The 43,865-nt window shown below is 62.9% G+C and carries 38 protein-coding genes and 1 pseudogene; 14 read left to right on the plus strand and 25 right to left on the minus strand.

From position 1 onward, the window contains the following. From cysD to OR16_RS18730, 5 genes and pseudogenes are all read right to left on the minus strand, one after another. Positions 1–784, minus strand: a pseudogene (cysD, locus tag OR16_RS18710) (sulfate adenylyltransferase subunit CysD); the annotation flags it as partial. An 11-nt stretch (positions 785–795) separates the two neighbouring features. Next, on the minus strand, positions 796–1,584 hold the full coding sequence (locus OR16_RS18715) for a phosphoadenylyl-sulfate reductase (protein WP_006159505.1): 789 nt from the start codon (positions 1,582–1,584) through the stop codon (positions 796–798). Continuing rightward, on the minus strand, positions 1,581–2,162 hold the full coding sequence (locus tag OR16_RS18720; protein ID WP_006159506.1) for a DUF934 domain-containing protein: 582 nt from the start codon (positions 2,160–2,162) through the stop codon (positions 1,581–1,583). Before OR16_RS18720 ends, OR16_RS18715 begins: the two co-directional genes overlap by 4 nt. A gap of 17 nt (positions 2,163–2,179) precedes the next feature. Further along, positions 2,180–3,859 carry a nitrite/sulfite reductase gene (locus OR16_RS18725; RefSeq protein WP_006159507.1) on the minus strand — a complete coding sequence of 560 codons (1,680 nt, stop codon included), beginning with the start codon at positions 3,857–3,859 and terminating at the stop codon, positions 2,180–2,182. Positions 3,860–3,888: 29 nt separating this feature from the next. After that, on the minus strand, positions 3,889–4,662 hold the full coding sequence (locus OR16_RS18730; RefSeq protein WP_006159508.1) for a sulfite exporter TauE/SafE family protein: 774 nt from the start codon (positions 4,660–4,662) through the stop codon (positions 3,889–3,891). A gap of 157 nt (positions 4,663–4,819) precedes the next feature. Here OR16_RS18730 and OR16_RS18735 point away from each other — a divergent pair, with 157 nt between their 5' ends. Both OR16_RS18735 and OR16_RS18740 read left to right on the plus strand, forming a co-directional pair. Further along, positions 4,820–5,761, plus strand: coding sequence for a CysB family HTH-type transcriptional regulator (locus tag OR16_RS18735; RefSeq protein ID WP_006159509.1), 942 nt, complete (start codon positions 4,820–4,822; stop codon positions 5,759–5,761). Positions 5,762–6,007: 246 nt separating this feature from the next. Then, the gene (locus OR16_RS18740; RefSeq protein ID WP_006159510.1) at positions 6,008–7,159 is read left to right on the plus strand and encodes a 50S ribosomal protein L11 methyltransferase; all 1,152 of its coding nucleotides are present in this window, start codon (positions 6,008–6,010) and stop codon (positions 7,157–7,159) included. Between the two features lie 174 nt (positions 7,160–7,333). Here OR16_RS18740 and OR16_RS18745 read toward each other — a convergent pair whose 3' ends face one another. Continuing rightward, positions 7,334–7,702, minus strand: a complete 369-nt coding sequence (locus OR16_RS18745; RefSeq protein ID WP_006159511.1) for a DUF1484 family protein — start codon at positions 7,700–7,702, stop codon at positions 7,334–7,336. A 616-nt stretch (positions 7,703–8,318) separates the two neighbouring features. Here OR16_RS18745 and OR16_RS18750 point away from each other — a divergent pair. Next, positions 8,319–9,263, plus strand: coding sequence for a hypothetical protein (locus OR16_RS18750; RefSeq protein WP_006159512.1), 945 nt, complete (start codon positions 8,319–8,321; stop codon positions 9,261–9,263). 255 nt (positions 9,264–9,518) lie between these two features. Here the strand turns inward: OR16_RS18750 and OR16_RS39850 are convergent, their stop codons facing one another. The 5 genes from OR16_RS39850 to OR16_RS18775 all read right to left on the minus strand — a co-directional run bounded on the left by OR16_RS39850 (position 9,519) and on the right by OR16_RS18775 (position 15,250). Beyond that, positions 9,519–10,052, minus strand: a complete 534-nt coding sequence (locus OR16_RS39850; protein ID WP_006159513.1) for a hypothetical protein — start codon at positions 10,050–10,052, stop codon at positions 9,519–9,521. Between the two features lie 27 nt (positions 10,053–10,079). Further along, the gene (locus tag OR16_RS18760; protein ID WP_006159514.1) at positions 10,080–11,321 is read right to left on the minus strand and encodes a thiolase family protein; all 1,242 of its coding nucleotides are present in this window, start codon (positions 11,319–11,321) and stop codon (positions 10,080–10,082) included. Positions 11,322–11,388: 67 nt separating this feature from the next. Beyond that, a complete protein-coding gene (locus OR16_RS18765; RefSeq protein WP_006159515.1) occupies positions 11,389–12,507 on the minus strand; it encodes a saccharopine dehydrogenase family protein in 1,119 nt (372 codons plus the stop codon). 41 nt (positions 12,508–12,548) lie between these two features. Continuing rightward, positions 12,549–13,967, minus strand: coding sequence for a class I adenylate-forming enzyme family protein (locus tag OR16_RS18770; RefSeq protein WP_006159516.1), 1,419 nt, complete (start codon positions 13,965–13,967; stop codon positions 12,549–12,551). Next, positions 13,967–15,250, minus strand: a complete 1,284-nt coding sequence (locus OR16_RS18775; protein ID WP_006159517.1) for an acyl-CoA dehydrogenase family protein — start codon at positions 15,248–15,250, stop codon at positions 13,967–13,969. The genes OR16_RS18770 and OR16_RS18775 overlap by 1 nt, the downstream gene beginning before the upstream one ends. A gap of 255 nt (positions 15,251–15,505) precedes the next feature. On the opposite strand from OR16_RS18775, the gene OR16_RS18780 reads away from it, so the two are divergent. Beyond that, the gene (locus OR16_RS18780) at positions 15,506–18,205 is read left to right on the plus strand and encodes a LuxR C-terminal-related transcriptional regulator (protein WP_006159518.1); all 2,700 of its coding nucleotides are present in this window, start codon (positions 15,506–15,508) and stop codon (positions 18,203–18,205) included. 307 nt (positions 18,206–18,512) lie between these two features. Here OR16_RS18780 and OR16_RS18785 read toward each other — a convergent pair whose 3' ends face one another. Next, positions 18,513–19,082, minus strand: a complete 570-nt coding sequence (locus OR16_RS18785; RefSeq protein ID WP_043420308.1) for a YdeI/OmpD-associated family protein — start codon at positions 19,080–19,082, stop codon at positions 18,513–18,515. A gap of 337 nt (positions 19,083–19,419) precedes the next feature. Here OR16_RS18785 and OR16_RS18790 point away from each other — a divergent pair, with 337 nt between their 5' ends. Further along, positions 19,420–19,884: a YaiI/YqxD family protein gene (locus tag OR16_RS18790; protein WP_006159520.1), complete on the plus strand. Its 465-nt coding sequence runs from the start codon at positions 19,420–19,422 to the stop codon at positions 19,882–19,884. Between the two features lie 183 nt (positions 19,885–20,067). Next, positions 20,068–20,277, plus strand: coding sequence for a glutathione S-transferase N-terminal domain-containing protein (locus OR16_RS41470; protein ID WP_423739664.1), 210 nt, complete (start codon positions 20,068–20,070; stop codon positions 20,275–20,277). On the opposite strand, the gene OR16_RS18795 is transcribed toward OR16_RS41470, so the two are convergent. Beyond that, on the minus strand, positions 20,250–20,672 hold the full coding sequence (locus tag OR16_RS18795; protein ID WP_337459847.1) for a glutathione S-transferase family protein: 423 nt from the start codon (positions 20,670–20,672) through the stop codon (positions 20,250–20,252). The genes OR16_RS41470 and OR16_RS18795 overlap by 28 nt on opposite strands. 182 nt (positions 20,673–20,854) lie before the next feature. On the opposite strand from OR16_RS18795, the gene OR16_RS18800 reads away from it, so the two are divergent. Beyond that, positions 20,855–21,970: an alkene reductase gene (locus OR16_RS18800; protein ID WP_006159522.1), complete on the plus strand. Its 1,116-nt coding sequence runs from the start codon at positions 20,855–20,857 to the stop codon at positions 21,968–21,970. A gap of 221 nt (positions 21,971–22,191) precedes the next feature. Then, the gene (locus OR16_RS18805; RefSeq protein WP_006159523.1) at positions 22,192–23,124 is read left to right on the plus strand and encodes a LysR family transcriptional regulator; all 933 of its coding nucleotides are present in this window, start codon (positions 22,192–22,194) and stop codon (positions 23,122–23,124) included. Here OR16_RS18805 and OR16_RS18810 read toward each other — a convergent pair. The 11 genes from OR16_RS18810 to OR16_RS18855 form a co-directional block, all read right to left on the minus strand. Next, positions 23,101–23,817: an SDR family oxidoreductase gene (locus tag OR16_RS18810; protein ID WP_006159524.1), complete on the minus strand. Its 717-nt coding sequence runs from the start codon at positions 23,815–23,817 to the stop codon at positions 23,101–23,103. The two genes, OR16_RS18805 and OR16_RS18810, sit on opposite strands and share 24 nt — an antisense overlap. A 97-nt stretch (positions 23,818–23,914) precedes the next feature. Continuing rightward, the gene (locus OR16_RS18815; RefSeq protein WP_006159525.1) at positions 23,915–24,586 is read right to left on the minus strand and encodes a peroxiredoxin-like family protein; all 672 of its coding nucleotides are present in this window, start codon (positions 24,584–24,586) and stop codon (positions 23,915–23,917) included. Positions 24,587–24,633: 47 nt separating this feature from the next. Further along, positions 24,634–25,410, minus strand: coding sequence for an enoyl-CoA hydratase/isomerase family protein (locus tag OR16_RS18820; RefSeq protein WP_006159526.1), 777 nt, complete (start codon positions 25,408–25,410; stop codon positions 24,634–24,636). Positions 25,411–25,474: 64 nt separating this feature from the next. Next, the gene (locus OR16_RS18825) at positions 25,475–26,041 is read right to left on the minus strand and encodes a carboxymuconolactone decarboxylase family protein (RefSeq protein ID WP_006159527.1); all 567 of its coding nucleotides are present in this window, start codon (positions 26,039–26,041) and stop codon (positions 25,475–25,477) included. 705 nt (positions 26,042–26,746) lie between these two features. Next, on the minus strand, positions 26,747–27,115 hold the full coding sequence (locus tag OR16_RS18830) for an alpha/beta hydrolase (RefSeq protein ID WP_081488818.1): 369 nt from the start codon (positions 27,113–27,115) through the stop codon (positions 26,747–26,749). Continuing rightward, positions 27,093–27,899 carry an alpha/beta hydrolase fold domain-containing protein gene (locus OR16_RS47320; RefSeq protein WP_081488819.1) on the minus strand — a complete coding sequence of 269 codons (807 nt, stop codon included), beginning with the start codon at positions 27,897–27,899 and terminating at the stop codon, positions 27,093–27,095. Before OR16_RS47320 ends, OR16_RS18830 begins: the two co-directional genes overlap by 23 nt. A gap of 111 nt (positions 27,900–28,010) precedes the next feature. Then, entirely contained in the window at positions 28,011–29,651 is a 1,641-nt protein-coding gene (locus tag OR16_RS18835; RefSeq protein WP_081488820.1) for a sulfatase-like hydrolase/transferase, read from the minus strand. A 19-nt stretch (positions 29,652–29,670) separates the two neighbouring features. Continuing rightward, positions 29,671–30,837, minus strand: coding sequence for a formylglycine-generating enzyme family protein (locus OR16_RS18840; protein ID WP_006159530.1), 1,167 nt, complete (start codon positions 30,835–30,837; stop codon positions 29,671–29,673). A gap of 53 nt (positions 30,838–30,890) precedes the next feature. After that, positions 30,891–32,429, minus strand: coding sequence for a sulfatase family protein (locus tag OR16_RS18845; protein ID WP_006159531.1), 1,539 nt, complete (start codon positions 32,427–32,429; stop codon positions 30,891–30,893). Between the two features lie 201 nt (positions 32,430–32,630). Continuing rightward, positions 32,631–34,085: an MFS transporter gene (locus tag OR16_RS18850; RefSeq protein ID WP_006159532.1), complete on the minus strand. Its 1,455-nt coding sequence runs from the start codon at positions 34,083–34,085 to the stop codon at positions 32,631–32,633. A 147-nt stretch (positions 34,086–34,232) separates the two neighbouring features. Further along, complete coding sequence (locus OR16_RS18855) at positions 34,233–34,847, minus strand: TetR/AcrR family transcriptional regulator (protein WP_237717114.1); 615 nt, start codon at positions 34,845–34,847, stop codon at positions 34,233–34,235. Positions 34,848–35,004: 157 nt separating this feature from the next. On the opposite strand from OR16_RS18855, the gene OR16_RS18860 reads away from it, so the two are divergent. The 5 genes from OR16_RS18860 (at position 35,005) to glk (ending at position 41,422) form a co-directional block, all read left to right on the plus strand. Next, positions 35,005–36,969, plus strand: coding sequence for a cellulase family glycosylhydrolase (locus tag OR16_RS18860; RefSeq protein WP_006159534.1), 1,965 nt, complete (start codon positions 35,005–35,007; stop codon positions 36,967–36,969). Between the two features lie 70 nt (positions 36,970–37,039). Further along, on the plus strand, positions 37,040–38,200 hold the full coding sequence (locus OR16_RS18865; RefSeq protein ID WP_081488822.1) for a porin: 1,161 nt from the start codon (positions 37,040–37,042) through the stop codon (positions 38,198–38,200). A 121-nt stretch (positions 38,201–38,321) separates the two neighbouring features. Next, entirely contained in the window at positions 38,322–39,812 is a 1,491-nt protein-coding gene (gene zwf, locus OR16_RS18870) for a glucose-6-phosphate dehydrogenase (protein ID WP_006159536.1), read from the plus strand. Between the two features lies 1 nt (position 39,813). Continuing rightward, on the plus strand, positions 39,814–40,509 hold the full coding sequence (gene pgl / locus OR16_RS18875) for a 6-phosphogluconolactonase (protein WP_006159537.1): 696 nt from the start codon (positions 39,814–39,816) through the stop codon (positions 40,507–40,509). Beyond that, positions 40,496–41,422, plus strand: coding sequence for a glucokinase (gene glk, locus OR16_RS18880; RefSeq protein WP_006159538.1), 927 nt, complete (start codon positions 40,496–40,498; stop codon positions 41,420–41,422). Before pgl ends, glk begins: the two co-directional genes overlap by 14 nt. Positions 41,423–41,637: 215 nt before the next feature. Here the strand turns inward: glk and argC are convergent, their stop codons facing one another. Further along, positions 41,638–42,567, minus strand: coding sequence for an N-acetyl-gamma-glutamyl-phosphate reductase (argC, locus tag OR16_RS18885; protein WP_006159539.1), 930 nt, complete (start codon positions 42,565–42,567; stop codon positions 41,638–41,640). Between the two features lie 129 nt (positions 42,568–42,696). On the opposite strand from argC, the gene OR16_RS18890 reads away from it, so the two are divergent. Beyond that, positions 42,697–43,581: a LysR family transcriptional regulator gene (locus OR16_RS18890; RefSeq protein ID WP_006159540.1), complete on the plus strand. Its 885-nt coding sequence runs from the start codon at positions 42,697–42,699 to the stop codon at positions 43,579–43,581. Positions 43,582–43,865 lie beyond the last annotated feature (284 nt).

Consider the following 43,865-nt stretch of genomic DNA (forward strand, 5'->3'; position numbering starts at 1 on the left):
CGCACCGACGATCACTTCGCTGACGTCGCCGTCCTGCTCGGCGTGATCGGCGTGACCGGCACCAGCAGGCCGTTCTTCTTCACCACTTCGCGCTGGTGCGCGTAGTAGATCGGGGCAGCTCAAGCTCTTCACGGGCGATGTACTGCCACACGTCCAGCTCGGTCCAGTTGGAGATCGGAAACACGCGCATCTGCTCGCCGGCCGCCATGCGGGCGTTGTACAAGCTCCACAGTTCCGGGCGCTGGGCCTTCGGGTCCCATTGGCCGAACTCGTCGCGGAAGGAGAAGATGCGCTCCTTGGCGCGGGCCTTTTCCTCGTCGCGGCGGGCACCGCCCATCAGCGCGTCGTACTTGTGGGCCTCGATGGTTTCCAGCAGCGTCACGGCTTGCGCGGCATTGCGCGAGTCGGTTTCCTTGCGCAGGCGCACAGTGCCGCGCTTGATGGAATCTTCCACATGGCCCACCACCAGGCGCGCGCCCAGCTCGGCCACGCGCTGATCACGGAAGCGGATCACTTCCGGGTAGTTGTGGCCGGTGTCGATATGCACCAGCGGGAACGGCAGTTCGGTCTTGCGCTCGCCCAGGCGGAAGGCCTTGAGCGCCAGGTGCAGCATGACGATGGAGTCCTTGCCGCCCGAGAACAGCAGCGCCGGGTTGCGGCACTCCGCCACCACCTCGCGGATGATGTAGATGGATTCCGCCTCGAGCTTGTCGAGGTGATCGTTTTGCACTTGCAGCAGGTGCGCCACTTCCGGCGCGCCGGTCAGTTCGTTCATGATGCCCATTTTGTCTGGCCTCAATGCTTGATGTTCTGTTCGTGAAGCCCGCACTCTTTCGAGTCCTTGCTCTCCCACCACCACCGTCCGGCACGTACATCCTCGCCGGCGCGCACAGCGCGCGTACAAGGCTCGCAGCCGATGCTGGGGTAGCCCTTGGCATGCAGCGCATTGACCGGCACATTATGGCGCTTCAGGTAAGCCCAGACCTCGGCCTCGCTCCAGTCGGCGAGTGGGTTGAACTTCGGAATGCCGCGTGCCTCGTCATTTTCCTCGAACGGCAGCTCCGAGCGCGTCACCGCCTGTTCGCGGCGCTGGCCGGTCAGCCAGGCGTCCGCATGTGACAGCGCCCGGTTCAGCGGCTCCACCTTGCGGATGCCGCAGCAATTCTTGCGCAGTTCCACGCTGTCGTAGAACGCGTTCAGGCCATGGTTCTTCAGGTAGTTCTCCACGGCCTCGGGGTCCGGCGTGAAACGCTCGATGTCGTAGCCGTAATGCGCCTTGACCTCGTCCAGCACCGCCAGCGTCTCGGCGTGCAGGCGGCCGGTTTGCAGCGTGAACACGCGGATGCCGGCGCGCACCTGCTCGGTGCCGCGCAGGATGGCATCGGTCACCACCATGTCTTCGGCCGCCAGGCTGGACGCAAAGCGGGCGCGGAAAAAACGGCCGGCGATCTGCGCCAGGCGCAGGCCCAGCTCACGCTCCTTGGCCTCCAGATCCGCCACGCTGCCGGTGTACTCCGGCGCGGTCCACAGCGCCGGCGGGCGCAGTGACGAGACCGGAGCCTCGACGATAGCAATCTCGCTCATACCGTTTCCTTGCCCAGCGCTTCGGCGCGGTTGCGGCGGAACAGCGGCAGCGGCTCATCCACCGATGCCTGGTAGGCCACGGTGAACTCGGTGAAGCCCTTGATGGCGTCCTCGATGTTCTTGTCCGCGCGCACGGCGAAGGTGTCGAAGCCGCAGCGCTTCATGAAATTCAGCTGGTCGCGCAGCACGTCGCCGATGGCGCGCAGCTGGCCGGACCAGTTGTAGCGGGTGCGGAGCAGGTAGGCGGTGGAAAAGCCACGGCCATCGCGGAACACGGGAAAATCCACCGCGACCACGGCCACGCTGGCAAACGCGGCCTGCGCGTCGGCCGGCTCGTCTTCCGGCGCCAGCCAGATGCCAGTGATGTCGGCGGCGCGGCCGGCCAGAACACCATCCTTGTGCGCCAGCCATGCGGTCAGCGGGAACAGCACAGCGTCCTTGCCTTGTGCGGCGGCGATGATTTGGTCGTCGGTCAGAGCCGCGCCCTCGGCACCGCGCAGCACCGTCCATGCATCGTCGATGATGACCGGAACCGGGTTGGCGCCTTCGCGGCGTTGCAGTTGAATAATCTTTGCCATGTCGTTATCTCCGGTGCTCAGGCTTCGGCGCGTTCGCGTTGCTTGTCGGCGTAGACGCGTTCCTTGAACGGGGCGATGCCGATACGGCCCAGCACGTCGATGAAGCGTTCGTCGTCATGGCGGTTGGCCACATAGGTGTCGATGATGCGCGACACCACATCCGGCATTTCGTCCGCCTTGAACGACGGGCCAATCACCTTGCCGATGGCGCTCTTGTTGCCTTGCGCGCCGCCCAGCGTAACCTGGTACCACTCCTCGCCGTCCTTATCCACACCCAGCACGCCGATGTTGCCAACGTGGTGGTGGCCGCAAGCGTTGATGCAACCCGAGATATTGAGCGAGATCTCGCCCAGGTCGTGCACGTAGTCCAGGTTGTCGAAACGCTCCTGGATGGCCAGCGCGATCGGGATCGACTTGGCATTGGCCAGCGAGCAGAAATCGCCGCCCGGGCAAGCAATGATATCGGTCAGCAGGCCGATGTTGGCGGTAGCCAGGCCGCCCTTCTTGGCTTCTTGCCACAGCGCGTACAGGTCGCGCTTCTTCACGTCCGGCAGCACCAGGTTCTGCTCGTGCGCCACGCGCAGCTCGCCGTAGCCGTAGCGGTCGGCCAGGTCAGCCACCAGGTCGATCTGCGCATCGGTGGCATCTCCCGGGGGCGATGCCGCGCCGGGCTTGGTCGACAGCGTGACGGCGGCGTAGCCGGGCACCTTGTGCGCATGCACGCTGCGGCTCACCCAGCGGGCGAAGGCCTTTTCCTCCAGCAGGTGCTTCTCATACGACGCATCGGTATCGGCCAGCTTGTCGTAGGCCGGGGGCGCGAAGTACTGCGCCACGCGGTCGAACTCGGCCTGCGTGATGGTGGCGGGACCATCCTTGCTGTGCTGCCATTCGTCCTCGACTTCCTGCGCGAACTTCTCCGCGCCGATGGCCTTCACCAGGATCTTGATGCGCGCCTTGTACTTGTTGTCGCGCCGGCCATAGCGGTTGTACACGCGAATGGCGGACTCCACGTACGACAGCAGGTGCTGCCACGGCAGGTCTTCCTTGATCACCGAACCCAGGATCGGCGTGCGGCCCAGGCCGCCGCCGGCCAGGATGCGCAAGCGCGTTTCGCCCTCGGCGTTGCGGTACGCGTAGATGCCGATATCGTGCATCTGCACCACGGCGCGGTCGTCGGCCGACGCGGAGATGGCGATCTTGAACTTGCGCGGCAGGAACGCGAATTCCGGCTGGAACGTGCTCCACTGGCGCAGCAGCTCAGCCAGCACGCGCGGGTCCACGGACTCATCGGGCGTGACGCCGGCGAAGTGGTCGGTGGTGATGTTGCGCACGCAGTTGCCGGAGGTCTGGATGCCGTGCATCTCGACGCTGGCGAGTTCGGCCAGCACGTCGGGCACGCGCTCCAGGTCCATCCAGTTGTACTGGATGTTCTGGCGGGTGGAGAAGTGGCCATAGCCGCGGTCATACTCGCGCGCGATATGGCCCAGCATGCGCATCTGCTCGGATGACAGCAGGCCGTACGGAATCGCCACGCGCAGCATGTAGGCATGGCGCTGCATGTACAGGCCATTCTGCAAGCGCAGCGGCAGGAATTCTTCCTCGGTCAGCTCGTCGGACAGGCGGCGGCGCACCTGGTCACGGAACTGGGCTACGCGTTCGTTGACGATGCGCTGGTCGTATTGGTCGTACTGATACATGGTGTGGGTCCGTTCAGTATTCGTTAAATTCAGGAGACGAGCTTGATGGCGACCAGCGTCAGCGTGGTAGCCAGCGCGGCGCGCACCAGCCGCTCGGGCAACGCCCGCGACAGTTGCGCGCCCAGCCAGATGCCGGGGATCGAACCCACCAGCAAGGCCAGCAAAAGAGCCCAGTTCACCGTGCCGAGCCACACATGGCCCAGACCGGCAAGCGCCGTCAACGGGACGGCGTAGGCGATATCGGTGCCCGCCACTTCGGCAGGCTTCATACGGGGATAGAGCAACAAGATCAAGGTGGCGCCAACAGCACCGGCGCCGATCGAGGACACCGTCACCAGCACGCCGATCACGGCACCCACCGCGATGGTGGCAATGGTCTGGGCACGGCCTTCCAGCTGGAATTTGGGGTTGCGGGACAGCCAGGCCAGCATCTGCTTGCGGAACAGCAGCGACAAGACCGTCAGGATCACCGACACGCCGATGGTCATGCGGATGGCATGCAGCCACTGCGCGTTGAGCTCACCGGCGCTCTTGAGCACCAGGATGGCCACCACCGCGGCCGGCAGGCTGCCGATGCACAGGCGGCGCACCACCTGCCACTGCACATGGCCGTGGGCGCGGTGCGCCAGCGTGCCAAAGCCCTTGGTGATTGCCGCGAAAGCGAGGTCGGTGCCGACCGCCGTAGCCGGCGAAAAGCCGAACAGCAAGGTCAGCAGCGGCGTCATGAGCGAACCCCCGCCTACCCCGGTCAGACCGACGAGGACGCCTACTAGCAGACCGGAAACGGTATAGGCAAGAGACATTAGGGTTCACCTGGCCGGCAAGCGCCCGTTGCTGCCTAAAAGTGAGGCAAGCACACGGAGGTTCCGACGGTTCATTAACAAAGTTCGAGAATCGTAATAAACTGCCCTCATATCTCAAACTAATAAGAAGTTGTTTTGTTTATACGAACACAGTTATATGAACCTGCATCAGTTCCGCTTTGTGCGCGAAGCCGTACGTCAGAACTACAACCTGACCGAAGCCGCTAAAGCGCTCTACACATCACAACCGGGTGTCTCCAAGGCCATCATCGAGCTGGAAGAAGAGCTCGGCGTGGACATCTTTACCCGCCACGGCAAGCGCATTCGCAGCCTGACGGAGCCCGGCCGCCGCATCCTGGAGTCGGTGGAGAAGATCCTGCAGGAAGTGGAAAGCCTGAAACGCGTGGGCAAGGACTACGCCGCCCAGGACCAGGGCAACTTCACCATCGCCACCACCCACACGCAGGCACGCTACGCCCTGCCCCGCGTGATCGCGGAGTTCACCAAGCGCTACCCCAAAGTGCGCCTCTCCATACAACAGGGCAATCCCACCCAGATCGCCGACATGGTGCTGCACGACCACGCCGACATCGGGATCGCCACGGAAGGCATCTCGGCCGACAAGAACCTGATCTCCCTGCCCGGCTACCAATGGCAGCACGTGATCGTCATGCCACCCGACCACCCCCTGCTGGAAAAGAAGCACCTGGCGCTGGAAGACCTGATGGGTTACCCACTCATCACTTATGATCCCAACTTCGCCGGCCGCCCCAAGATCGACAAAGCCTTCGAGCTGCGCCACCTCAAGCCCGACATCATCCTGGAAGCCATCGACGCCGACGTCATCAAGACCTACGTGGAGATCGGCCTGGGCGTAGGCATCGTCGCCGGCGTGGCCTTTGACGCCGAGCGCGACCGCAACCTGCGCGGCATTCCCGCCGGCCACCTGTTCGGCACCAATGTCACGCACCTTGCGGTCAAGCAAGGCGCCTACCTGCGCAGCTTTGTGTATACCTTTATTGAGCTGTTCTCCCCGACGCTGAACCGCAAGCTGGTAGAACAAGCCATGTCGGGCGAGCACGAAGCCTACGAACTCTGACACACCGCCACTACCGCTACCACCGCTACCACCGCTACCACGATCACTACCCCATCCTGCGCGGCTGACGCTATATAGAGACAGACAGCCACCAGCCGCGCCATGCCAGCCCCGCCACGGCGCCCCGGATATGCCACCGGCGCAGCGCGGGGACGGATCACCTTGAATGGCCAACCCCGGTTGGCCAGACTTATCAGCACAACGCAGCACAACCATTGGCCGCCCCAAGGCAGCCAGAAAGACCATATGACAGAGCAAGCCACCATCCACTGGACCGAAGACGGCGAAGAACGCAGCGCAAACTGGCAATCCGAAGCCGGCACGCCCCCGCCCAAGCGCGTCGTCATCGCTGACGACACCACCACCGGCGACACCGCCTACCGCCTCGCCTGCGAAGGCACCGCCATGCTCTGGCGCGGCGACTTCCAGAACGCCCGCCAGCTGCTGCAAGCCCTGGCCCGCCGCGCCGACAAGCCCAAGAAAGCCGCCAAGGCATCCAAGGTGCCCAAGGCCAAGCCCACCCCCACGGAAGCCTTCCACCTGCACCGCCAGGCCCAGTCCCAGCGCGCCCGCACGCTCTCCATGCTGCTGCTGCCCTTCGACGCCGACCACCTCGTGCCCCTGCGCCGCTCGCCCGATGTGCGCGAAGCCTGCCTTGAAGCCTACGGCGAGGTCGACGCCCCGTACGTAGCCTCCATGCGCGAACTGCTCGGCCTGATCGGCGCCCACGAGTGGCGTAAAAAAGGCGTGGAAATCCCCGCCCTGGCCGAACGCATCCACCCCTACTACGGCGTGTTCTCCCCCGTGCGCGGCGAATACATCGACCTGGTCGCCAAGGCCCAGCTACCCGCCGGCGCCCTCAACCTGGCCTTCGACATCGGCACCGGCACCGGCGTGCTGGCCGCCCTGCTGGCCCAGCGCGGCGTCAAGCGCGTCATCGCCACCGACATGGACCCGCGCGCACTCGCCTGCGCCAGCGACAACATCCACCGCCTGAAGGCCGCTGCCCAGGTGGAAGTCGTTGAGGCCGACCTCTTCCCCGAAGGCCGCGCCCCGCTGGTGGTGTGCAACCCGCCGTGGGTACCGGCACGCCCCAACTCGCCGATCGAGCGCGCGGTGTATGACCCGGACTGCCAGATGCTGAAGGGCTTTATCGCCGGGCTGGCGGATCACCTGGAGCCCAAGGGCGAAGGCTGGCTGCTGCTGTCGGACCTGGCTGAACACCTGGGCCTGCGTACGCGGGACCAGTTGCTGGGCTGGATCGATGAAGCCGGGCTGAAGGTGCTGGGGCGGCTGGAGGTGAAGCCGAACCACCCGAAGGCTGCGGACATGAGCGACCCGCTGCACGCTGCGCGTGCGGCTGAGGTGACTTCGTTGTGGCGGTTGGGTATCAAGTAAGCTGTAGCTGATAAACCGGGCGGCGCTCGTCGCCTTGGTTCAAAGACACCAGAGCCGTTTCAACCTCCGCTCTGTTGTCTCCCCTCTCCCGCCTGCGGGAGAGGGGCGGGGGAGAGGGCGGGAGCTAGCAAGAGCGACGCATCTCACCCTTCCACAAGCCCCCTCCCCTCTGCCTCAAAGCAACCCTTGCACCCGATTCAAAGCCGCATCCAACTGCTGCTTCAACGGCGTCAGCAAGCAATGCAGGCCGTGACTATCCTCTACCTCGTCACTGTCGTAATCCAGCAATCTTAGAACGGAGCCAAGGCCTGCGCTTACGCGTAGTAGATCGGCGCAGCTTTCTTGCGCGATGCCTTGGGCGTCGTTGCGCAGCGCGTCTAGTTGGTAGGCTAGTTCCTGGATGCTTAGTTTTGTGGGGGTGTCCGCAGGGAAGGTGATGCGGATCAGGTCGGCGAGCAGGTCGGATTGCCGGGAGAGGGTGAGCGTGCGCTCGGGTGGATCGACGTAGGTGATTTGCTCGGAGCGAGCGAGGGTGTCAGACATAGCGGCTTCCTAGTTTGGGTTGGAAGACCCGCCGCTCATTTCCACGTGAGGGTGGCGGGCCCGCAGCGAGGGTGGAAACCGGAACGTAGGAACCGGCCAGCCCGAAAGCTGCCCCGCCCGGCCCGCCGTAGTCATACTACGCGCGCACGAACGCACGGACACAAAAAAAGCCGCAAATAGCGGCTGTCCGCCTACGTTTTCCGGGTTTCCACGCCCGATCACCTTTGTTTGAGGTGACTAGCAGATTGTCGGGGAGGTTTGGGAGGGTGTCAATCAGCGAGGACTATGCTGTGGACTACGCCAAGATCCGCGTTGGCTATCAGGGCATACTCGGACCGCACCGGCGGCGTTCGAATCGATAGATCGCCGTACCCGCGATGATCGCAGCAACGAACCGAGATGAAATGACAGGCCCAATGGCAGGTTTGGGTCGGTCTGAGACAGCCGGCCCTGGCGGAGGGCCGAAGTCAGAGTCCGGCCATCTTGAGTCGTCCACCGGACGACCCGCTGACGGTCGCATATAGAATCCGGGCGGAGAAAATTGTAACAGTGGGAAGGTTAGGAGCTACTCAGTGCTGTTAGCGGCCGGTATTCGCCGTGACACCATCCTCAAACCATGACCAACATCACGCACGACCAAATCGAAGCCGCCAAGGCGATCCTTTTCTCCAAACAACGGGTTTCGACCAGCCTTCTGCAACGCACCCTGAAATTGCCCTACTCAGACACAGAGGCAGTTCTCAATGCCCTGCAACATCAGGATGTGGTAACCCCTCGCCTAGATGGCGTTCGCCGGTTGACGAAGGCGTTCGAGAACGAAGACACCACGGCTCGTGTCTCGTTCGTGCGGTCCGTCTTCGAATCCGTCCGCTATTTTTCGGAAATGTGGGAGGAAGGAAATAGCGGCCACACGAAGATCATGAAGCTTCTGCGCCCGTCCTCGCAGGTCGCGCCGCTTCAGATTCGGAAACTCATACTCCATGAGTGTTTCCAGACTCGGCGGATGGGGTTGCTAGAGGCATCGGTGGCGTTAGTTGAATACTGCTGTGACCGAGGCCTTGCGCCTGCGGTCGACGACGATGACCTTTCCGAGTTGGGCATCATGTGCTCGTCCGCCTCACGTCCATTCACCTTGGTCAGCGATCCAGCAGCGATGAGGAAGCGCTCCTTCGTCCGACTGGCTCGCTACCTAAGCCTTCGAGGCATGGACTCCGACACGCGTTGCTTCGAGTATTTCCTTCGCGGCGTGTACGACGTACCGACGGGCCAGGGGAAGAATGGAGGAACCTACAACGAGCACGTGGTGCCGCTTGCCTACATCCGAAAGCACTGCGTGCACCTATTGACGCAGGGAGGTACAGCCGAGCAAGCCACAAGCGACATCATCCGGTTTCTGGCAATCGTAAAAATCACCGACGACGAGCGAAACTATCTGGATCGCAGCATCAGCTCCGGCGGGCTAGGGTTGCAGGTCGACATGCCTGAGGCTTGGTACCCCGAAGTGGGGGACATCTTTGCGCGCCTCCACAAGGCGGGCATCGAGTTTCAGATGTCGACGTGACCGGCATAAAGGCAGAAAAGCTCATCGCCGCTCTTTTGGGGAAAGACCTGATCCGAGGGCCGCGTTCGGCCAGTTTGAGTCAGTCGATCCCATTGTGTCGATGACCGATTCGGCGCGACAAGCGGCCCATCCGGCCTCAGCTCCACGAATGCCCGCTGAATGGTAGCGAACGGTCAGACGTGTATTTCGGGCTATGGATACCACGCAAGGACTTCGAACCCACTACCAGGGCACACTAGCTAGCGGGCATTGCCGCTATGCCCGCAGCCGGCGATCCGCGTCCAGCCCGAAAACGGCTGACCACCGCTGCGCCTGAGCCAGGTTTTCCCGCAGCGGACGCACCGAAACGTCGCGCAGGAAATGGACAGATGCGCCGAGCCACGTCCGCCTTGACGGCAGCTGGCCGTGATGCCGGCGGCGCTCGGCCCGGCACATCCGCGTTGACGCCACCAAGAACAGAGCCCGCCATGACAGCATGCCGGCCTCGTCGACGAAGGCCTTGCACCGTTCGCGGTGACGCCCCAATGGCACGCCAAGGTCCGCCGCCGAGGCAAAGCTCACGATCTGCCGCCTGCGCGATGTGCTCTGCATCCAGTCCTCGAACAGTAGGCCGAGCGATTCCTCATAGCTGGCGCCACCACTTTGCACCGCTTCCAGCCCCGCCCGGCGGGCGTATGCGGTCACGTCGCGTACCTCACGCAGCAACTCGGAAAGCTCGGCGCTTAGCCGGTGCGGCACCGCAGCGCCCTGACGCGCGACGATCCCGACAGGTGCTTGAACGGATGCCATACCACCTCCTCCTCGCCGATTGCCCGATTACCTGCCCAGAATCGTAAGGCAGGCCACTGCCTCTTCCACGCCGTGCAGGCCTCCGCCGTTCTCGGCGATAGCGATTCGTGCACCGTCCACCTGACGCGCGCCTGCCTCTGCTCGCAACTGCGATACCAGCTCATAGACCTGCCCAAGGCCCGTGGCGCCGATTGGATGCCCCTTGGACTCCAGGCCGCCGGAGGTGTTGACGGGGATGCGCCCGCCGATACTCGTATCGCCCCGCTCCGCTGCCAGCCCCCCCTCGCCAGGTTCGCAGAGGCCGAGCGCCTCCACCTGGATCACTTCGCCGATGGCGCTGGCGTCATGCACTTCCGCGACCGAGATATCGCGCGGCCCCACCCCTGCAATCCGGTATGCGTCGGCCGACCCTTTGCGCACAAGGTGATCGGCAAGCTGTGCCGGTGCGCGGTCGCTGCCGGTCACCACGACGGATGCGAGCACGCGGATGGCACGGCTGCGGCTGCCGTTGAGCCGGGCAAGACCCGCCTCGCTGCACACGATGGCAGCGGCAGCCCCATCGCTGATGGGCGAGCACATCGGCAGTGTCAGCGGAAACGTGATCGGCGGCGCGGCCAGGATTTCCTCGATGGTGTAGGCCTCGCGGTATTGCGACAGCGGGTTGTGGACGGAATGCCGATGGTTCTTGGCGGAGACGGCGGCAAAATGGCGCTGCGTCGACCCGTATTCCCGCATGTGCATCCTGCCCATGGCCGCATAGATGTCCATGAACACGCTGTAGGGCTTGGGGGAGGTTGAGCCATCCGGCACTTCCACACCTTCGCCCATGGCCAGTAGCCGGGCGGTGCCGGCTTCCTTGTCGTGAACGTCCCACGCACCATCGAACACGCTCAGCGTGCGCGCCTTGTCGGTGGAGAACATCTTCTCCGCACCCACTGCCAGCACGATATCGGCGGCGCCCGCCTTGACGTACTGGACGGCCAGGTGCAGCGCCGAGCTGGCGCTGGCGCACGCATTCTCGACATTGATCACCGGGATGCCCTGGATACCCATGGTGCGCAGCGCGATCTGGCCGCGGATCATGTCCTGGCCCTCCATATGCCCCTGCGTGCAGTTGGCAAAGAAGGCGCCTTGCAGCGCACGGGCCTCGCAGCCCGCGTCCTTCAGAGCTGACGTCACGGCCTCGCGCGTCAGGTCCTTGATGCTCTTGTCGATCTGCTTGCCGAATGGCGTCATGCCGACGCCGGCGATATAAACCGTCTCGCTCATTATGTTTCCCCCGAGGTGATGGCGCCGTGCAGTCATTCCGCACCTGCGCCGTCCTGTCATTTCCGCTTCAGAGCTGCGTGACGTTCCACGCCAGGTAGCCCTGCTCCGCCTGGGCACCGATCAGTTCCCGCGCGCCGAAAGCCGCCGCCGGCGATGCAAAGCCCGTGGCCTTCTGCTTGCCGGCCAGCAGGCGCCGGGCTGCCTCTGCGTTGAAGACACCAGTCTGCGCATAGGGTGAATTTCCACGCAGCACGACCGATACCGTCGCCGTGTTGCCGCGTCCGAAGCATGACAGCACGCAGCGATTGACGTTGGGGTTCTCGCGCGGGGGCTCCACCGTGGTCATGCCCTTGCCCCAGTCATTGGTGATCCTCTCGCGCTCCTCATGCGGGAACTGCCGGCAGTCGGCTTCGAATTTCTCCAGCATGCCGAACACTGCCTGGAACGCGTCCTGGTTCTTGAAGGACACCAGCGTGCGCGCATGGCGAACACGCTCGTCGCCCTCATACCACACCGGCTCGCCACCACCACTCCACGGCAAGGCCATGATGGCGACGTGTTCGCCAGGCACATTGACGGTGTAAGCCGTGGCATAAGGCCATTCGACCAGCGCGCGGTCCTGGATGCGGTACTGCGGATTGGTGCACATGCGTAGGAACGACATGGTCGATGCCACGCTGACCTGCGAGTCGGCCAGATACACGGTTTCCAGCGTGTCGATGCCCGGCGTTTCCAGCGCCAGCTCCGTGGCCAGTACGCCTTCGGCCCACATATAGGAGTTCGCGGGGCAGAGCAGCAGGTCGCGCTGGCGGAACTTCTCGCCGAACTCCCGCTTCAGCAGCAGCATCCAGTCCTGCTCACCGGTGGTGTCGAGATAGTGTGCACCTGCCTCCAGTGCCGCCTGGACTACCGGCAGCCCCAGTTGCATGAAAGGCCCCACCACATTGATGACGACCTTGCGCCCGGTGAACAAGGTCAGCAGGTCGGCGTGCTCGTGCCGCACGCCCACGCAGCGGTAGTCGTGGCCTTCCAGTTCCGGAACCAGCGCCATCTGCGCCTCCAGGCGTGCCTGGTCGCGCCCGGCCGCAATGAAGGGAATGCCGGCGGTGGCCAGTTTCCAGGCAATTAGCTTGCCGGTGTAGCCGCTTGCACCATAGACGACGACTTCATATTGATCCGTACTCATTTTGGGTCTCCTGAGAATCATGGTGGGCATGACTTGCCCTGTCATTTGTGTGGTTTAAGCCGGTACTCGAACAGGACCTGCGGGTCAAGCTCCCTGCCGCTTGTCGGCACAATGGCGGCGACCACGTCTTTCTCGCCGGGTGCGCCGGATGCCGCCGGCACGCCGTAGACATAGACGTCAGCCACGTCTTCGCATTCGGCGATGACCTGCTCGTCGCGGTGCCCGATATCGCCCATGCGCAGCCAGCCATCGCTGGTCTTCTTCGCGGACGCGTCGGGGTTGTGCAGGTAGACCACGTCCGCCGGCGTGCCGTTGGCAGGCTGAAAGATCAGTTCCCCTGGCTGGTTTGCCGGTACATCACGATCCTGCTCGTCGACGACCCGGACATTGAGAAAAGGCGGCGGCTTACCGATGCTGCCAACCGGCCCTTCGCCCAGGTTGACGCAAAGCCCGCCCTCCACCGCGCCGTAGAACTCGACGATACGCACGTCGAACCGCTTCGCGAACGCTTCCCAGATGGCGGCGGGCATCCCCGCGCTGATGACAAAGCGCACCGGGTTGTCCGCATCGTTGGCCTTGGGCGGCTCGCTGTAGACCGCAGTGGTCATGCCGCCAAGCAGCGTGAAGGTGGTGCAGCCATACCTGCGGGCAACGTCCCACAGGCGCGACTTGGTGAAGCGCCGGCTGAACACCGCTCGCATGCCAAGCTTGAGCGTCGCGGCCAGCGTCACGATCTGCGCATTGCCGTGCGTCAGCGAGAGACCGGTATAGGGCCGGTCATCCCGTACATAGCCGAACAGCGGCGCCCACCCCGCAGCGGCGCCATAGCGCGCGTGCCGCATGACCACGCCCTTGGGATCGCCGGTGGTGCCCGAGGTGTACATGATCTGCATCGGGGCCAGCGGATCCACGCTGCGGACAGTCTGCGGGGTAACCGCCGCGCCCAGGATATCCGCCATTCGCGGATAGTCACCCTGCAGCGGCAGTACCTTCGAGGAATCGGACTCCAGCAGCCATACCCATGTCAGGTCCGGGACGTCCTGCCTGACCGCTATCAGCGTCTGCAGCGCATAGTCGGCACAGATGACCCCCCTGCAGCCCGAATGGCGAAGCATGTAAGCGAGCTTGTCGCCACGGGTGCGCGGATCGATCGGCACGAACACGGTACCGCTGATCGATGCGCCGACCATGGCGTCGACGAACTCGGGGTGGTTCTGCATCAGCAGCGCAAACCTGTCGCCTGGCGCCATGCCTGCCCGTTCGAGGGCGGCCGCGATGCGGCAGCCATTCTCCCAGAGCTGGCGGTAGGTCCTGACCTCGGCCGGGCCGCCTTCGTGGTCGAAAGTCAGCACGTCGCGGTCCGGCTCCGATTCCACGCGGTTGGCAATCAGGTTAGCCAGGATCAGTTCATCGCGCGTGGCCGCGGTGCCGTCTGCCACGCCAGCCTCAGTCGTGCCCATCACACACGCTCCTCGTCGACCAGGTAGGCCCCGCCCTTGATGGCCAGGACCTCGTTGCAGCCATCCTCGATCAGCGACGCCCGCGCATCGCGCAGGATTTTCTCGATCGGGTACTCGCGCGTCAGACCATTGCCGCCGAAGATCTGCAGCGCGTCGCTGGCCACTTCGAACGCATGCTGCGTCGAGGTGACCTTGGCCATCATCCCGGCATGCAGCGCGGGCGGATCGTTGGTCAGGTTGTAGTGCACGACACGCTGGGCGAGTGCCCGGGAGCATTCCACCTTACGTGCCAGATGGAACAGGCGGTGGGCCACCGACTGGTGACGGATGATGGGCACGCCGCCCTGCTTGCGCTCATGGGCGTAGTCAAGCGCGAGCTCATACGCGGACCTGGCCGTGCCGGTGAATACGGTGGCCATGATCGAATTGGCGAAGGTGTGGATGGCGTAGACCGCCGTCAGGTAGTCATCGGGGCCGGCGAGCAGGTAGTCCTTCGACAGGCGCACGTTGTCGAAGTAGATCTCGCCCTGGTTGAGCGCGCGCTGGCCCATCTTGTCCAGCGGCTTGCCGCGCGAGACGCCGGGTGCGTCCATCGGTACATAGACCACGCAGCCGCGCCGGCTGTCCGGGCCGTTGCCGGAATCGGCGGCGCAGTAGAGGATGCAAACCTCGGCAATGGTGCCGTTGGAGACCCACGCGGACTTCTGGCCGTTGATCACGACGCCATCGCCGTCCAGCGTTGCCACGCAGTTGGGCCGCCCGTAGTTGCCCTGGGGATGGAAGATCATGCGGTTCGCATCCAGCGAGTCCGAGCCGTGGTCCGGCTCGGTGATGCCCCAGCAGCCAAGCATCGTGTCCGGGAAGCGCTCCATCAGGAAGCGATTGCCAAATGCGGCCGCCATGAAAGCGGGCAGCAGGCCGGCGCCGATCGAGATGGCCAGGCCCGCGTCTCCCCAGCCCAGTTCCTCGAACAACACGCAAAGGACTTGGGCGCGCTCGGACGGCTCGAGTTCGAAGATGGATTCGATGGTGAAGCCCAGGTCGAGGTACTGCTTGCGCGACTTCCAGAACGGCGAGTCGGACGCGATCACCTCGTCGGGCGTCATCTTGTCGAGCCGGATGCCGACCGGCCGAAGCACCTCCTCGGCAAAACGGTGCACCGTCTCCTGGACCATGGCCGCCGTCTCGGACAGCGCCGGCTGCGCGCCAAGGGGACCAAGCTTGGGTTTTGGGGATGCCGGCATGGCTGCCGGTTCGACGTTGGGGGTGGCCGTGGCATTCATGGCGTGTCTCCTTGTGTTCAGGTGTCTGGTCGGTACGTCTGACGGTGCGTCCGATCTCTGTGCCTGAAGCTTAGGGCGCCTTGACTTCCGCCTGCATCACGCTGAACCGTGAATCGGTAGCTGGCGCGGTGTCACGGAAATCCGTGATTGCCGGTGCGGTGCCTGATATGCCACTGGCGGCCAGCGCTGGGACGCGGTACGCTGGTGACCGCGTGATCGCCCCGCCCCACGTGCCGCCAACGTCGAACCGTGCCCATGCTCCCTGGCAACGATCTTTTTTCCGCCCCTCCGCTAAATCCGCTCAAGCTGGCGCCGCCCGGTGAGAACGGGCCAGGCGTCGAGCGAAGTGCCATTGCTGCCACGTGGGCTGGCAGCCGCGCCGCCGTGACGCTGGTCTGCGCCCCAGCCGGCTTTGGCAAGACCACCGCGATGCGACAGCTCCTGGTTGCGGCGCGGCAGCACGGCGTGCCGGCTGGCTGGCTGAATCTCGACAGCGCTGACAACGACCTGGGCCGGATCACGCCTTATCTCTGGGCAGCCCTGCACACGGCACTGCCTTCGCTGGGAGAAGCACCGTCAACCGGCCAGTGGATCGATGCCTCCCGGGGGCTGCCGGGAGGATCCGCCCGGCAGCTGCTCGACGTGCTGTCCCGGGTAGAGACACCCTATGTGCTGTTCGTGGATGAATTCGAGCTGGTCAAGGACAGCAGCGTGCTGTCCCTCTTCAGCGAGCTGGCCTTCAGTCTTGGCCCGGGCCAGCGCCTGGTGCTAGGCTCACGCCACAAGCCTGGCCTGCCGCTCGGGCGCCTGCGCGTGCAACAGCGCCTGCTGGAAATCGACGCGCCGATGCTGCGCTTCAGCGCCGGCGAAGTCCGCGATTACATCACTGGCTGCCGTGGCATCGGCATGGCGGATGCGGACCTGGGCGAACTCCAGGCCCGCACCGAAGGTTGGCCCGCGGCGCTGCAGCTCGCGGCCTCGGCACTGGCCGGGCGCACAGACTCGCGCGCGTGGCTGCAGCAGCTTTCCGGCACAACCGGCAACCTCGCGGAGTACCTGGCCGAAGACGTGCTGTCCAGGCTGTCCGAGCCCCATCGCCGCTTCGTGCTGCGCTCATCCATCTTCGAGGCGATCTGCCCCCAGCTCTGCGATGCGGCGTTCGGGAGCGCGGACAGCGCGGACTGGATTGCGCAGAGCGTCAGTGGCAATCTCTTCCTGCTGCCGATCGAGACCGAAGGCGACTGGTATCGATACCATCCCCTGTTCAGGCAGTTCCTTCGTGCACAACTCTCGCGCACCGCCGCGCAGGAACTGGCCGGGCTGCATGTGCGCGCGGCGAACTGGCTTGCATCGACGGCCCGTTACGCCCAGGCCATCGCGCATGCTTCGGCTGCCGGCGATACTGCGCTGACCGCCGACCTGCTCGAACGCTGCGGCATGGATTATGTACGTGGCGGGCAAATGGCCCTGGTGGTGCAGTGGGCGGACACGCTGCCACACGCCGAACTTGAACGGCGTCCTGCCGTGCTGGCCGCTACCGCGTACGCCATGGTTTTCCTGCACCGGTATGCCGCCGCGGAACGCCTGCTGGGCGCGCTGGAGAAGCATCCCGGAGCCAGCCACGAGGAAGACGTCACCGTCTTGCGGGTCATGTTGTCAGCCTGGCTCGACCGGATGGACGATGCTGTCCTGGCGGCGCGCACGGCCCTGGCGGGCGCGGGGCCCGCGTCGCCCTTTGTCAGCGGCCTGCTCCACAACGCGGTGGCGTACGGCGATATGCTGCAGGGACGCTTTGTCCCGGCCCGGCATGCCCTGCTGCAGGCAAAGCGCGAGCTCGAATCCATCAACGCGATTTACGGATTGACCTACAGCGCTTGCATCGAAGGCATGATCGACATGCTGCAGGGCAATGTCCGTGACGGCCTTGCCCGCTTCAGTGCCATGCTGAACCGCATCGTTGCCAGCGGGCAACGCTACACGAGCTCGGGCCCGGTTGCATGCACACTGTTGGCTGAAGCACTCTACGAACTTGGCGACAGCGGCGCCGCCGACGCGCTGCTGAGCGATTACCTGCCCCTGATTCGCGACACCTGCCTGCCGGACCACCTGATCGTCGCCCATCGGCTCGCTTCCCGCATCGCGTGGCTGAGCGGCGACGCCGGCAAGGCCCTGGACCAGCTCAACACACTCCAGGAACTTGGCGACGCACGCGGCATTGCGCGCTTGGGCATGGCGGCCGCCGTCGACAGGAGCCGTCTTGCCTTACTGGCGGGTGATGTCTCCAGCGCGAGGCATGCATTGGCCGTGGCGGCGTCATTGGCGCCACCTTCCGGTACCCTGATGCGTTACTCAGACGACCTCGACGACTCAGACGACCTCGACGATCTCGAGATCGCCAGCTTTCGCATTGCGCTGGTTGCCCCCGACGAGGAAGCCGATGTGGAACGCGTCGAAGCCGCACTACGCCTTGCAGAGAGCAGCGGCCGTGCGCGGCGTGCAGTACGCCTCGCTTGGCTGCTGGCGCAGGCGCACCATGCCGCGGGCCGGTCAGCGCAAGCACAGATCTGGCTTGAGCGCGCCCTGGCACAGGGCCAGGCGTGGCAGGCGCTCCGGATCCTTGCCGATGAGCCGTGGCATCTGCAACCACTGCTGGCATCGCTGGCATCGCGGCACCATGTCTTCGATCCGCGGTACCTTGAGCGACTGATACAGGCCGCACAGGCCTCATCGCAGCGCGGGACGCACGTGCGCGGCGAACAGGAAGGCCTGCTCAGCCCTCGTGAACTCCAGATCATCCGGCGTGTCGCCGATGGCCATTCCAACAAGGCCCTGGCGCGCTTGCTGTTTGTTTCGGAAAACACCGTCGAGACACACCTGCGCCGCATCAATGGCAAGTTGGGCACAGGCAACCGGATGCAGGCCGTGGCACGCGCGAGGGAAATCGGACTTCTATGACCGAAATCCTTGGCGAGTGCAAATATCGATATCGCATCCAATATGGATGACGGCCTATGAGCCCTTACCGGCCCCCGACCAGACACGATTCGCTTGACGGCATCCGGCCGCTCCGGCCATTCGCCGGAGAATTGCCGAGCGACTCAGAAGGGTCGGGAAGCATCGACCGTTGCCTTCACCTCAATTGGCGGATGCCGGCCAGTATGAGACGTTCACGCGGCGGCTAGCCAATGTCCGAAGTTCGGACGACGCGGTCATTAGAGGTTGCATGTCCATTCGGCAATATTTCCATCAGAAGTGAAAGGATCTAGGGATAGAAGGCTTCACCACGGTTCAGCATGTTGACGAACTCCTCGATTTTACGCGCCCGTGTTTCTGGCTTTTTGGCATTCTGTACGCGAAACAGGATGGCATAGCGGTTGCGGCTATTCAGTGTTGCAAAGAACTTCTTGGCTCCCGGATTTTCGTCCAAGGCTACCTGTAGGTCGTCCGGCACGATCGAGTTACTGGCCGACGTGTAAGCTGCCTCCCAGCGGCCGTCCTTCTTAGCTTTCTCGATCTGCCTCATGCCAGGTGGGCGCATTCTGCCTGCCGCGATCAGCGTTTCAGCCCTGTCTTTGTTAAGTTTGGACCAGATGCTTTTTGCGGAGCGTGGAGTGAAGCGTTGCAACCAGTATTTTTCGCTCTCTGCCTGTTTTTGACCATCAATCCAGCCATAGCAGAGGGCACTTTCCAACGCCTGTTCGTACGTTACGGTTGGCTGCTCGGCGCCTTTTTTCGCTAGGCGCAGCCATGCTCCGGTCGAAGTGCCGCCGTTTTGCCCTAACCAGCTTTCCCATTCGGTCTGGCTGATAAACGTTAGAGGGAATTCGGTCATGTCACTATGCCCAACGGTTGAGTTCTGTGCGGGGGTGCTTCGTCCGCAGTCTAGCAGCGTTTATACGGACCTCAACGTCCTGTCTTCGACTGAAGACCGGACGCAAAGCAGCCACTCGCCGGGCCGGCTGCCTTGGGTCGCCTATCGCCGGACTAAACGGATACCCAATAGCAACGTACAAGCGCATAGCGCCGGCGACGCGGCGGTCTGCATTGGTACGGGACTGTTGCCGGCGCACGTACCGGTAATCGACAGCCCGCCGGCCTGCGTAGCGTTCCCATCGAGACGCGTACAGGCAGTAAGATGAACGTTCCCTCCCTCGAGTGGAAATACCGAGATGCAAGTATTAGTTGACGCAGATGCCTGCCCGGTTGTCGTCAAGGAAATGTTGTATCGGGCCGCGCTGCGCGTCGAAGTGTGCGTCACTCTGGTGGCGAACCAGTATATGCGTACGCCGCCTTCCCGTTTTATTCGGGCACTGCAAGTGCCGGCGGGCTTCGACGCCGCCGATGACCGTATCGTCGAACTGGTCAGCGACGGTGACCTTGTGATTACGGCGGACATACCGCTTGCCGCCGCTGCCCTAGACAAGGGCGCTTATGTGCTCGACCCACGAGGAAGCTGGTTTAGCCGTGAGAATATCCAGGAGCGCCTAACGATGCGTGAGGTGATGGACCAGCTCCGCGGCTCGGGCATCGCTACTGGCGGTCCGGCACCGTACGCCCCACAGGATAGCAAAGCGTTCGCTGCCCAATTGGATCGGTTCCTGGCACGCCATGCGCCGCCGGGTGCGGTCGCCTGAAGCGCGCGAGCCACAGCGACGCAAGTGGTACGAATCTGGTAGCGTCGCTCCGGCCAGTCGCCAATCGGCCACGAACAGCCGTTCGGCATCGCTCCCTAGAGTGTCGACAATCGGGAGCTGTCTGCGGGCGAAGCAGTGCGTGCGATTTCGCATCATTTCAATGTCGCCCACAAGAAGGTCAAGGTGTTGTGGCTTATTGGCGAGCTAGGCATTCCGCACAAGCACATACCGGCCGGAGGCACGTTTGGCGTTAGGGATACGCCTGAGTTCCTGGCAATGAATCCACATGGTCGGGTTCCGATGATCGACGATGGCGGAACCGTCGTGTGGGAATCGCACAGTATTTTGAGATACCTGGCCGCGCGCTATGGACGCCCTAATTTAAGGAAATAGCCCGCCTGCCCGAAAGCCGGGCTCAGCCCCGAAGCATGTACAAAGAGTTGCTCAAACGTGCGAGCCCGGCGCACTGGATCTCGCGAGAGAAGCTTGCCGTGCTTCTCGGCAAGATAAACAAGGATGGCCGCAGACTCGGTCAGTGCGAAATCACGGTCTTCGGTAGTCAGTACGGGCACCTTCCCGTTGGCATTCAATGCGAGAAATCCATCGCTCTTCTGCTCGCCCTTTCGAACGTTGACTGCATGAAGCGTGTAGTCGATTCCGAGTTCTTCGAGAGCGATCGGAACCTTAACGGAATTGGGCGTAGCGAATGCATAAACGCGGTACATGGCGGGTCGTCCTTTAAGAAGTATCGGGTTGGCGTGCGACGAACTTTGCGCGGCATTCGACATCCGGTGAAGTCCGGCCGGAGTGATAGGCGCTATTCCCGCAAGGAATGACCAACGACTCTCGACGACGCGTCCCTCTGACTATTCCGCCCAGGAATGACAGCTATCGCCAGGTGCTGTCTTCCGCAGATTTGCGCTTGCCCTGATGATCCCGAGGTCTTCTCCCCTTTATCAGGTAACGCGCAATGAACACGCTCTTCACCCAGACCCAAGTCGGTCCCTATCCGGTCAGCCACCGCGTCGTGATGGCGCCGCTCACACGGATGCGCACCGACGCGCACAACGTTCCCGGCGATCTGATGGTCGATTACTATGCGCAGCGCGCCTCGGCAGGCGGCTTGCTGATTTCCGACGCGACCTCGGTGTCCCCGCTTGGCTTCGCATACGTCGGTGCGCCGGGTATCTACACCGAGGCACACGCACGCGGCTGGCGACGCGTGACCGACGCCGTCCACGCAAAAGGTGGACGTATCTTCCTGCAACTGTGGCATGCGGGACGACAGGCGCACCCGGCAAACATCGGTGGAGAAGTGCCGGTTGCGCCTTCCGCCGTGCGCGCCTATGAACACTCGGCAATCCACGACGAAAACGGCGAGGTCATCGAAGTCGAACAGGTACTCCCGCGTGCCCTCGCGCTCGAAGAGATTCCGGGCGTTGTCGAAGCATTCGGTCGCGCTGCGGCGCTTGCGAAACAGGCCGGTTTCGATGGCATCGAACTGCATGCCGCCAACGGTTATCTGCCCGACCAGTTTCTGCGGGACGGCTCGAATCACCGCACGGATGCTTACGGCGGCTCGCCAGAGAACCGCGCGCGCTTTCTGTTCGAGGTGCTCGATGCCATCGGTTCGGTGTGGGACGCCGGCCAGATCGCGGTTCGTCTTTCGCCCGGAAGCTCGTATGGCACGATGTCCGATAGCGATCCGCATGCTACGTTCGGCTACGTCGCGCGTCGCCTGGATGGCTACGGCCTGGCATACCTGCATGTGGTCGAGCCGCGTGTGCGCGGTAATGATGACGTCGACGCAGCGGTGTCGGCAGTTTCGGCGAAGGACTTGCGACGTGTGTTCAAAGGCACGCTTATCGCGGCGGGTGGATTTACAGCCGACAGTGCACATCGGATCATCGAGGCAGGCGACGCCGATCTCGTGGCGTTCGGGCGTCTGTTTATCTCCAATCCGGATCTGCCCGAACGACTGCGAGTCGGGGCACCGCTGAACCATTACGACCGGTCGACGTTCTATGGCGGCGATGCGCGTGGCTACACCGATTATTCCTTCCACAGCGCGGCGCCGGTTATCTGAACCGGACGTGAGCGTTGTAACGGGCCCCACCGCAGGATCGCCTGCGGTGGGGCCGCTTTGTTTCTGTGGATCGTGATTGCGATGCAGATTTCGAAGACCGCTCGACATCGCCAATTTCATCAACCAGGTTCTGACGCGATAGACTTCCGCCTGAAAACATCTCAGCCACGACGCGGACTTTACGACGCGGACTTTACGGTCCGTCAAGGAGAAGCAACGGCATGGACCGGATGGCAGCAATGGAAACGTACGTCAGTGTCGTGGAGGCCGGTTCATTCTCGGCTGCCGCAAAGCGGCTCAAGCTCGGGCAGCCGGCCGTCTCCAAGTCGATCGCACAGCTGGAGGAGCGGCTCGGGGTGCGACTCCTGTTACGCTCGACCCGCGGCCTTACGCCCACCGATGCGGGTCAGCGGTTCTACGAGCACGCAAGACGCGCAATCGAAGAAGTGGATCTTGCCGAACAGGTCGCACGTGACGCCTCGAGCGGGTTGTCGGGTGTGCTGCGCATCAGCGCCGCGGTGACCTTCGCGCGCCTGCACATCCTCCCGACGCTCAAGACCTTCCTGGACCGGCACCCTGACCTGCAGGTCGACGTCGTGCTGGACGATCGCACCATCGATCTGCTCGAAAAAGGCGTGGATGTCGCATTGCGCATGGGTTCGCTCGACGATTCGACCATGACCGCACGCCACATTGCGCAGAGCCGCCGGCTGGTTGTCGGCACACCCGAATACTTCGCCGAAGCGGGTGTGCCGACAACGCCTGCGGAACTGAGCCAACACCAGGTCGTGATCTACTCGTTGCGTGGCGGCGGTGAGTCGTGGGCATTCAGCCAGCACGGCAAGGAAGTGGCCGTGGTCGTATCCGGGCGCGTCAGCGTGAGCGCCGCCGAGGGTATCCGCACGACAGTGCTCGGCGGCATGGGGCTCGCGATCGCATCGGAATGGATGTTTTCTCCGGAACTTGCCAACGGCACAGTCCAGTCGGTCCTTACCGACTGGGAGCTACCGGCTATCGACCTTTGGGCCGTGTTTCCAGCCGGACGCCTGGTAAGTGCGAAGGCGCGCGCATTCGTCGCCTTCGTCGAGGAAATACTTGGCGCCCCTGCCAGCAGCAAGGGCGGCACGCCCTCAGAAACCGAGCTTGCCGATTGACGCGCCGCCGTCGACGTACAGCGTCTGACCGGTCATGAAGGCGGCCGCGTCAGAAAACAGAAATGCGATCGTCGCGGCAATTTCATCGGGCTGGCCGAAGCGGCCCATGGGCACCGCGGATAGATAACGCTGCTCCCCCTCGCTTCCCGGCGGATTGTTCGCGCGAAACAGCTCGGTCTCTGTCGGGCCGGGTGCGACGGCATTGACCGTAATACCTGTGCCTGCCAGCTCCAGCGCCCATGAACGCGCAAAACTCACCAGCGCGGCCTTCGCCGCTGCGTAAGCAGTGCGATGTGTCATCCCGAGAATCGTCAGGCTGGAAATGTTCACGACCCGTCCCCAGCCGCGTGCCAGCATACCGGGAAGCAGCGCCTGCACGGTCTGCACCGCAGGATGAAGATTCAGCGCGAGAACGTCGTCGAGATCGTCTAGCGCGACTTCACCCAGACGCTGCGGCTTGACTAGCGCGACATTGTTCACCACGCCATCGAACGCATGACGACGCACCAGATCATCGAGCGCCGCGCCGGTTGCGGCACGGTCGGCCAGATCGACGCGGACCAGTTCGCCCGGAAAATCGCTTGCTTCGCGCGCGAGGCCCACCACGTGGTGGCCGTCGGCAATCAACCGTTCTGTCAACGCGAGGCCAATGCCCTTGGTCGCGCCGGTTACGAGAAATATACGCTGTGTCATCAAATGTCCTTTACGAACCGGAAGGAATCGAGAAGCCGCGGCGGGTTCTCCGGCGCGGCGTAGTGAGCGTTTAGCCTTAAGCACTGAGCAGTAAGGCTCAGGCGTTGGCGGTCGCTTTTTCCAGAACCGGGAACATGTCCGACGGGTCGGGACGACGCGTGTAATCCGGGTTGACTTCGGAATACAGCACGATCCCATCCTGTCCGATGACGTAGCGCGCGGGCATCGGCAAGGTCCAACTCGGGTCGTTATTGACCGCCGGCAGATCGTTCTTCAGGTTCTTGTACAGCTCGACCAGATAATCGGGCAGCGCGAAACGCAATCCGAAGTCGGCGCCCGTTTGACCGTTCACGTCGCTCAGCACCGGAAAACCCAGTTCGTTGGTGCGCACCGACTTGCGGCTATTGACCGGCGTTTGCGGCGAGATCGCCACGACGTTCGCGCCGTAGGCCTGAATCTCCGGCAGCACTTCGTTGATCGCCTGCAATTCGATATTGCAGTACGGGCACCAGACGCCGCGATAGAACGTCACCACCAGCGGGCCCTTCACCAGCAGTGCGGCAGACGATACGTCGTTGCCATCCTGATCTTTCAGGTTGAAATGCGGCATGCGGTCGCCGGCCTTGATCGCGCGGCCAGCCTGCCCACTCGCAATCAGTTCTGCCGTGGCGCGTTCCATCACCGGGTGAATCTCCGGCGGAGCGTTGAACGGCGGCTTGCCCGCCTTGAAGTCGGACCGGAATGCGTCGAGTTTGTCTTGCAGTGACATGAGTGTTCTCCGTCGAGAGGAATTGAGGAACCAACGAGTCAGTGGATTCAGGCTGCGTTCTGCGCTGCTGCCATGCGTGCCACTTCGGCCGCAGTGATACCTTCGAGCGCCAGGCCGTAGCCGATGCCTTCGTCGATCACGCGACGCAGGCGCTGGGTCAGTCCGATGCGGGTGTATTTGGTGGTGAGCGGCGGCTGCTTTGCGATAGTCGCGGCGATGGCGTGCGCGCGTTCCAACAACTGATCCGCAGGGACGATCTCATTGACGACGCCCAGCGACTTAGCTTCCGCAGCATCGAGTTTTTGCTGCGTGAGCACGAAGTACCGGCCGCGAATGCTGCCGATCATTTCCGGCCAGAGCAGATGGACGCCGTCGTTGGGAGCGATGCCAAATGCGGCGTGCGGCATGTCCTGGAACACCGTCTCTGGCGTTGCCACCACGATATCGCACAGCAGGACGTATTCCGAATGCAGCAGGACCGGGCCGTTCGGCGCGGCGATCATCGGGACTTCGATGTCCAGGATGTTCATCAAGATCTTTCGGCCTTCGCGGAAGATCTTGTCGTAGCCGCGCGGCGTGAAGAAATCGAAACCTTCCGGCGAAATCGCGTCCATGAATGCGTCGCCGCTACCGGTCAGGATGACCACGCGGTTGTCCGGGTCTTCGCCGATCTGGTGGAACATATCGGTGAACTGTTCGTGCGTATGGCCATTGAAGACGAGCTCCGCGCCGTCGGTATGGAAGCGGACTTCGAGCACGCCGTCCGGCGTACGGGTCAGTTTGGCGTTGAGGTATGCGTCTTTATAGCGGCCGAACGTGGACATTTCGGTTCCTCGGTGAGTTTCGGTATGAGGCAGGACGGGAGCCGCGAGGGCTCTCCGAGACGGCTCAGGCAGCGACAGCGACCGGTTTGGTCCACTCGTTACCGGCCATGAAGCCGTCCAGTCCGGTGTGGACGATGTGGTTCGTGTAGTTGCTCATCACCTTGGTCGCCACGCCGAGAATCACTTCGAGGACGTTCTGACGGGTGTAGCCAGCGGCGAGAAACGCGTCGACATCGGCGTCCGGGACGAAGCCACGCTCACGCACAACGAGCGTCGTGAAGCTATGCAGCGCTTCGAGCTTTGCATCGGGCAGCGGCGTGCCGGCGCGCAGCGCCGCGATCACGCCTGCGTCCATCTTGAGCATCTTCGCCAGCGTGCTGTGACCGGCCATGCAGTAGTGGCAGTTGTTCTCGAAGTTCGAGGTCAGGTAGACGACCTGCTGTTCGTGCGGCGTCAGCGTGCTTTTCGAGAACAAGTCCCACAGCGCCGAGTAACCGGCCAGCAGCGCGGGCGATTCCGCCATATGCGCCTGAAGGTTGGGGACGAAGCCAAAGGCGCGCTTCGTGTCTTCGAGGCTGGCCTGCGAAGCGGCCGGTGCGTTATCGATCGTGTAGGTTTGGAAGTTGCTCATCGTTTTGCTCCTGTTGGTTGACGGTGAGCAAATGATGAAGGTCAGCGACCGCCCGAAGAAGGCGGGCGCCGTCGATAACAGTCATTCCTGGCAGGCATAAAGCGATGACTGTGCCGTTGAAGTGCTCACGCCTGAGGAGCCAGATGGTCTAACGCAACGGGATGAATCGTCTTGAATCTGGTCGACGGGTTTCGATCAATCAACTTTGGGGTGGGTCCGACCGCTCTAGCTTCGAAGGCGGCCACACAGGTCGCGGGGGAGCAATTGGCCGCTCTGGGTCGACAAGAGCCAGTTGAATTGCGATGGACGAAAGTCTCATCCGGCCGATGAGGGGACGATCGCCAACGTCGACCTGGATGGCCGCTTGTCGCCCCTCACCGGACCTTCGGCGGGCAGAACCCCGAGGCCCGCTGATCGTCGCGGACATTTTTGATGATCCGTCCTCAGCGCCGATCTCCTGACTCACTTTTCCGTACTATCGGCTTGGGGCTGGACCGACGGTTTCACCTATGCCGCGAGTCCTGCTCCTATCATCTAAGGCGAGCGCGCGACGTTTGCTGGGCATGCGCGCCGGGTTGCCGCACGCGCCGCGCCGCGCCGCGCCGATCTTTGTACAACATGCCTGGCCGCACGCCAGTCCTCATGACGCCCCCCGATTCGGAGTTGCCGGTGTGGGACATGTGGGTCGATCCACGACCCTCTGCTTCATTCCACCCGTTCGGATATCGAAATTGGTGGCTGCAGGCCGAGCGCATTGAGAAAGGCGAATGTTCTGGCGAGCGTGTCGTCATAGGGTGTGAGGCCCTGCGCGCCGGTGGCGTGATTGTTAAAAAAACCATGCCCCTGCCCCGCATATTCATGCAACTCGCAGCTCCCGGCCGCGGCCCTCACTTTGCGGCAAAACTCCCGAACCGTATCAATAGGTACGATTCGATCTGCATCACCATGTAGTATCAGCATCGGCGCAGACGCAGCTAGGTTCATTGCGGTGGGCGAAATCTTGGCCGCCTCTTCCGGCTGCAGTCCGATCCACGAAGCGAGCGGGACTAAGTCAACTGCCGGGTTGTAGAGCACCAGTGCTGCCGGCCGCACCACGGAGGCGGACAACGAAGCGACCAGGGCCAGTTGCCCGCGCCGCCAGCACAATCTGCCCGGGGTTGACGCCAAATCCGGCGGACTCGCGTCTTAGCCAGGCATAGGCATCGCGCGCATCCTCGACTGCAGCGGCTGCGGTCGTGTTATCTCTGCAACTTACGCGGTAGTCAGCGAGCACGGCGACGTAGCCATGCTCGGCCGCCGCCTTCGCCTGTGCGAAGAACTGGGTCACCGTCCCTCGCCGCCATCCTCCGCCGAAAAAGAACAGAATGGCAGGACGGTTCGCGGATGGACTGGCAGGCACCAGCACGTGAGCGCGCAACTCCCGACCGGACGCCGATTTGTAAACGCGGCTGATCGCGCCCGGCACGGTTGGAGGTGCTGCCCCGCTCCCCACACAGCTTAATTCGCCCGCAAGCGTGCTTGGCAGCAGTGCGAGCGGTCCGCCTTCTGGGGCTGTCCCACAGCCGGACGTGACGGTCAAAGCGAAAACGAGCACAAGCGACAGGACAAAACGGCGAGAATGGGAGAGCGGCATGGCTTTCGCTGAGATATTTGATGAACTATTAGGCCCGCTTGTTTGCTTCGTGCAGGAAGGCTGTTTGTGGGCGAAGCGGCGTCGCCGCCACAGCAGCGGCGGAGATTCTTGCCAGGCAAGACCCTCTTCCGTCCGCTGTACGCCCCCTTTCGACACGAACGTAGTCTCCGATTGCCACGCCACGCCGCATCGCATCGCATCGCATCGCATCGCATCGCATCGCATGCGACATTGTTCCTGCGGGAGTAGGCGGCACTGGCACGCAGTACGAACCCACAAATCCCCACAGATTCCGAGGAGAGTCTCTTCATCAGCCCGATTGCCGTTGCTGGGGTGTCATTTCCCACCACGCCCCGGGATGCCGCGCTCGATGGTCACTCGATCGAACTCCGGAGCCGCTTGCGCGAACGATTGCTCGAACGCTTCGGCGTTATGCAGCAGGCGCTGCATAATCGCCGGCTCGCTAGCCGCTCTGTCGTACTTTTCGCCGGGATCCCGGCCGAGGTTGTAGAGCGTTGGCTTGTCTAGCTTGCTTGGCTTCCCAACCTGGGGGTTGCGGCCGCTGACGTCGTAGAGATTGATCTTCCAGTCGCCTTCGCGCCATGCCTGCAATCTGCCGTTGTAGTAGTAGGGGAGTACTTGGCGCGGACTCGGTGCCTGGCCACGCAGCGTCTTTCCAAGGTCGACGCCGTCGATGACCGCGTCGGGCAGCTTGGCCTTTGCCAGCGCAACGACGGTCGGCAGGAAATCGTAGGTCGCGCCAATGCCATCCACCACGGCGGGCCGGATGGTTCCGGGCCACCAGAATAGCGCTGGTACGCGTGAGCCCCCTTCATATGTCGACGCTTTGCCATCGCGCAGTATGCCAGCCGAGCCCACGAGTTCTTCATACAGAACCCAGGGGCCGTTGTCGCTGACGAACACGACGAGGGTGTTCTTGGCGCTACCGCTTCGCCGCACGGCCTCCAACACCCGGCCCACGCTGTGATCGAGTTCGGCTATGGCATCGCCCACTGGGCCACCTTTGCTGCTGCCAACGAACTCCGGGGCCGGCAGATGCGGGAGGTGGGGCTTCTCGTACCCGACCCAGGTTAGAAACGGCTTGTCGTGCTTCTGGCTGATGAAGTTGACAACCTGGTCAGTCAGCCGTTTGTTGTACTGCGGTTGATCAACGGGCCGTTCGATGACCTGGTCGCGATAGCCAACTGTCCCATTAGCCGCCACAACCCGCTCGCTCGAGATCAGCGGCGAATTCCAGTATTCGTTTTTCGGATTCTTGAAGGCTGCGACGGACTGCCGGTAGTAGAGCGCAAACAATTCCTTGGGCGACTCTCCTCTTGCATAACGCTGGCGCAATTCCTTGACGCTCACACCGCCGGGCACGCCGGCGAAATACGCGTCGTTCGACATCGGCATGCCCCACCAGGAATCGAAGCCGTGCCGCGTAGGGTAGGCACGCGGGGCATCGCCCAGATGCCATTTCCCGAACAGGGCGGTGGCATAGCCAGCGTCATGCAGCAGACTGGCGACGGTCACTTCCCGATCGGGAAAGCCGAAGGGATCACCTTCGACCTGGACACTGTTGATGGCTCCGTACAGACCCGAGCGGGTCTCGACACGCCCAGTCAGCATGGCTCCCCGACTGGGCGAGCACACTGGTGCGCTGACATAGAAATTTGTCCACCGTTGGCCCTCGGCAGCCATCCGGTCCAGGTTCGGCGTGCGGAATACGGGATGGCCATAGCTGCTGAGATCGCCCCAGCCCAAGTCATCGGCAATCAGAAGGACAACGTTGGGGCGGGTATCGGGGGCGGCCTGTACCAGGGAGAGCGGCGCGGCGAGCACCAAGGCGCCCAGGGCACGAAGCGCACGAAGGCACGGGGCGTTTCCCGCACGTGCGCCGGTCCTGCGCCAGGCCCATGTCGGCCATGCTCGGTCCAGCGTGGCAATACCAGTTCCTCTTGCACCATTTTCCATCTTCTCTCTCCTTTCTCTTTCAGCCACCGCCGGACGCGGCGGCCACGGTCTTTTGCTGTTGCTGCCTAGCCCGCCAGGCGTCTTCATCCATCGCGAGCCGGAAGCCCAGGTGCGACATGCTGGTATACGGATCAGCCCCCTGTCTGGCACTTGGGCGATAGCTCAGGCAATAGTCCTGGTTGCAAAGGTAGGAGCCGCCGCGAATCACGCGCTTGGGCGCTCGCGCGGGAACACCGGGCTCCGAAGGATCCCAGCTATCCGCCGGCCCCAGCGGATAGACCTCCACCTGCCCGATGCTGGCTACCCGCTTAAACTGATCGGCGCGATACCAGTCCGCGCCCCATTGCCAGGCATTGCCGGTCATGTCGTAGAGCCCATAGCCGTTTGCGGGAAACGTGCCGACAGCGCTCGTGCCCAGCGCTCCGCCCGCCTTGGCACTCACCACCGGGAAGGGTTGCGACTGCTGGCCCTGCCAGACATTGGCCATCTGCTTGCCGCCAGGTGCGAACTGGTCTCCCCAGGCGTAAGTCGCCTGCTCCAGTCCGCCGCGCACCGCGAACTCCCATTCGGCTTCTGTCGGCAGCCGCATGCCGGCCCATCTGGCATACGCTTGCGCGTCCTCGTAAGAAACCTGTACGACGGGGTGGTTGTCTTTTCCCTCGATCGTGCTGCCGGGACCATCCGGATGGCGCCAATTCGCGCCCGGCACGAAGCGCCACCAGCGCGAGGAGTACTGCAGCGGAACCGGCCGGTCTGTGCCAACGAAGACCATTCCGCCCGGCACCAGCGCGCTGTCGGGCGGCTGCGGCGTGCCCGCTGGAACCTGAACCTTCAGCGTCTCCCAATCCGGTTTCTTCTCAGCGGTGGTGATATAGCCGGTCGCCGCGACGAAAGCGCGGAACTCGGCGTTGGTCACATGATGCTGGTCCATCCAAAATCCGTGCACGCGCGTTTTGTGCGCAGGGCGTTCGTTGTCCCGCGCGAGCCGGTGGTTGCTGCCCATCAGGAATTCGCCGCCGGGAACCCACGCCATGCCCCGCGGGCCGGCAACACCATCGCCGAGAATGACCCTCGGCGCCGGCTTTGCGTTGGCCTGCTGGACAGGCTCGGCTGCCAAGCGGACCACCCAGCCAAGCGCGATGCCCATGGCGGCGAGAACGGCCACTGCGCCGCCCCGAAGCAACATGCGCCGGCGAAAGGCTAGCGCCGCCGCGCTCGCCGTGGGTCCGAACGCGACACCTACCTCTTGGCGCCTTGGAGTGAACGCAGGACGTGGGCCGGGATCGGCGGCAGGGCTCCCGCCGCGGGAAGTCGTTTCAGGTCGCGCTCATATTTCCGCGCCAGTGCGTCCGCCTTGTCGCCGCGTCCCGTCGCACGCAGGCGATCGAGATAGGCTGGCAGTTCTCCGCGCACGTGATAGGGGCCCCCTTCCGCAACGACATTACGCAGCGGATCCCGGCCGCGCGCCGCATCAGGCAGCATCCTGTCGAGCCAATCCTTCAGCAATGCCAGGCCTTTTTCCACGATCTCCGGCCGCGCGCCGGCCAGGTTGTTCTGCTCGTGCGGGTCGGCGAGCAGATCGAACAGCATCACGTCGTCGAAGAGGTGGTAGCCGTCGTGCAGCGTGCAGATCAGGATCCAGTTCTCGAACCGGACGGCGCGCTGGCATGTCCACGCCCCTTGCGAAACAACCAGATGGCTCCGCCCTTCATCAATACCGTCTTTCAAACTGCCGGCGAAGGAAGCGCCGTCCCAGCTTGCCGGGACCGTTTGGCCGAGCAGTTCCAGCACGGTTGCCGTCACGTCGACCTGATAGTGGAATGCTTGGCGCTCTCGGCCCGGCTCGATCCCCGGCCACTTGAGAAGAAGAGGGACATTCGTCGTGAACTGGTCCGCCGTTTGGTGGTCGCCATAGACGTTGAGTTCCCCCAGTGTTTCGCCGTGGTCCGATGACAGCATGATCGCGGTCTCGTCCTTCACGCCGAGTTCGGCAAGCCGAGCCATCAGTTTCCCGACGTATTCATCGGCCACGAGAACCCCCGTGTCGTAACCGTCGAACATGGCCCGGACTGCCTCCATGTCGGGAATCTCCTGCGGCTGCCGTGGGAAGTACGCGCGCGCCGCAGCCTGCGGCGCGAAACCTGTGCATTCCTGGGCGGTGTGCGGACCGCACCCCTGCCAGTCGCGCGCGCGAATCTCCTCTGTCAGCCAGCCCGGCAACGGATCGTTGGCAAAGGGCTGGCCATAATCCGCGGCGGCCCGATAGGGAGTGTGCGGATCCCACATATGCACATGCAGGAACCAGTTGTCTTGCGCGCCGTGCCGCGCCAGCCAGTCCGAGGCGATCGCGAAGACCTCATCCGCGGTCTCGAGGCCGAACTTGCCCACGTTGTAGGCCTCGTCGAATCCGGCGTACCACTGAAAAGCCGAATGCCGCTGCGCGAAGGAACTGATGCTCACGGTCTTGAGCCCGGCCTGCTGCAGCAGGAACGGGAAGCTCTCCAGTTGCAGTCGCGACCAGAACTTCCGTTCGGGGCCGCCAATCACCGGATCGGCGTCGACGCCGCCATGATTGACCACACCATTGTGTATGCCGAAGCGGCCGGTCAGCAGTGCGGTACGGCTCGGCAAGCAAGGCGTGTCTGAGGCATGCACATTACGAAACAGGATGCTCTCGGCGGCCAGCTTGTCGATGTTGGGGCTCGTGTTGCGATGGTAGCCATAGCATCCGAGATGGTCCGGTCGGAGTGTGTCGATGTCAATGTAGAGTAGCCGCATAAGGTCTCTGGAGTTTGCGTGGTTCAATCGGATTCGCCACCAGGTAAGCGTCGAGCCGACCGGGACGGATGAGCGAGGCCAGGACTGTCAGGCCAGCGTCGGCGGGAAGATCCTGCGTGCAGCGTGCCACGCCCTGATTTGCGGGTACGCCGAGGGCTTTACCGCGCAATGCCGTGTGCCGCAGGGCAGGCCATGGCCTTCCTATGGATGCTGGCGGCGCCGGGCGATCTCATCCACCATGCGGCGATGGAATGCCGGCGTGATCGGATACTTCCAAAGCAGCAGAACCGAGCACAGTACGCCGGCCACCGGGATTAGGCACATTGCTGCCTTGATGCTGGCCAGCGCCGAGGCGTCCAACGGCTTGTTCGCCACGAAGCCGGCCCATTGCAGAATCTGCCCGAGAAGTATGGCGTTGACGGCCAAGGCTGCCTTGTGGGAAAAGGCGGCGAAACCGGCGATCGTCGCTTCGTTCCGTTCGCCGAACTTCCACTCATTGAATTCCACCGTGTCCGGCAACATCGCCCAGTAGTTGATGGCAAAGCTTGCCGTGCCCACGCCGATAAGCGCGATCCAGCCAAGCACAACCTGCATGTCCGGGTTGGTATTCAGCCAGAAGCCGAGGTAACCTGTCGCGGCGATCGCGCTGCCTGCCATCCACGCGCTCCGCTTCGAAAAACGCCGCGCCACCCATACCCAGAAAGGTGCGAACAGTGCGAGCATTACTACGCTAAGCACGAGTGCCACCGAAGTCATATCGGGACGCTGCAGTCCATACTTGAACCAGTACAAGAGGCATTTGGAGAACATCGTCAACGCCACCGCGGCAACCACGATGGCGCCAAGCACGCGTGCCAGTGGGCCATTCCGGCGCAACATGCCCCAGAATCTGACAAAATCGCGGATCGTACGACTCAGCACCGAGCGATGCGCCTTGGCAGGGTTGCGGGTCATTCCGGCTGTGTTCTCGCGGGTGTTGCGCACGCAAAGAAGGATCGTCAAGGTCGCCAGCAGTCCAATGAGTACCGCCACGACGAAATACGGTTGCGCCACCTTGCCCGTCAGCAAAGACACGGCCTTGGGCAGGAACATGGCGACGGATATGCCCGCACCCGCGGCAAACATCATGCGCACGCCGGCAAGCGTGGCGCGCTCCGCCGAGTCTGAGGTCATGCTCGCCGTCATGGCGAGATAGGGAAGATTGACGACCGTGTAGAGCGTCCGCATCAGGATATGGGACAGGGTCGCGTAAATAACGAGGGCGGTACCGCTTGCTGGCGGCACGTAAAACATGGCCCCAAAGCTAAGCGCTAGCGGCACGGCGCCAAACAGCATATAGGGCCGGTAACGCCCCCGGCGCGACTGGGTGCGATCCACGATCGAACCCATGATCGGATCGGCGAAGGCATCGTAGGCGGATGCAATGGCGACCGACAGCCCCGCAATCGCCGGCGCAATTCCCAGCACGTCCGTGTAGTAGAAGTACAGGAACAGCGTGATTGCCTGCCAGTAGAGATTGCATCCAAAATCTCCGGCGCCATACCCGAGGCGATGGCGCCACCCAAGGGGGGCTTGAGCGGGTCCGCCTGCTTCCAGGGTCGATCCGGTCTTCAATGTGCGCCGCTGTGGTAGCGCAGAACTGGAAGGGGTGGCCATCGGGGGTCTCCAAAAGTGCCGGCTTGTACCGTGCATTTGCTTACTATCTAGTAAGTAACTATTGGGATCAACTAGGGGAAACCCCGCAGCAATGCTGCCCCCCCCCCTCCCCGACTTCTTCTGAACGACGTGGCGCCCCTCCCGCCCTTACTCCGATGTCGCCTCCACGAACAGGCGGCGCAACTCGGCGAACTGGGAATCGAAGCGGGGGTCGTCGCCCCTCAAAGACCTGCCGATGGTGACGCCACGCAGCGCCGCGACGGCAAGATCGCGCAGCACTTCCAGGCGGGGCGCCGTCGGGAAACTCTCGATAAGGTTCCCCCATGCGCTATCGAATACGGCCTCGCGCCGTGCAACCGTGAGAGCCACTTCGTCGCGGAAGCCGGGATCGCGCCGAGCTGCCAGCAGTAATTCAATCAGCGCCATCTGGTTCGTCGAGGAAGCATGGTTGCCCATCGTGTCCAGTACCGCTAGCAGACGCTCTCTGGGCGCGAGAAACGCCGGTGCGGCGGCGGCGAAGCGCGAAGCCATCTCATCGTAGAGTGCATTCATCACCGCCACCATCAAGGCGTTCTTACTCTCGAAGTGGTAAAGCAAAGCGGCGCGGGTCAAGCCGACGCGCTCCGCGATCTCTGAGATCGTCGTACCGGCGTAGCCAAGTTCCGCCAGGCTCTCTATACCCGCCATCAAGATCTTGGCCTTCGTTTGCGCCGACATCTCAGCGTTTGATCTACGGTGTTCATCCCGTCTCTTGGGTTTCATTGAATGGCTCCAGATTGATTGCCGCAGACAAAGTGCATGCCATTGTAAACCCCAAGTGCATATTTTTCCTCAACATACTAACCTTCTCGTTAGTTAATAAAGTAGCTGAAAGCATCGACGTTTGCCGACAGCGTCACTTTCGCGCACTTGGAGCCACATGTCACCGACTCGCTTACATACCAAATCCGGCCGATTCGTCGATACGCACGGCCGGCACGTCCTGCTGCGCGGCGTAAACCTGGGAGGCGACAGCAAGGTCCCCTACCCCCATGGCGGCACGCAATACCCGACGGACTTCGCCGATCATCGCGAGGCGTCCTTTGTCGGCCGGCCGTTCCCGCTGGCGGAAGCAGATTCGCACCTGGCGCGCATCCGCCGCTGGGGCTTCAACTGCCTGCGCCTGATCACCACATGGGAAGCGATCGAGCATGCCGGCCCCGGACAATACGACGAAGACTACCTAGCCTATTTCACGGAGATTTGCCGCAAGGCCGGGGAGCATGGCCTCTTTGTCTTCGTCGACTTCCATCAGGACGCATGGTCGAGGATGAGCGGGGGCGATGGCGCACCGGGCTGGACCTTCGAAGCGGTCGGCCTGGACTTCCGCAACTTCGATAGCGCGGACGCGGCGCACGTCATGCAGCATCGCTTCCATTTCGCGAACGGAAATCCGCGCCAACCCAGCTACCCCCAGATGAGCTGGCCGCTCAATTACAGCTTGCCCGCAAACGCCATCATGTGGACGCTCTTCTGGGCAGGCCGCACCCTGACGCCGGACTTTTGCATTCAAGGCCAGAACGTGCAGGACTACCTGCAGGGCCGCTTCTTCGATGCAGTCGAGAAGATGGCGCAGTGCCTGCGCGCGCTGCCACACGTGATCGGCTTCGACATTCTCAACGAACCGGGACTCGGCTGGCTGGGCCAATCGCTATCGACGCTTGACGGCCCGCATCTGCCCGGTCCTGCCGTCACGCCGCTCGCAGCGCTTTCGCTGGCCCGGGGCATCCCGACTGAGGTCCCCTTGATTCCTCCCAGCTCGGACCCGGGTGGACCCCGTTCGGACGCGATGTGCCGGCTCAATGCCGCAGGGCGCCCCATCTGGGTCGAAGGCGCCACTTGCCCGTTCGAACGCGCGGGCATCTACCGGCTTGAGCGGGGCCGCATCGTGCCGCTCGACGAGGACGTCTTCAAGCGGGTAAACGGTCGCCCCCTGGACATCACTGAAGACGTATTCGCGCCGTTCTTTGCCGAGGCTGCCATCCGTGTGCGCCGCTATCGCGAAGACTGGTTACTGATGGCGCAGATGGACCCGATTGGCGCGATTAGCGGCCGCGCCTTCCCCACCGCAATGCCCTGCCAATCGGTCAATGCAAGCCACTGGTACGACCTGGGGCTGCTCCTTAGCAAGTCGTTCGACCAGAACAACTCCATCGATGTGCTGACAGGCGAGCGCGCCGAAGGGCCCGCCGCCCTGCGCGATCGGTACGTACGGCAACTGGCCAGGCTGAAGGGGGCAGCAGACCGGTTCCCAGGCGGCGCGCCCACCTTGGTCGGAGAGTTCGGCATTCCCTTCGACTTGGACAATGGCCGGGCGTATGTGGAGTGGAGTGCGGGCAAGCGGGATGTATTCGGGCCGCACACCCTGGCGCTCGAGCTGATGTATGGCGCCTTGGACGAGCTGCTGCTGAGCGCCACGCAATGGAACTACACGGCTACCAACCGCAACGATCTGCGCATCGGCGACCAGTGGAATCAGGAAGACCTTTCCATCTTTTCCGTAGACCAGATCGACGACCCACTCGACCCGGACGCCGGTGGCCGCGCGGTGACCGGCTTTGCCCGGCCCTATGTCGCCGCGGTGCAGGGGCACTTGACCGCGATGCAATACGACCGCGTTTCTGGCGCGTTCGTTTTTACATACCAAGCCGACTTGACGGTGCAGGCACCGACCGAACTCGTGCTGCCGTTGGCGCAATTCCCGCACGGGGTTGCGATCGCCATCCAAGGCCCGGTGCAGCGTTGCGAAGACACACCGGAGCAGGGATCCGCACGGATATGGGCGAGCGCATCAGGGACCGTGCGGGTCGAGTGCCGCCGCAAAGCCGCGCATGGCAACGCATAGCCGCGATTCGCGGCGCCCTGAGGAATGACACCTAACGAAGCATTCTGCCAATAGCTAGAGGAGGAGAACAATGAAAGGGATTCACCAACGTAGACGTCTGCGCAAGGCCCTCTTGACCGGATGTGCGACATTCATCGCCGGGGCAGCGCAGGCCCAGTCGAGCATTACCCTGTACGGCGTGGTCGATGCCAACATCGAGTACGTCAGCAATTTTTCGAGCACTACGCCAACTGCGGCCAACCGCTACACAAGCGGGCCCGCGCACAACCTGGTGCGAATGAACTCCGGCGGACTGTCCGGCTCGCGCTTCGGCCTGCGCGGCACCGAGGATCTCGGCGGTGGCCTGCAGGCGGTATTCGCGCTGGAGAACGGCTTTACCCTGGATGATGGCAAGTTGGGCTTCGGTGGCCGCATGTTTGGCCGCCAGGCGTGGGTCGGCCTTGCCAGCCGTGACTTCGGGCGTGTCACCTTCGGCCGGCAGACCACTTCCATCTACGACGGTTTCGCCAACTTCACGGCAGCCCTCTATACGAACCAATACGAGCCCGGCAGTGCCATAGGAGGCTTCAGCTCCCGTTCGGACAATATGTCGAAGTACGTTGGCCAATTCGGCCGTGTGACCGCGATTGCGCACTGGACATTCGGCAACGGCGTCTTCGGCGCCGGCGAAACACCGGGCCAGTTCCGCCGCGACACCGGGTACGGCGCTGCACTGAATTACCAATCCGACGCCTTCGGCATCGGTATCGCCTATGACCAGTACAACCCGACGCTGGCCGCCAGCAATGACATCGGCAGTTTCAAGCGCGCGGGCATCGCCGGCAGCTACGCCGCCGGCCCCGCCAAGTTCGTGGCCGGCTATCGCTGGGGCATGGACAAGACCGGCTCCAATGCCACCCTCTGGCACGACAACCTCTACTGGGTCGGTGTCAACTATCAGGCCACCGCGGCGCTGGGCCTGACCCTGGCGTACTACTATGACGACATCAGCCGCGCCAACGTCAGCCTCGGCCGGCTTCCCGCCGTCAGGGCCAAGAATCCCTGGCAAATCCTGTTCATCTCCAACTACAACCTATCCAAGACAACGGACATCTACCTGACCACGGCATACGCGAAGAACGCTGGCCTGAACTTCGACTCCTCTGCAACCGGGTTCGTCAACGGCTACTTCCTCGGCGCCGGCAAGAACGACATGCTCGGCGTAGCCGTCGGTATTCGCAAGAAGTTCTGAGTTCCTGGTCGCCCGGCATCCCGAGTTCGCTTTCGCTGTGCGCGGCGGTCCGGGCCAAAAAATCAGCATCCACCTGCAACACGATGCGCTTCCATACACATACACCTGGGAGAGGTGAAGCTTGTCACTACCTGAATTCGATCTGGTGATCTTCGGCGGCACGGGCGACCTTGCATGCCGCAAGCTCATTCCCGCGCTCTTCGACGCCCATCGCACCGGGCTCCTGCATGCACAAGGCCGAATCCTCGCGACCGGCACCAAGCCAATGGAGCGGGCAAGCTTGATCTCCATGCTCGAGGAGCGTGCCAGGCCGATGGTGCAGCCGGGCGTACCGATCGCTGGAGGCGACCCGGACGATCTGGGGTTCCAGGGATGCTGGGAGAGCTTCCTGCACCGGATCGACTACCTCCATGTCGACACCTCCCAGGACAAAGACTTTGAAGCGCTGTCGGAATGCATAGCGCAACACGCCGCGAAAGTCGTCGTCTGCTACCTGGCCACCCCGCCACACCTATTCGCACAGATCTGCGAGCAGCTGGCCCGGGTCGGCATGAACAAGCGTAATGTGCGCGTCGTCCTGGAAAAGCCGCTCGGTCACGACCTCGAATCTTCCGAGGCGATCAATGACGCCGTGGCCCGTTTTTTTGAAGAGGATCAGATCTATCGCATTGACCACTACCTAGGCAAGGAACCGGTCCAGAATCTGATGGCAATCCGCTTCGGCAATACCCTGTTCGAACCGCTCTGGCGCAGGGAGTGGATTCGCGATGTCCAGATCACGATTGCGGAGGAACTGGGTGTCGAGCAGCGCGGCACCTTCTATGACCGGACCGGTGCGCTGCGGGACATGCTCCAGAGCCATCTCCTGCAACTCCTTTGCATGGTTGCAATGGAGCCGCCTGCCACCTTGGACGCCGACGCCATCCGGGACGAAAAGCTGAAGGTGCTCAAGGCACTCACGCCGATGAGTCCTCAATGCGTGGTCGAGAGAACTGTAAGGGGCCAATATCGCCCGGGTGCGGCGGACGGACACCCGGTGCCAGGCTATCGTGAAGAGGCGGACGTGACGCTGGACAGCCAGACCGAGACATTCGTCGCCATCAAAGCCGAGATCGCAAACTGGCGATGGGCGGGCGTCCCCTTTTACCTGCGCACCGGAAAGCGGATGGCGTCGCGCCTAGCCGAGATCGTCGTCCACTTCCATAGCGTTCCCCACGAGCTATTCCCTCGTCCGCTTGGCTTGTCAGCCCAGAACCGTCTAGTCATTTCGCTGCAACCCGAGGAAAGCATACGCCTCTATCTTTTCACAAAGGCACCCGGCGATACCGTTTCGCTGCGGGAAACCTATCTCGACCTCGACCTCGCCAGAACTTCAACCGAGCGCCGCGCAGGGGCCTATGAGCGCTTGCTGCTCGACGTCATTCACGGCCGTCTCGGCTTATTCGTGCGGCGCGATGAGCAAGCCCAGGCCTGGCGTTGGGTAAAGCCAATCATCCAGACTTGGTCTTCCGGCAGTCCGCCGCTCAAGCTCTATACCGCGGGCACATCGGGACCGGCGGCCTCGAGCGCCCTGCTCTCGCGTGACGGTGTTGCATGGCACGAGGAAATCTGACATGCAGCAAATATTCCACGACAACGTTTCTGCCCAGGCCGCAGCACTGGCGCTGAGCGTGGCGGGGCACCTGTCCGCCCTGATCAAAAGCAAAGGCAGCGCATACCTGGCGGTGTCCGGCGGCCGTACGCCCGTCCCCTTCTTCCAGGCGCTAAGTATGCAGCGTCTGCCGTGGCAACATGTCGCCATCATGCTGGTCGACGAACGTGCCGTGCCACCGCACCATACCGACAGCAATGCCAGGCTGGTGGCGGCCAATCTGCTTCGAGGCGAAGCCACGCGGGCCCGCTTCATCCCCCTGGTCACAGAGGAGTGCGCAACGCAGGACCGTATCGATGTGGCCAAGGTACTGACCCAGGCCAACACCGGCTTCAGCCAGCCCGACGTGGTGGTGCTCGGTATGGGAGAGGACGGCCATATAGCGTCTCTGTTTGCGGATGCCCCCGAGTACGCGCAGGCCATGAATCTGAGCGCGCCACCGGGATACACTGCAACGTCTCCACGCAGCGCAGCTCATCGTCGCATAACATTGAACCGAGCGGCATTGCTTGGGGCCAGCAAACTGATACTGGCGATCGGCGGAGCAAGCAAGCGCGAAGTGTTTACGCTTGCCTCGCACACGCAGAATGTCGCCCTGCCGGTCAGTTGCATCATCCATCAAGATACCGTACCTATTGACGTGTATGCGGCAAATTGAACGATTCGCGTCGCCACGGCTTGTCGCCGACATTGGCGGCACCAATGCGCGGTTTGCAATCGAGGTAGCAACACGGACATTCGCGCACGTGACGGTGCTAGATTGCGCTGTCTACCGCGGCATAGAGGCTGCCCTGCGCGCCTATCTGGCCACACTCGGAGACCTCGGGCCGCAGGTACGCCATGCAGCGATCGGCATTGCCACACCGGTGCTAACTGACTTGGTGAAGATGACGAACCTCGAGTGGTCATTCTCCATTGACGCGCTACGTTACGCTTTCTCGTTCGATACCCTGGTAGTGACAAACGACTTCACCGCGCTGGCGCACGCACTACCCTACCTGACGGCCGCGGATCTGTTGCAAGTCGGCGGCAAGATGGCTGGCTTGATACCGTGCAACGACAGGTACATAGCGCTTCCGGGCGAAGGCGGGCACACAAGCTTTTCCCCCTCAGACGACGAGGAGGCACGGGTGTGGCGATATGCGCGCGCCCGCTTTGGGCACGTATCCGCGGAACGCCTGCTTTCCGGAGCCGGCTTGACGCTGATTCATGAGGCGATCCGCGCGCATGTGCCGGCGCAGTATCCGCTCTCTCCCGCTGCCATCACCAGGCAGGCACTCATGGGAACCGATCCGCTTTGCCAAAAGGCGGTCGAAATGTTCTGCGCAATGTTGGGCACGGTCGCCGCGGACCTGGCGCTAACCATCGGCGCGCGAGGCGGCGTCTATATCGGAGGTGGAATTGTGCCGCGCCTAGGCGCAGTGTTCGCCCAATCCGCCTTCCGCCGCAGGTTCGAAAACAAAGGTCGCATGCGGGCCTATCTGGCCGACATCCCCGTCTACGTGATCAACACAGCGCTTCCCGCCTTGGCGGGACTGTCGGCGCAGCTAGAAGAAAGGTTGTCAGCTTGACGGCGGCCAAATGAACGTCGAGCCCCATTGTTCCAATTGCCGCATACCGGGTACGCCGAAGCGCTCGCGAAGTGGCCGGCGGTGCGTGCGATGCCAGTGAAATGAGGGCACGCACAGATCAAAGTGCGCTCCGGCGTAGCTCGCATTGCATATCCAATCTCTTCGGCCTTCTCGGTAGGAACGACACCCCAGATACCGTCGCTTATCATCGGCCACTATTGCTGCGTGAGCATCAGGTTCAGGTTCTGAACCGCAGCGCCGGATGCGCCTTTGCCAAGATTATCGAAAACCGCGGACAGCAGGACGTGCCCGTGTTCCATGTTAGGAAATACGCTTAAGCGCATGTCGTTCGTACCGTTCAGCACTTGCGGATCCAGGTGCTTTAAGGCACACGATTCGTGCAGCGGCAAGACACTTACGTGGGCCGCCTCGGCATAGTGGCGTGCGAGGCATGCGTGTAACGTGGCGCCATCCACCTCGGGTGCCAGCAGCCGCAACTCCAGGGGCACTGTCAGCACGATGCCCTGGCGGAACGCACCATACGCAGGGACGAAGATGGGACGCTGTGCGAGCCCGGCGTGCTGCTGGATCTCCGGGGGGTGCTTGTGCGCGAGTTCCAGACCATATACCTGGTATGAAGGCGCGTTGACGGCACCCTGCCCCTCATGTTCCTCCACGCCGGCACGCCCGCGTCCGGAGTAGCCCGACACCGCATGAATGCTGATAGGGTAGTTGCCTGGTATGAGCCCAGCCTGCAACAGGGGACGCAGCAAGCCAATTGCACCGGTCGGATAGCAACCGGGATTGGTGACCCGACGTGCGTTCGCTATGCGCTCAGCCTGTCCCAGCGTCATTTCCGGAAAGCCGTATGTCCAGTCCGCGTGCGTGCGGTGGGCGGAACTTGCGTCAATTACCCTGACGGCAGGATTAACGATGGCGTCCACTGCCTCGCGCGCGGCGGCATCAGGCAAACAGAGGATGGCGATGTCGCAGGCGTTGATGGCTTCCGCGCGACGCCGCGGATCTTTGCGTTCCGCAGCGGCAAGCGTGAACAGTCTAAGGTCGGTCCGGTTGCGCAGCCGTTCGTGGATTTGCAACCCGGTGGTGCCTTGGTCGCCGTCGATGAAAACAACGGGAGAGCTCATACGTGGAATACTCCGGTGACTGTGGGTTGTAACAAGTGGAACGAGCCCCTATGTTCCATGTACCGCTAGAATAGAGAAAGTTGTATTTCATAACGTTAATATTCAGTTTTTCTGAATCTGGACGCCGACATGCGAGAGATCAGCCTGGACCGTTTGCGCACTCTGGTCGCCATTGCCGACCGTGGTTCATTTGCCGATGCGGCGCGTGCATTGCACCTGGCGCCGCCAACGGTCAGCCTCCACATTGCTGAACTCGAAGACCGCATTGGGGCGCCACTCCTGTCACGCAAGCGCGGACATGTAAGGCCGTCGGCGATAGGAGAGGTGCTGGTGGAGCGCGCGCGTCGACTGCTGGCCGACGCGGAGCAGGCGTTAGACGATATTCAACGCCAGGTGCAGGGGCTCGAAGGGCGCGCGCGGCTCGGTGCATCGACTGGCGTGATCGCGCACCTGTTGCCGCAAGCGCTTGAGGTGCTGCGCCAGCACCATCCCGCTATCGACATTCAGGTTGCAGTACTCACTTCGCATGAAACGCTGTCCCGACTGGCGGATGGAACGCTGGATGTTGGGCTGGTCGCACTGCCTCAGCGCCCGGTGGCTGGACTCGTGATGAAGCCTTGGCGCCGCGACCCCGTGATGGCCTTTGTGCCCGCGCATTGGCGGTGTCCGGCCCGCGTCACGCCTGAATGGCTCGCCGCCCAACCTCTCATTCTCAATGATGCGACCACGCGTCTCTCGCGTCTGACCGCGGAGTGGTTCGCGACCGGGGGGCACCATCCTGCGCCGCGCATTCAACTCAACTACAACGACGCGATCAAGAGTCTGGTAGCGGCAGGTTACGGCGCAGCGCTGTTGCCCCATGAGGCCACTACGCCATTACCCGACAGTCGCATTGTCATGCGTCCGCTGCGCCCGGCGTTGTGGCGTCGGCTCGGCATTGCACATCGTGCGGGGTACGTTGAGCGTTCCACGCAACACGTACTTGATGTGTTGTGGGATCTGCGATTGGCGTAGGAGTTGCCATTTTCCGCTTCGGCTCGTTCCCGCTGGGACAGTAGCCTTATTGCTCGCCACGACGAACGAATGGCCGGTTTGTAGATATTTGACTGACCGGATTAGGTCAGGAAGAGACACCCGGGGAGCGACTGGCGGACGTCGCAAGCCAGCCAAGAGCCGTCATTCACCGCCATGTTCGCTACCCCGCAGCCGGTACGCCCGGTGCGCCAGGGCCTGCCTTGCTTTGTGGCCGGCGGGCGCCGCAAAGCGCAAGCGGCTCAGAAAAGAGACAGCCCTGCACG

It is taken from the genome of Cupriavidus basilensis OR16, from assembly GCF_000243095.1.
GTDB lineage: Bacteria > Pseudomonadota > Gammaproteobacteria > Burkholderiales > Burkholderiaceae > Cupriavidus > Cupriavidus basilensis_D.

Excerpts from the sequence above, each read along its gene's own strand:
- pgl (WP_006159537.1), top strand. The coding sequence starts at position 39,814 with ATGCAGCAAATATTCCACGACAACGTTTCTGCCCAGGCCGCAGCACTG.
- OR16_RS18855 (WP_237717114.1), bottom strand. The coding sequence starts at position 34,847 with ATGAAACCCAAGAGACGGGATGAACACCGTAGATCAAACGCTGAGATG.
- OR16_RS18795 (WP_337459847.1), bottom strand. The coding sequence starts at position 20,672 with ATGTCGAATGCCGCGCAAAGTTCGTCGCACGCCAACCCGATACTTCTT.
- OR16_RS18780 (WP_006159518.1), top strand. The coding sequence starts at position 15,506 with ATGCTCCCTGGCAACGATCTTTTTTCCGCCCCTCCGCTAAATCCGCTC.
- OR16_RS18800 (WP_006159522.1), top strand. The coding sequence starts at position 20,855 with ATGAACACGCTCTTCACCCAGACCCAAGTCGGTCCCTATCCGGTCAGC.
- OR16_RS18725 (WP_006159507.1), bottom strand. The coding sequence starts at position 3,859 with ATGTATCAGTACGACCAATACGACCAGCGCATCGTCAACGAACGCGTA.
- OR16_RS18820 (WP_006159526.1), bottom strand. The coding sequence starts at position 25,410 with ATGTCCACGTTCGGCCGCTATAAAGACGCATACCTCAACGCCAAACTG.
- OR16_RS18810 (WP_006159524.1), bottom strand. The coding sequence starts at position 23,817 with ATGACACAGCGTATATTTCTCGTAACCGGCGCGACCAAGGGCATTGGC.
- OR16_RS39850 (WP_006159513.1), bottom strand. The coding sequence starts at position 10,052 with ATGGCATCCGTTCAAGCACCTGTCGGGATCGTCGCGCGTCAGGGCGCT.
- OR16_RS18815 (WP_006159525.1), bottom strand. The coding sequence starts at position 24,586 with ATGTCACTGCAAGACAAACTCGACGCATTCCGGTCCGACTTCAAGGCG.
- OR16_RS18740 (WP_006159510.1), top strand. The coding sequence starts at position 6,008 with ATGACAGAGCAAGCCACCATCCACTGGACCGAAGACGGCGAAGAACGC.
- OR16_RS18890 (WP_006159540.1), top strand. The coding sequence starts at position 42,697 with ATGCGAGAGATCAGCCTGGACCGTTTGCGCACTCTGGTCGCCATTGCC.
- OR16_RS47320 (WP_081488819.1), bottom strand. The coding sequence starts at position 27,899 with ATGCGATGCGATGCGATGCGATGCGATGCGATGCGATGCGGCGTGGCG.
- OR16_RS18715 (WP_006159505.1), bottom strand. The coding sequence starts at position 1,584 with ATGAGCGAGATTGCTATCGTCGAGGCTCCGGTCTCGTCACTGCGCCCG.
- OR16_RS18735 (WP_006159509.1), top strand. The coding sequence starts at position 4,820 with ATGAACCTGCATCAGTTCCGCTTTGTGCGCGAAGCCGTACGTCAGAAC.
- OR16_RS18720 (WP_006159506.1), bottom strand. The coding sequence starts at position 2,162 with ATGGCAAAGATTATTCAACTGCAACGCCGCGAAGGCGCCAACCCGGTT.
- OR16_RS18770 (WP_006159516.1), bottom strand. The coding sequence starts at position 13,967 with ATGGGCACGACTGAGGCTGGCGTGGCAGACGGCACCGCGGCCACGCGC.
- OR16_RS18840 (WP_006159530.1), bottom strand. The coding sequence starts at position 30,837 with ATGTTGCTTCGGGGCGGCGCAGTGGCCGTTCTCGCCGCCATGGGCATC.
- OR16_RS18825 (WP_006159527.1), bottom strand. The coding sequence starts at position 26,041 with ATGAGCAACTTCCAAACCTACACGATCGATAACGCACCGGCCGCTTCG.
- OR16_RS18765 (WP_006159515.1), bottom strand. The coding sequence starts at position 12,507 with ATGAGTACGGATCAATATGAAGTCGTCGTCTATGGTGCAAGCGGCTAC.
- OR16_RS18760 (WP_006159514.1), bottom strand. The coding sequence starts at position 11,321 with ATGAGCGAGACGGTTTATATCGCCGGCGTCGGCATGACGCCATTCGGC.
- OR16_RS18835 (WP_081488820.1), bottom strand. The coding sequence starts at position 29,651 with ATGGAAAATGGTGCAAGAGGAACTGGTATTGCCACGCTGGACCGAGCA.
- glk (WP_006159538.1), top strand. The coding sequence starts at position 40,496 with ATGCGGCAAATTGAACGATTCGCGTCGCCACGGCTTGTCGCCGACATT.
- argC (WP_006159539.1), bottom strand. The coding sequence starts at position 42,567 with ATGAGCTCTCCCGTTGTTTTCATCGACGGCGACCAAGGCACCACCGGG.
- OR16_RS18750 (WP_006159512.1), top strand. The coding sequence starts at position 8,319 with ATGACCAACATCACGCACGACCAAATCGAAGCCGCCAAGGCGATCCTT.
- OR16_RS18745 (WP_006159511.1), bottom strand. The coding sequence starts at position 7,702 with ATGTCTGACACCCTCGCTCGCTCCGAGCAAATCACCTACGTCGATCCA.
- OR16_RS18865 (WP_081488822.1), top strand. The coding sequence starts at position 37,040 with ATGAAAGGGATTCACCAACGTAGACGTCTGCGCAAGGCCCTCTTGACC.
- OR16_RS18850 (WP_006159532.1), bottom strand. The coding sequence starts at position 34,085 with ATGGCCACCCCTTCCAGTTCTGCGCTACCACAGCGGCGCACATTGAAG.
- OR16_RS18790 (WP_006159520.1), top strand. The coding sequence starts at position 19,420 with ATGCAAGTATTAGTTGACGCAGATGCCTGCCCGGTTGTCGTCAAGGAA.
- OR16_RS18860 (WP_006159534.1), top strand. The coding sequence starts at position 35,005 with ATGTCACCGACTCGCTTACATACCAAATCCGGCCGATTCGTCGATACG.
- OR16_RS18730 (WP_006159508.1), bottom strand. The coding sequence starts at position 4,662 with ATGTCTCTTGCCTATACCGTTTCCGGTCTGCTAGTAGGCGTCCTCGTC.
- OR16_RS18845 (WP_006159531.1), bottom strand. The coding sequence starts at position 32,429 with ATGCGGCTACTCTACATTGACATCGACACACTCCGACCGGACCATCTC.
- OR16_RS18775 (WP_006159517.1), bottom strand. The coding sequence starts at position 15,250 with ATGAATGCCACGGCCACCCCCAACGTCGAACCGGCAGCCATGCCGGCA.
- OR16_RS18785 (WP_043420308.1), bottom strand. The coding sequence starts at position 19,082 with ATGACCGAATTCCCTCTAACGTTTATCAGCCAGACCGAATGGGAAAGC.
- OR16_RS18805 (WP_006159523.1), top strand. The coding sequence starts at position 22,192 with ATGGACCGGATGGCAGCAATGGAAACGTACGTCAGTGTCGTGGAGGCC.